The sequence below is a fragment of the Klebsiella sp. WP3-W18-ESBL-02 genome, from assembly GCF_014168815.1.
GTDB lineage: Bacteria > Pseudomonadota > Gammaproteobacteria > Enterobacterales > Enterobacteriaceae > Kluyvera > Kluyvera ascorbata_B.
The window spans coordinates 1,319,063-1,376,733 of sequence record NZ_AP021972.1 but is presented as its reverse complement, the minus strand read 5'-3'; the positions used below and the strand labels follow the sequence as shown (position 1 = coordinate 1,376,733).

52 protein-coding genes (2 of these 52 running past the window's edge) are annotated in these 57,671 nt (G+C 56.4%); 25 read left to right on the top strand and 27 right to left on the bottom strand.

All coding sequences use genetic code 11. The features are described from left to right. On the bottom strand, window positions 1-144 hold the 5' portion of the coding sequence (locus tag H7R56_RS06600) for a DUF1007 family protein (RefSeq protein ID WP_106924435.1). 495 nt of this gene lie to the left of the window's left edge; only the first 144 of its 639 coding nucleotides appear in the window; its start codon is at window positions 142-144; its stop codon lies off the left edge, out of view. Between the two features lie 115 nt (window positions 145-259). Here H7R56_RS06600 and csiE point away from each other — a divergent pair, with 115 nt between their 5' ends. Then, window positions 260-1,537 carry a stationary phase inducible protein CsiE gene (gene csiE / locus H7R56_RS06595; RefSeq protein ID WP_106924080.1) on the top strand — a complete coding sequence of 426 codons (1,278 nt, stop codon included), beginning with the start codon at window positions 260-262 and terminating at the stop codon, window positions 1,535-1,537. On the opposite strand, the gene H7R56_RS06590 is transcribed toward csiE, so the two are convergent. Both H7R56_RS06590 and hcaR read right to left on the bottom strand, forming a co-directional pair. Continuing rightward, complete coding sequence (locus H7R56_RS06590; RefSeq protein ID WP_106924079.1) at window positions 1,534-2,670, bottom strand: 3-phenylpropionate MFS transporter; 1,137 nt, start codon at window positions 2,668-2,670, stop codon at window positions 1,534-1,536. The genes csiE and H7R56_RS06590 overlap by 4 nt on opposite strands. A gap of 153 nt (window positions 2,671-2,823) precedes the next feature. Then, entirely contained in the window at window positions 2,824-3,714 is an 891-nt protein-coding gene (gene hcaR, locus H7R56_RS06585) for a DNA-binding transcriptional regulator HcaR (protein ID WP_106924078.1), read from the bottom strand. A 134-nt stretch (window positions 3,715-3,848) separates the two neighbouring features. On the opposite strand from hcaR, the gene hcaE reads away from it, so the two are divergent. From hcaE to H7R56_RS06555, 6 genes are all read left to right on the top strand, one after another. After that, entirely contained in the window at window positions 3,849-5,210 is a 1,362-nt protein-coding gene (gene hcaE, locus H7R56_RS06580; protein WP_106924077.1) for a 3-phenylpropionate/cinnamic acid dioxygenase subunit alpha, read from the top strand. After that, window positions 5,207-5,725, top strand: coding sequence for a 3-phenylpropionate/cinnamic acid dioxygenase subunit beta (hcaF, locus tag H7R56_RS06575; RefSeq protein ID WP_106924076.1), 519 nt, complete (start codon window positions 5,207-5,209; stop codon window positions 5,723-5,725). The genes hcaE and hcaF overlap by 4 nt, the downstream gene beginning before the upstream one ends. Continuing rightward, window positions 5,725-6,045 (top strand): 3-phenylpropionate/cinnamic acid dioxygenase ferredoxin subunit, encoded by a 321-nt coding sequence (gene hcaC, locus H7R56_RS06570; RefSeq protein ID WP_106924075.1) that lies wholly within the window; start codon window positions 5,725-5,727, stop codon window positions 6,043-6,045. Before hcaF ends, hcaC begins: the two co-directional genes overlap by 1 nt. Then, a complete protein-coding gene (gene hcaB / locus H7R56_RS06565) occupies window positions 6,042-6,854 on the top strand; it encodes a 3-phenylpropionate-dihydrodiol/cinnamic acid-dihydrodiol dehydrogenase (protein WP_106924074.1) in 813 nt (270 codons plus the stop codon). Before hcaC ends, hcaB begins: the two co-directional genes overlap by 4 nt. Before the next feature lie 9 nt (window positions 6,855-6,863). Further along, a complete protein-coding gene (gene hcaD, locus H7R56_RS06560; protein WP_106924073.1) occupies window positions 6,864-8,066 on the top strand; it encodes a phenylpropionate dioxygenase ferredoxin reductase subunit in 1,203 nt (400 codons plus the stop codon). A 151-nt stretch (window positions 8,067-8,217) separates the two neighbouring features. Then, window positions 8,218-8,640: a DoxX family protein gene (locus tag H7R56_RS06555; protein WP_182928559.1), complete on the top strand. Its 423-nt coding sequence runs from the start codon at window positions 8,218-8,220 to the stop codon at window positions 8,638-8,640. A 125-nt stretch (window positions 8,641-8,765) separates the two neighbouring features. Here H7R56_RS06555 and glyA read toward each other — a convergent pair whose 3' ends face one another. Then, complete coding sequence (glyA, locus tag H7R56_RS06550) at window positions 8,766-10,019, bottom strand: serine hydroxymethyltransferase (protein ID WP_106924071.1); 1,254 nt, start codon at window positions 10,017-10,019, stop codon at window positions 8,766-8,768. Between the two features lie 326 nt (window positions 10,020-10,345). Between glyA and hmpA the strand changes: the two genes are divergently transcribed. The 5 genes from hmpA to dtpD all read left to right on the top strand — a co-directional run bounded on the left by hmpA (window position 10,346) and on the right by dtpD (window position 18,649). Beyond that, window positions 10,346-11,536, top strand: a complete 1,191-nt coding sequence (gene hmpA / locus H7R56_RS06545) for an NO-inducible flavohemoprotein (protein ID WP_106924070.1) — start codon at window positions 10,346-10,348, stop codon at window positions 11,534-11,536. Between the two features lie 135 nt (window positions 11,537-11,671). Next, complete coding sequence (cadC, locus tag H7R56_RS06540; protein ID WP_106924069.1) at window positions 11,672-13,207, top strand: lysine decarboxylation/transport transcriptional activator CadC; 1,536 nt, start codon at window positions 11,672-11,674, stop codon at window positions 13,205-13,207. A gap of 348 nt (window positions 13,208-13,555) precedes the next feature. Then, window positions 13,556-14,887: a cadaverine/lysine antiporter gene (gene cadB / locus H7R56_RS06535; RefSeq protein WP_106924068.1), complete on the top strand. Its 1,332-nt coding sequence runs from the start codon at window positions 13,556-13,558 to the stop codon at window positions 14,885-14,887. A 91-nt stretch (window positions 14,888-14,978) separates the two neighbouring features. Continuing rightward, window positions 14,979-17,126 carry a lysine decarboxylase CadA gene (gene cadA / locus H7R56_RS06530; RefSeq protein ID WP_106924434.1) on the top strand — a complete coding sequence of 716 codons (2,148 nt, stop codon included), beginning with the start codon at window positions 14,979-14,981 and terminating at the stop codon, window positions 17,124-17,126. A gap of 59 nt (window positions 17,127-17,185) precedes the next feature. After that, window positions 17,186-18,649 (top strand): dipeptide permease DtpD, encoded by a 1,464-nt coding sequence (gene dtpD, locus H7R56_RS06525; RefSeq protein ID WP_106924067.1) that lies wholly within the window; start codon window positions 17,186-17,188, stop codon window positions 18,647-18,649. 111 nt (window positions 18,650-18,760) lie between these two features. Here dtpD and glnB read toward each other — a convergent pair whose 3' ends face one another. From glnB to purL, 5 genes are all read right to left on the bottom strand, one after another. Continuing rightward, window positions 18,761-19,099, bottom strand: a complete 339-nt coding sequence (gene glnB, locus H7R56_RS06520; RefSeq protein WP_002914032.1) for a nitrogen regulatory protein P-II — start codon at window positions 19,097-19,099, stop codon at window positions 18,761-18,763. 68 nt (window positions 19,100-19,167) lie between these two features. Further along, entirely contained in the window at window positions 19,168-20,505 is a 1,338-nt protein-coding gene (glrR, locus tag H7R56_RS06515; protein WP_106924066.1) for a two-component system response regulator GlrR, read from the bottom strand. Then, on the bottom strand, window positions 20,498-21,190 hold the full coding sequence (gene qseG, locus H7R56_RS06510; RefSeq protein WP_106924065.1) for a two-component system QseEF-associated lipoprotein QseG: 693 nt from the start codon (window positions 21,188-21,190) through the stop codon (window positions 20,498-20,500). Before qseG ends, glrR begins: the two co-directional genes overlap by 8 nt. Before the next feature lie 17 nt (window positions 21,191-21,207). Next, a complete protein-coding gene (qseE, locus tag H7R56_RS06505; RefSeq protein WP_106924064.1) occupies window positions 21,208-22,644 on the bottom strand; it encodes a two component system sensor histidine kinase QseE/GlrK in 1,437 nt (478 codons plus the stop codon). A 598-nt stretch (window positions 22,645-23,242) separates the two neighbouring features. After that, window positions 23,243-27,130: a phosphoribosylformylglycinamidine synthase gene (gene purL, locus H7R56_RS06500; protein WP_106924063.1), complete on the bottom strand. Its 3,888-nt coding sequence runs from the start codon at window positions 27,128-27,130 to the stop codon at window positions 23,243-23,245. 245 nt (window positions 27,131-27,375) lie between these two features. Between purL and mltF the strand changes: the two genes are divergently transcribed. Then, window positions 27,376-28,902, top strand: a complete 1,527-nt coding sequence (gene mltF / locus H7R56_RS06495) for a membrane-bound lytic murein transglycosylase MltF (protein ID WP_106924061.1) — start codon at window positions 27,376-27,378, stop codon at window positions 28,900-28,902. Window position 28,903: 1 nt separating this feature from the next. Here mltF and tadA read toward each other — a convergent pair whose 3' ends face one another. After that, window positions 28,904-29,452, bottom strand: a complete 549-nt coding sequence (tadA, locus tag H7R56_RS06490) for a tRNA adenosine(34) deaminase TadA (RefSeq protein ID WP_106924060.1) — start codon at window positions 29,450-29,452, stop codon at window positions 28,904-28,906. A 31-nt stretch (window positions 29,453-29,483) separates the two neighbouring features. After that, the gene (yfhb, locus tag H7R56_RS06485) at window positions 29,484-30,119 is read right to left on the bottom strand and encodes a phosphatidylglycerophosphatase C (RefSeq protein ID WP_106924059.1); all 636 of its coding nucleotides are present in this window, start codon (window positions 30,117-30,119) and stop codon (window positions 29,484-29,486) included. 226 nt (window positions 30,120-30,345) lie between these two features. Here yfhb and H7R56_RS06480 point away from each other — a divergent pair, with 226 nt between their 5' ends. Beyond that, on the top strand, window positions 30,346-31,194 hold the full coding sequence (locus H7R56_RS06480) for a MurR/RpiR family transcriptional regulator (RefSeq protein WP_106924058.1): 849 nt from the start codon (window positions 30,346-30,348) through the stop codon (window positions 31,192-31,194). A 93-nt stretch (window positions 31,195-31,287) separates the two neighbouring features. Then, window positions 31,288-31,548 (top strand): YfhL family 4Fe-4S dicluster ferredoxin, encoded by a 261-nt coding sequence (locus H7R56_RS06475; protein ID WP_106924057.1) that lies wholly within the window; start codon window positions 31,288-31,290, stop codon window positions 31,546-31,548. Here H7R56_RS06475 and acpS read toward each other — a convergent pair. The 11 genes from acpS to rpoE all read right to left on the bottom strand — a co-directional run bounded on the left by acpS (window position 31,545) and on the right by rpoE (window position 40,909). Continuing rightward, complete coding sequence (gene acpS, locus H7R56_RS06470; RefSeq protein WP_106924056.1) at window positions 31,545-31,925, bottom strand: holo-ACP synthase; 381 nt, start codon at window positions 31,923-31,925, stop codon at window positions 31,545-31,547. The genes H7R56_RS06475 and acpS overlap by 4 nt on opposite strands. After that, window positions 31,925-32,656 (bottom strand): pyridoxine 5'-phosphate synthase, encoded by a 732-nt coding sequence (pdxJ, locus tag H7R56_RS06465; protein WP_035891302.1) that lies wholly within the window; start codon window positions 32,654-32,656, stop codon window positions 31,925-31,927. Before pdxJ ends, acpS begins: the two co-directional genes overlap by 1 nt. Before the next feature lie 85 nt (window positions 32,657-32,741). Further along, window positions 32,742-33,449: a DNA repair protein RecO gene (gene recO, locus H7R56_RS06460; RefSeq protein ID WP_106924055.1), complete on the bottom strand. Its 708-nt coding sequence runs from the start codon at window positions 33,447-33,449 to the stop codon at window positions 32,742-32,744. Between the two features lie 11 nt (window positions 33,450-33,460). Then, window positions 33,461-34,366 (bottom strand): GTPase Era, encoded by a 906-nt coding sequence (gene era, locus H7R56_RS06455; protein ID WP_106924054.1) that lies wholly within the window; start codon window positions 34,364-34,366, stop codon window positions 33,461-33,463. Further along, window positions 34,363-35,043, bottom strand: a complete 681-nt coding sequence (rnc, locus tag H7R56_RS06450; protein WP_064543445.1) for a ribonuclease III — start codon at window positions 35,041-35,043, stop codon at window positions 34,363-34,365. The genes era and rnc overlap by 4 nt, the downstream gene beginning before the upstream one ends. 219 nt (window positions 35,044-35,262) lie before the next feature. Next, window positions 35,263-36,237, bottom strand: a complete 975-nt coding sequence (gene lepB, locus H7R56_RS06445) for a signal peptidase I (protein WP_106924053.1) — start codon at window positions 36,235-36,237, stop codon at window positions 35,263-35,265. Window positions 36,238-36,253: 16 nt separating this feature from the next. Further along, window positions 36,254-38,053: a translation elongation factor 4 gene (gene lepA / locus H7R56_RS06440; RefSeq protein WP_106924052.1), complete on the bottom strand. Its 1,800-nt coding sequence runs from the start codon at window positions 38,051-38,053 to the stop codon at window positions 36,254-36,256. Window positions 38,054-38,225: 172 nt separating this feature from the next. Beyond that, window positions 38,226-38,702 (bottom strand): SoxR-reducing system protein RseC, encoded by a 477-nt coding sequence (rseC, locus tag H7R56_RS06435; protein ID WP_106924051.1) that lies wholly within the window; start codon window positions 38,700-38,702, stop codon window positions 38,226-38,228. After that, the gene (rseB, locus tag H7R56_RS06430; RefSeq protein WP_106924050.1) at window positions 38,699-39,655 is read right to left on the bottom strand and encodes a sigma-E factor regulatory protein RseB; all 957 of its coding nucleotides are present in this window, start codon (window positions 39,653-39,655) and stop codon (window positions 38,699-38,701) included. Before rseB ends, rseC begins: the two co-directional genes overlap by 4 nt. Then, window positions 39,655-40,302, bottom strand: coding sequence for an anti-sigma-E factor RseA (gene rseA / locus H7R56_RS06425; protein ID WP_106924049.1), 648 nt, complete (start codon window positions 40,300-40,302; stop codon window positions 39,655-39,657). The genes rseB and rseA overlap by 1 nt, the downstream gene beginning before the upstream one ends. A gap of 31 nt (window positions 40,303-40,333) precedes the next feature. After that, window positions 40,334-40,909 carry an RNA polymerase sigma factor RpoE gene (gene rpoE / locus H7R56_RS06420; protein ID WP_106924048.1) on the bottom strand — a complete coding sequence of 192 codons (576 nt, stop codon included), beginning with the start codon at window positions 40,907-40,909 and terminating at the stop codon, window positions 40,334-40,336. 418 nt (window positions 40,910-41,327) lie between these two features. On the opposite strand from rpoE, the gene nadB reads away from it, so the two are divergent. Further along, window positions 41,328-42,947 carry an L-aspartate oxidase gene (gene nadB, locus H7R56_RS06415; protein ID WP_106924433.1) on the top strand — a complete coding sequence of 540 codons (1,620 nt, stop codon included), beginning with the start codon at window positions 41,328-41,330 and terminating at the stop codon, window positions 42,945-42,947. On the opposite strand, the gene trmN is transcribed toward nadB, so the two are convergent. Further along, window positions 42,932-43,672 carry a tRNA(1)(Val) (adenine(37)-N(6))-methyltransferase TrmN gene (trmN, locus tag H7R56_RS06410; protein WP_106924047.1) on the bottom strand — a complete coding sequence of 247 codons (741 nt, stop codon included), beginning with the start codon at window positions 43,670-43,672 and terminating at the stop codon, window positions 42,932-42,934. The genes nadB and trmN overlap by 16 nt on opposite strands. A 127-nt stretch (window positions 43,673-43,799) precedes the next feature. Between trmN and srmB the strand changes: the two genes are divergently transcribed. After that, window positions 43,800-45,134: an ATP-dependent RNA helicase SrmB gene (gene srmB, locus H7R56_RS06405; RefSeq protein ID WP_106924046.1), complete on the top strand. Its 1,335-nt coding sequence runs from the start codon at window positions 43,800-43,802 to the stop codon at window positions 45,132-45,134. A 58-nt stretch (window positions 45,135-45,192) separates the two neighbouring features. After that, entirely contained in the window at window positions 45,193-45,912 is a 720-nt protein-coding gene (locus H7R56_RS06400; RefSeq protein WP_106924045.1) for a GntR family transcriptional regulator, read from the top strand. On the opposite strand, the gene H7R56_RS06395 is transcribed toward H7R56_RS06400, so the two are convergent. After that, window positions 45,913-47,112, bottom strand: a complete 1,200-nt coding sequence (locus H7R56_RS06395) for an enolase C-terminal domain-like protein (protein ID WP_106924044.1) — start codon at window positions 47,110-47,112, stop codon at window positions 45,913-45,915. A gap of 272 nt (window positions 47,113-47,384) precedes the next feature. On the opposite strand from H7R56_RS06395, the gene H7R56_RS06390 reads away from it, so the two are divergent. Next, a complete protein-coding gene (locus tag H7R56_RS06390; RefSeq protein ID WP_106924043.1) occupies window positions 47,385-48,752 on the top strand; it encodes a PTS transporter subunit EIIC in 1,368 nt (455 codons plus the stop codon). 84 nt (window positions 48,753-48,836) lie between these two features. On the opposite strand, the gene grcA is transcribed toward H7R56_RS06390, so the two are convergent. Then, window positions 48,837-49,220: an autonomous glycyl radical cofactor GrcA gene (grcA, locus tag H7R56_RS06385; protein ID WP_106924042.1), complete on the bottom strand. Its 384-nt coding sequence runs from the start codon at window positions 49,218-49,220 to the stop codon at window positions 48,837-48,839. 317 nt (window positions 49,221-49,537) lie between these two features. Between grcA and ung the strand changes: the two genes are divergently transcribed. Further along, on the top strand, window positions 49,538-50,218 hold the full coding sequence (gene ung, locus H7R56_RS06380; RefSeq protein WP_106924041.1) for a uracil-DNA glycosylase: 681 nt from the start codon (window positions 49,538-49,540) through the stop codon (window positions 50,216-50,218). 96 nt (window positions 50,219-50,314) lie between these two features. Here the strand turns inward: ung and H7R56_RS06375 are convergent, their stop codons facing one another. After that, on the bottom strand, window positions 50,315-51,391 hold the full coding sequence (locus H7R56_RS06375; RefSeq protein WP_182928558.1) for a tRNA/rRNA methyltransferase: 1,077 nt from the start codon (window positions 51,389-51,391) through the stop codon (window positions 50,315-50,317). 204 nt (window positions 51,392-51,595) lie between these two features. Between H7R56_RS06375 and trxC the strand changes: the two genes are divergently transcribed. From trxC to H7R56_RS06350, 5 genes are all read left to right on the top strand, one after another. Further along, on the top strand, window positions 51,596-52,021 hold the full coding sequence (gene trxC / locus H7R56_RS06370) for a thioredoxin TrxC (RefSeq protein ID WP_106924039.1): 426 nt from the start codon (window positions 51,596-51,598) through the stop codon (window positions 52,019-52,021). 70 nt (window positions 52,022-52,091) lie between these two features. Then, window positions 52,092-52,790: a tRNA-uridine aminocarboxypropyltransferase gene (tapT, locus tag H7R56_RS06365; protein WP_106924038.1), complete on the top strand. Its 699-nt coding sequence runs from the start codon at window positions 52,092-52,094 to the stop codon at window positions 52,788-52,790. 35 nt (window positions 52,791-52,825) lie between these two features. Further along, a complete protein-coding gene (locus H7R56_RS06360) occupies window positions 52,826-55,477 on the top strand; it encodes a bifunctional acetate--CoA ligase family protein/GNAT family N-acetyltransferase (RefSeq protein WP_106924037.1) in 2,652 nt (883 codons plus the stop codon). Window positions 55,478-55,585: 108 nt separating this feature from the next. After that, on the top strand, window positions 55,586-56,941 hold the full coding sequence (gene pssA / locus H7R56_RS06355; protein ID WP_106924036.1) for a CDP-diacylglycerol--serine O-phosphatidyltransferase: 1,356 nt from the start codon (window positions 55,586-55,588) through the stop codon (window positions 56,939-56,941). Between the two features lie 41 nt (window positions 56,942-56,982). Beyond that, entirely contained in the window at window positions 56,983-57,309 is a 327-nt protein-coding gene (locus H7R56_RS06350; protein WP_106924035.1) for a YfiM family lipoprotein, read from the top strand. Window position 57,310: 1 nt separating this feature from the next. On the opposite strand, the gene H7R56_RS06345 is transcribed toward H7R56_RS06350, so the two are convergent. After that, window positions 57,311-57,671: the 3' end of an MFS family transporter gene (locus H7R56_RS06345; protein ID WP_106924034.1), read on the bottom strand. Its footprint extends 938 nt past the window's final position; only the last 361 of its 1,299 coding nucleotides appear in the window; its start codon lies beyond the right edge, outside the window; its stop codon occupies window positions 57,311-57,313.

Below are 57,671 nucleotides of genomic sequence, written 5' to 3'. Positions count from 1 at the left end.
CCAACGCATTTTCATGCCCGTCAGTTGCCCGTCGCTGACCAGCAGCTGATTAGTGATGGAAATAAAGCTATGCGGGTGCGCCCGGGCGCTTAATGATAAAAGCGCAAGAAACACCATAACCACGCATTGTTTCACTCTCTTCATCCGTTCCTCAGTGAAAAATTCTGTGAGCGCCGCCAGCATTCCTTAGCGAAAGCGCCATGGTCGCCGCGATCTATTGTCTATTCTTATCCTAATTAATTTCACTGGATGCCCGCAGATGATGACCGTACTTGAACCGCCATCTGTGCTTTCCAGTCCCCAGCGCCGCTGCCAGGCGCTGCTGATGCTGTATCTCCCCGGGCAAACCATGACTGCGGAATACATTGGCGCAATCAATAATGTCGATGTTTTAACCGCCCGGCAAGATATCGTCGACACCGGCGAGGAGATCGCGCGTTATCATCGTCTGGCAATCGCCACTCAGGCGGACGGCAGCTATCGGATTGAAGGCACCGCCCTTAACCTTCGCCTGTGCCTGCTGCACTGGCTGCGGCGCGCGCTGCGTTTATGTCCACGCTTCGTCGCTGAACATTTTACACCGGCGATCAAAACGCAGCTGAAACAGCTGAAGATTGCCCGCACGCTGTATGATGAAACCAACCTCCAGGCACTGGTTAACCGCTGCGCGCGTGGCCTGCAACGCGAGTTTGAACATCGTGACGGTCAGTTTTTACGTCTGTACTTACAATACTGTCTGCTGCAACACCATCAGGGTATCAGCCCGGTTTTCAATCCGCAGCAAAGCGCCTGGACCCAGCCAACCGACGAGTTTCACATGGCGGCGGACATCGTTCACCACTGGCAGCGGCGGGTGATGCAAATACCCCATCCTTACGAACAGCATTTTCTGGCGCTGCTGTTTATGCTGCTGAAGATCCCCAATCCTCACGAGGAAGGGCGCGATCGGGCACGGCAGCTTCACCTTGCGATCGTCCACATGGTGGATCGTTTCCAGCAGGTGGCCGGATGCCGGTTCACCGATGAACGCGGATTACATAACCAACTTTACGTGCATCTGTCGCAGGCGCTTAACCGCTGCGTGTTTGAGATCGGGATCGATCATCACCTCCCTGAAGAGATCCACCGTCTGTATCCGCGGCTTATTCGCACCACCCGCACGGCGCTGGCCGACTTTGAGGCGAGTTATACCCTGCGCTTCAGCGATGACGAAGCCGCGCTCGTGGCGATCATTTTTGGTGCGGGGCTGATGCAGGAAAGCGAGCTGCATGAAAAACAGGTCGTACTGCTCACCGGAGATAATCCGACGCTGGAACAAGAAATTGAGCAGCAGCTACGGGAGCTGACCCTGCTGCCGCTCAACGTGAAATATCTGGCGGCGCATACCTTCCAGAAAGAAGGGGCGCCAAAAGACAGCACGCTGGTGATTTCACCCTATGCCATCGTACTGCCGCTGTTTTCACCGCCGCTGATTCACGCCGAACAGTCGCTCAGCGAGCACCAGCAGCAGCGTATCTGCCAGATACTGGAGACCTAGCGGGCCACCGCTTTCGGCCGCAGGACCATCGCAGGCAGCGCGACCAGCGCCATGACCCAGAACAGCCCCTGATGCAGATGCTGGTAAAGATAACCCGAAAACATGGTCATCACCGCGATGCTGCCGCCCATCGCCACCGCAGAATACACCGCCTGTAGACGGATCACTTCGCTGCCCTGGCGTGCGGCAATATAGCGCATCGCCGCCAGGTGACAAACGGTGAAGGTACCGCAGTGCAAAATCTGAATCAGGATCAGCCACGGCAGGCTGGTCGTCCAGCCCATCAGCCCCCAACGAATCACGCCGCAAATGGCGGAGAGCAGCAGCAGATCCCGCGCGCTAAAGCGGCGAAACACCTTTTTACTGAGCGCAAAGGTAACGACTTCCGCCACCACCCCCAGCGACCACAGATAGCCCACGGCCGATGCCGAATAGCCCGCCCCTTGCCAGAAAATAGCGCTGAAGCCGTAATACGCCGCGTGCGCCCCTTGCAGCAGGCTGACGCAGGCGAGGAATCGCCAGTTTTGCGTGACCAGCGAGCGCCAGGCAGGCCAGCCCACTGATTCCTGATGGCGCGACTCGCCGAGCGGCATCACCGACGGCGTCAGCAGCATGCCTAACAGCATAGAGGCCACGCCCAGGCTGAGCATCAACAGAATGACATGATAATCATACAGACTGACCAGCTTTCCGGTCAGCGCCGAGCCAATCACAAAGGCTATCGATCCCCACAGGCGCACCCGCCCGTAGTCCATGGTTATCTGTTTTTGCCAGGTATTGGCCAGCGCGTCGGTGAGCGGCACCAGCGGCGAGAAAAAGAGGTTAAAGCCAATCATCACCACCATCAGCCACGCTACGTGGCTGCCCGCCCAGAAGGCCAGCGCAAACAGCAGCGTCATCAGCGCCAGAATTCGCAGCACGCTAATCAACCGCGAGGGTGAGCTGACGCGCGGCGCAATCAGCAGGCTACCGAGAAAACGGGCCACCAGGCCGGCGCCGAGCAGAAGACCGATGGTTTCGGGAGAAAGTCCTGCGCCTTTGAGCCACACGCTCCAGAAAGGCAGAAAAATACCGTAGCTAAAAAAGTAGGTGAAGTAACTGAGCGCCAGCCAGCGCGTGGAGTGCAATGCCATGGGTCCTCCCGGATTGGAGGACATAGTCTAATAACTCATCCCACATTCAGGAGAGAACTAACGTTCACGGTTAGCAGAAAATTGTGATGCACATCACCTTATAGAACTCAAACCTATCGGACATAATGCCTCAGGCCCGCGCCGACACACACGCTAGCCTTCCGTTGGTAATAGCGGCCGCTGCGCCAGTTCAATAAAATCACGCAGGGCGGGCTTCAGCTCGCCTTTTTTCCACGCCATCAGCAGCGCCAGCGTCGGCGCATCGCCTTTAATCGGCCGAAAAACCACCTGCCCGGTATTAAAATTATTCATATAACCGGGTATCAAAGTCGCGCCCAGCCCCATACCAACGAGATTCATCGTCACCAGAATATTGGTCGCGACCTGCACGATATTTGGCTGGCTATGCTCTTTCTCAAACCATGTTTTCACCACCGACGACAGTTCACCGGAATAGTCGGGATCGGTGGTAACAAAATTGATACCGTGCAACTGCTGGGCAGAAATGCTGTGCTCATTAGCCAGCGGATGACCAACCGGCAGCACCACCACCAGCGGTTCATGAAACAGCTCGATCGATTCAATATCCTGGCCGTGAATGGGGTAGCGCATCAGTCCGACATCCAGTTCGCCGCTGCGCAGCTTCTCTTCCTGTTGGGTCGTGATAAGGCTCGCCAGCTCAATATGGGTATCCGGCCGGCGCAGACGCAGCACCGGCAGCACCTTTGGCAGCAGGTTCACTTCGGCGGAGGGGACAAAACCAATCGCCAGATGGTCATTGCTTTGCGCCGCCTTCCGGGCGCGCAGCTTGGCCTGTTCCGCGTTATCCAGAATAGCCTGTGCATCCTGCAAAAAGCACTCGCCTGCGACCGTTAACGTCACTTTACGCTTATCGCGCTCCAGCAACGACACGCCCACGCACTGCTCCAGATCGCGTATCTGGCTACTCAGAGAAGGCTGTGAGGTATGCAGTTTTTCGGCGGCGCGCGTGAAGTTTAACGCCTGCGCCACCGCGACGAAGTAGCGTAGGTGCCTCAGTTCCATCTCTCCTCCTTGTCATCGAAAAAACGTCTCAGCTGGTAGAAATTATCTATTTCACATATCGATAACCCACAAGCAACATAAGAATGACACAAAAATGGAAAGGTCAATACCTCTTACCCCGCAGGATTAAAAATATGACCATAAAAAACCCTACTGACGTCTACCAGCTGGTCGACACCCAAAACGGTCGTGTCACGCCACGCATTTACACCGATCCTGACATCTATCAGCTTGAGCTGGAACGTATCTTTGGCCGCTGCTGGCTGTTTCTCGCCCACGAAAGCCAAATTCCCAAACCCGGTGATTTTTTTAACACCTACATGGGCGAGGATGCGGTGGTGGTGGTTCGCCAGAAAGACGGCAGCATCAAAGCGTTTCTCAACCAGTGCCGCCACCGCGCGATGCGCGTCAGCTACGCCGACTGCGGCAATACCCGCGCCTTCACCTGCCCGTATCACGGCTGGTCGTACGGCATTAACGGCGAGCTGATCGACGTCCCGCTGGAGCCACGCGCTTATCCGCAAGGTTTATGCAAATCCCACTGGGGGCTAAACGAAGTGCCATGCGTCGAGAGCTATAAAGGGCTGATTTTCGGCAACTGGGACACCACCGCACCCACGCTTGGCGATTATCTCGGCGACATCGCCTGGTATCTCGATGGCGTGCTCGACCGCCGTGAAGGCGGCACCGAAATCGTCGGTGGAGTCCAGAAGTGGACCATCGACTGCAACTGGAAATTCCCCGCCGAACAGTTTGCCAGCGACCAGTATCACGCGCTGTTCAGCCATGCTTCTGCGGTGCAGGTGCTGGGGGCGAAAGACGACGGCAGCGATAAGCGCCTCGGCGACGGTCAGACCGCCCGCCCGGTGTGGGAAACCGCCAAAGATGCGCTACAGTTCGGCCAGGACGGCCACGGCAGCGGTTTCTTCTTTACTGAAAACCCCGATGCCAACGTGTGGGTCGACGGCGAAGTCTCCAGCTACTACCGCGACACCTACGAAGAGGCCGAACAGCGTCTGGGCAAAGTTCGCGCCCTGCGTCTTGCCGGTCACAACAACATTTTCCCCACCCTCTCCTGGCTGAACGGCACCGCCACGCTGCGCGTCTGGCACCCGCGCGGGCCGGATCGGGTTGAAGTGTGGGCGTTCTGTATTACCGATAAAGCCGCCTCCGACGAGGTGAAAGCCGCATTTGAAAACAGCGCTACCCGCGCCTTTGGTCCGGCCGGATTCCTTGAACAGGACGATTCGGAAAACTGGTGCGAGATTCAAAAACTGCTGAAGGGCCACCGGGCGCGCAACACTAACCTGTGCCTCGAAATGGGCTTAGGCCAGGAAAAGCGCCGCGAAGACGGCATTCCGGGCATCACCAACTACATCTTTTCGGAAACCGCCGCGCGCGGCATGTATCAGCGCTGGGCCGATCTGCTCAGCAGCGAAAGCTGGCAGGACGTGCACGACAAAACCGCCGCCTACCAGCAGGAGGTGATGAAATGAGCGCTTTAGTTTCTCTTGAGCTGCATCATCGCATCAGCCAGTTTCTGTATGAAGAAGCGCGTTTGCTGGACGACTGGCAGTTTCGCGACTGGCTGGCGCAGCTGGATGATGACATTCGCTATACCATGCGTACCACGGTGAACGCCCAGACGCGCGACCGTCGCAAAGGCGTACAGCCGCCGACCACCTGGATTTTCAACGACAACAAAGACCAGCTTGAGCGCCGCATCGCGCGGCTGGAAACCGGCATGGCCTGGGCGGAAGAACCGCCGTCGCGTACCCGTCATCTGGTTAGCAACTTACAAATCAGCGAAACCGACGTGCCCGGCGTGTTCGCCGTGCGCCTCAACTATCTGCTGTATCGCGCGCAAAAAGAGCGGGACGAGACGTTTTACGTCGGCACGCGCGTGGACAAAGTCCGTCGTTTGCCCGGCGATGAGTGGCGCTTACTGGCACGCGAGATCGTGCTGGATCAAGCGGTGATCACCTCCCATAACCTGAGTGTACTGTTCTGATGAGCCGTGTATTTGCCTGCTCCGCCACGGAGCTGCCGGATGGTGAAGCCCTCCGGCTGGAAACCTCGCCCGTCATCGCCCTGTTCAACGTTGGCGGCGAGTTTTATGCCATTAACGATCGCTGTAGCCACGGTAACGCCTCGATGTCCGAAGGTTATCTGGAAGAAGATGCCACGGTGGAATGCCCGCTGCACGCGGCCAGCTTCTGCCTGAAAACCGGTAAAGCGCTGTGCTTACCTGCCACCGATCCGCTGACCACCTACGCGGTTTACGTGGAAGGTAGCGATGTATTTGTTGATATTCCAGAGGACGCCCGATGAGCGATTTACGCGACAACGTGGTTTTCATTACCGGCGGCGGCTCCGGCCTCGGTCTGGCGCTGGTCGAGCGCTTTATTGAAGAAGGCGCGAAGGTCGCCACGCTCGAACTGTCACCAGCCAAAGTCGCCAGCCTGCGCCAGCGTTTTGGCGAACATGTGCTGGCGGTGGAAGGCAACGTCACCTGCTACGCCGACTATCAGCGCGCGGTCGATCAAATCCTCACCGCGTTTGGCAAACTGGACTGTTTTATTGGCAATGCGGGCATCTGGGATCATAACGCAACGCTGGTGAACACCTCTGCTGAGGCGCTGGAGAGCGGCTTTCACGAACTGTTTAACGTTAACGTGCTAGGCTATCTGCTGGGTGCGAAAGCCTGCGCCCCGGCGCTTATCGCCAGCGAAGGCAGCATCATCTTTACCCTGTCCAACGCCGCGTGGTATCCGGGCGGCGGCGGGCCGCTGTATACCGCCTCGAAACATGCCGCCACCGGGCTGATTCGCCAGTTAGCCTACGAGCTGGCGCCGAAGGTGCGGGTGAACGGTGTCGGTCCGTGCGGTATGGCGACCGATCTGCGCGGCCCACAGGCGCTGGGGCAAAGCGATACCTCGATTATGCAATCGCTGACGCCGGAGAAAATCGCCGCCATTCTGCCGCTCCAGTTCTTCCCCGACCCAGCCGACTTTACCGGGCCATACGTGATGCTGGCATCGCGTCGTAACAACCGCACCTTAAGCGGCGTGATGATCAACGCCGACGCCGGGCTGGGGATCCGAGGGATCCGCCACGTCGCCGCTGGTCTGGATCTGTAAGGAGTCGTTATGAGTGAACACATTATTGCCATCATTGGCGGCGGTCAGGCGGGGGCAATGGCCGCTGCCGCGCTGCGCCAGCAAGGGTTTAACGGGCCGTTACACCTCTTTTCTGACGAGGCGCATCTGCCCTACGAGCGCCCGCCGCTGTCAAAAGCCATGCTGCTGGACGAAAATCCGCAGCTTCAGCCGGTGCTGCCCGCCAGTTGGTGGCAGGAACATAACGTGCAGCTGCATCTGGGCGTGACGCTTCGCGAGATTGATCGCGCCTCGCGTACGCTAACGCTCACCGATGGGCAAACCTACCGCTGGTCGCAGCTGCTGCTGGCTACCGGTGCAGCGGCCAGGCCTTTGCCGCTGCTGGATAAGCTGGGCGAGCGTTGCTTTACGCTGCGCCACGCTGGCGATGCCGAACGCCTGCGCGACGTCCTACAGCCGGGTAAGGCAATCGCGATCGTCGGTGCGGGCACGATTGGCCTGGAGCTGGCGGCGAGCGCCACCCAGCGCGGCTGCCAGGTGACTGTGGTCGAGATGGCGTCGTCGGTAATGGGCCGCAACGCCCCTGCTCCGGTGCGCGATTACCTGCTTGCCCGCCACCAGCAGGCGGGCGTGCGGGTGTTACTCAACAGCAGCATTGAACACGCCGAAGCGGGAGAGTTTCTCTCGCTGACGCTGCAAAACGGCGAGACGCTGCTGGCCGATGCGGTGATTTACGGTATCGGTATCGTGGCGAATGATGCGCTGGCCCGCGATGCCGGTCTGGAGGCAGCTAACGGCATTATCGTTGATACCGCCTGCTCCACCGCCGATCCGGCGATTTTCGCCGCCGGTGACGTGGCGCTAACGCGCCAGCCCGACGGTTCGCTGCGCCGCATCGAGAGCTGGGAAAATGCAAACCTTCAGGCGCAGACGGCAGCGGCAGCGATGCTCAACCTGCCTCCGCCCGCCGCCGGGCCGAGCTGGTTCTGGACCGATCAGTACAGCGATAACCTGCAGTTTATCGGCGACATGCACGGCGACAGCTGGCTGTGTCGTGGCGATCCGAATGCGCATCAAGCCATCTGGTTCCAGCTGCGCGAAGGCGTACTGGTCGGTGCCGTCGCGCTGAATAACGGGCGCGACGTACGCGTACTGCGCAAGCTTATCCAATCGGGACGATCGGTCAGTGAAACCGCGCTGTGTGATGAAAGCGTTGCATTGAAGTCGCTTTAACACGTTCAGACCTCCTTTCCCTACGGAAAGGAGGTCTATCGACGTTGTTGACTCAACCAACAGCCAAATGACTGATTTCTCGTTCCTGTGTGGCAAGTCACAAAATTATGTATTACGTTTAAAACATACATACTTACACTAAGGAACGGCCATGAACTCGCTTCGCTATCTCGACTTTGGCGCCTCACGCGATTTGCTGCTGCTAATCGCCCGTATCGCCATTGTGCTGCTGTTTATTCTCTCCGGTTACCCCAAAATGCTTCACTACGACGGCACGGTGCAGTACATGGCGTCAATCGGTACGCCGATGCCCGCGCTGGCGGCGATTATCGCGATTGTGATGGAAGTTCCGGCCGTTATTCTGATCATTCTTGGCTTCTTCACTCGTCCTCTGGCGATTATCTTTCTGTTCTATACGCTAGGGACGGCGGTGATAGGCCTCCATTACTGGGATATGACCGGCGATGCGGTGATGGCGAATATGATTAACTTCTATAAGAACATCAGTATCGCGGGGGCGTTCCTGCTGCTGGCCATTGTCGGGCCGGGGAAAATTTCGCTGGATCGGCGCTAGCTTTTTTCCTGGTGGCGGCTTCGCCTTATCAGGCCTGCGCAGCATGTCGGCTCGATAAGCGTAGCGCCATCGGGCATAAAAAAAGGCCGCATTCGCGGCCTTTTTTTACATCTGACGATTAGCGCTTATGCGTAAACCGGGAAGCGAGCGCAGATATCCAGCACTTTTGCTTTCACGCGTTCGATGGTGGCTTCATCATTGATGTTATCCAGCACGTCACACATCCAGCCAGCCAGCTCCTTCGCTTCCGCTTCTTTGAAGCCGCGGCGAGTGATAGCCGGAGAACCGATGCGGATACCGGAAGTCACAAACGGGCTCTTCGGATCGTTCGGCACGCTGTTTTTGTTCACGGTGATGTTAGCGCGACCCAGGGCAGCGTCAGCTTCTTTACCGGTCAGGTTTTTATCCACCAGGTCCAGCAGGAACAGGTGGTTTTCAGTCCCGCCAGACACCACTTTGTAACCGCGGTTCAGGAACACTTCCACCATCGCTTTGGCGTTTTTCGCAACCTGCTGCTGGTAGACTTTGAACTCCGGCTCCATCGCTTCTTTCAGCGCTACCGCTTTACCGGCAATCACGTGCATCAGCGGGCCGCCCTGCGCGCTTGGGAACACGGCAGAGTTCAGTTTTTTGTACAGCTCTTCATCACCACCTTTCGCCAGGATCAGGCCGCCGCGCGGACCCGCCAGGGTTTTGTGGGTCGTGGTGGTCACAACGTGAGCATGCGGAACCGGGTTCGGGTAAACGCCTGCGGCAATCAGACCCGCAACGTGCGCCATGTCAACGAACAGGTAAGCGCCGATGCTGTCGGCGATTTCACGCATTTTTGCCCAATCGACTACGCCGGAGTAAGCAGAGAAGCCGCCGATGATCATCTTCGGTTTGTGGGTCTGCGCCAGCTTGGCCATTTCTTCGTAGTCAATTTTGCCGGACTCGTCGATACCATAAGGCACGATGTTGTACAGTTTGCCGGAGAAGTTAACCGGAGAGCCGTGAGTCAGGTGGCCGCCCTGCGCCAGGTTCATACCCAGCACGGTATCGCCCGGCTGCAGCAGCGCGGTGTAGACAGCAAAGTTAGCCTGAGAACCCGAGTGCGGCTGAACGTTAGCATAGTCGGCGCCGAACAGTTCTTTCGCGCGGTCGATAGCCAGCTGTTCCACGATATCGACGTATTCACAGCCGCCGTAGTAACGCTTACCCGGATAACCTTCAGCATATTTGTTGGTCAGCTGAGAGCCCTGCGCCTGCATAACGCGTGGGCTGGTGTAGTTTTCGGAGGCGATCAGTTCAATGTGCTCTTCCTGACGTACTTTTTCTTGCTCCATAGCCTGCCACAGTTCGGCATCATAATCGGCAATGTTCATTTCACGCTTTAACATCCGCATCTCCTGACTCAGCTAACAATAAAATTTTGGCCTGAAAAAGGCAGTCCTGTTGGACAACGGCCCACAGTATAACTGATTAGTTCTGTGATAACAGGTCTTGACAAACGAAATTACGCAAACGTTTACCTTCAGGCTGCACAAGGGCTTGAGGAATAAAGCACTTGATAAGGTAAACGGATTTCTTTTCAGGATTGTGATGCGAATAATTCATGTTGTAACCGCGATGATGCATTGTCACAAAGAACCATTTACAAAGAAGGGTTATTTTTATAAGATGCATTTAACATGCAACAATAGATAACACGTAAGGAAAACCTGCCATGCTAGATGCTCAAACCATCGCGACCGTGAAAGCCACCATTCCGCTGCTGGTTGAAACCGGCCCGAAGCTCACCGCCCACTTTTATGACCGGATGTTTACCCATAATCCGGAGCTGAAAGAGATTTTCAATATGAGCAACCAGCGCAACGGCGATCAGCGTGAAGCGCTGTTCAACGCGATTGCCGCCTATGCCAGTAATATTGAAAATCTGCCGGCTCTGCTGCCAGCGGTGGAGAAAATTGCGCAGAAGCACACTAGCTTCCAGATTAAGCCAGAGCAGTACAACATTGTCGGTGCTCATCTGTTAGCGACGCTGGATGAGATGTTCAGCCCGGGTCAGGAAGTGCTGGACGCATGGGGTAAAGCCTACGGCGTGCTGGCCGGCGTGTTTATCCAGCGTGAAGCGGAGATCTATCAGGACAACGCCAACAAAACCGGCGGCTGGGAAGGCACTCGTGCTTTCCGCATCGTCAAAAAAATCCCGCAAAGCGCGCTGGTCGCCAGCTTCGAAATGGAACCGGTAGACGGTGAGCCCGTCGCGGATTATCAGCCGGGGCAGTATCTGGCGGTCTGGCTGAAGCCGGAAGATTTTGCATTCCAGGAAATTCGTCAGTATTCACTGACGCGCAGCCCGAACGGTAAGGGTTACCGCATTGCGGTAAAACGCGAAAACGGCGGCCAGGTTTCAAACTGGCTGCATAACGCGGCAAAAGAAGGCGATGTTATCCATCTGGCTGCACCTGCTGGCGATTTCTTCCTGAATGTTTCCGCGCAGACGCCGGTTACCTTGATTTCCGGCGGCGTCGGCCAGACGCCGATGCTGGCGATGCTGGATAGTCTGGCCAAACGCCACCATCCGGCGCAGGTAAACTGGTTCCACGCGGCGGAAAACGGTGAAGTTCACGCCTTTGCGGATGAAGTGAAGGCCCACGGCGCAGCGCTGCCGCACTTCCGCTCGCATGTGTGGTATCGCACGCCAACCGACGCCGATCGCGAAGCAGGTGCCTTTGATAGCGAAGGCCTGATGACGCTGGCCCCGCTGGCAGAAAGTCTGCAGGACCCGCAGATGCAGTTCTATCTCTGTGGCCCGATTGCCTTTATGCAACACGCCGCGAAACAGCTGGTGGCGCAGGGCATCAACGCCGAACGCATTCATTACGAATGCTTCGGGCCGCACAAAGTTCTGTAATTATTTCTTTCCAGGCGGGCATGATTGCCCGCCTGCCTCTCCCTGCCAACGCTCGCTGAGGTCAAAAAAACGGGTAGTTAATTGTGTTATGATTAGGCCTCTATCCTATTTTTTATCCTTTGGCGATTCATTTATATGCAACAACCGGTCGTACGCGTTGGGGAATGGCTGATCGCACCCTCTATTAATCAAATCAGCCGCCCTGGACAACAGCTCACCCTGGAACCTCGATTAATCGATTTGCTGATGTACTTTGCCCAGCATCCGGGTGAAGTGCTGAGCCGTGATGAACTGATCGATAATATCTGGATGCGCAACATGGTGACCAGCCACGTGGTCACCCAGAGCATTTCTGAACTACGCAAGTCGCTTCGCAGCGGCGATGATGGTCACGCTGAATACATTATAACCGTCCCGAAACGCGGCTATCAGCTGACGGCAGAAGTGACCTGGCTCGATGAAACCGACACGGGTGCCGATATCCCGCCGCCGGTAACATCCCCTACCGCAACAGCAACCGTACCCACAGCGCAGCCCCTTCCCGCCCCAGAAAATACGCCCGCTGCCGTGACGCCGCCAGGAGCCCAGCGTCGCTGGTTTTCCAGTTTCTGGACCCAGTGCGCCTTTTTACTGTCGCTGGGCGTGCTGATTGCCATGGTGCTGCTGACCGTCGTTCGTCCGCATCCACAGATTACGCGCTCGCACCTGCTGCTCAACCCGCGCGATATTGATGTGCGCTTCGAGCCAGGGGTGTCATGCAATAACTGGGCATCACAGCAGGCCTACGCTATTGGGCTGGGAACGCTGATCACCACATCGCTGAACACTTACTCCACCTTTATGGTGCACGACAAAACCAACTATAACGTTAACGAGCCCAGCAGTTCGGGGAAAACGCTGACCATTAGCTTTGTGAACCAGCGCCATTACCGCGCGCAGCAGTGCTTTATGTCGGTGTTGCTGGTCGATAACGCCGACGGCTCGACCATGCTTGATAAGCGCTATTTCGTCACCGACAGCAACCTGGTCTCCATTCAACGCGATCTGTTCGATAGCCTTTCCACCGCGCTAACCCAGCCGTGGCCAGAGCAAGTACAGGAGCAACTGGCGCATCTGGATCTCACACAGCCGCTGTCGCTGGCGCAGTTTTATCAGGCGCTGCTGCTGATTTCTGACGGCGATGCGCCATCATTAACCAAAGCCAGCTCATTGCTGGATAGCATTATTAAGCAGTCGCCAGATTTTGCCTACGGCTACGCGCAGAAGGCAATGGTTGATGTATTACGCCATTCTCAGCAGCCTTTTGATAGCCAACAGCTGCTGGCGCTCAGTAAAGAATTAGACAAAGTCGAAAAAATGCCGGAAATGCAAAATAGCGGCATCCTGTTCCGTATTCAGGCAATTAATGCACTGGGGACAGGGAACATCGATAGCGCCTATGAAGCGATTAATAAAAGTATCGATCTGGAAATGTCATGGCTGAACTACGTGATATTAGGAAAGGTATACGAAATGAAAGGCGAGAATCGTCTTGCAGCCGATGCTTATATTACCGCGTTTAATTTACGCCCCGGCGACAATACGCTGTACTGGATTGAAAATGGCGTATTCCAAACATCGATAGAAAAAATTGTTCCGTATCTGCAAACTTTCCTACCTAAAGAATCATAGCGAACGACACTGGGTTATTTTTACGGTTAAATAAAGTAATCAAAAATGTAATATTGATGTTGCCATAAGGTATTTATTGTTACCAGATGGCAACATCTCCCTCCAAAAATAAAATCACATACCCACTTGTAATTACTAATAATTTATCTTTTCGTGATATAAAGTTTTTATCCTGACATGTTAATGTCAAAAGCTAAAAACCTCATCTTTTTCAAGTTTGTGTTTATTTCACTTTTACTTTAGGACTTCCCTTATTCCGCTCAGTAACATGGTCGCCAGTTGGTCGGATCGCTCGCCATAGCTCACCTCGCGATCCGATCTTAAAAATACTGTTCAGGAGAAAAGAACATGAGTTCTGCCAAAAAGATCGGGCTATTCGCCTGTACCGGCGTCGTCGCCGGGAATATGATGGGGAGCGGTATTGCGTTATTACCAGCGAACCTCGCCAGCATTGGCGGTATTGCTATTTGGGGTTGGGTAATTTCTATTATCGGGGCAATGTCCCTGGCTTATGTTTATGCGCGACTGGCAACAAAAAACCCTCAACAGGGTGGGCCAATTGCCTACGCGGGTGAATTATCACCGGCATTTGGTTTCCAGACTGGTGTCCTTTATTATCACGCCAACTGGATTGGTAACCTGGCTATCGGGATTACCGCCGTCTCTTATTTATCCACGTTCTTCCCGGTATTAAACGATCCTATTCCGGCAGGCATTGCCTGTATCGCTATCGTGTGGGTCTTTACCTTTGTCAACATGCTGGGGGGAGCCTGGGTTAGCCGTTTGACCACTATTGGCCTTTTCCTGGTGCTGATCCCGGTAGTTCTGACCGCCGTGGTGGGCTGGCACTGGTTTGATATGGCCACCTACCATGCAAACTGGAACACCTCTACCAGCACCGATCCACACGCGGTGATTAAAAGTATTCTGCTGTGCCTGTGGGCGTTTGTCGGCGTGGAATCTGCCGCCGTCAGCACCGGTATGGTGAAAAACCCGAAACGTACCGTGCCGCTGGCCACTATGCTGGGAACCGCAATCGCCGGTGTTATCTACATTGCGGCAACGCAGGTTATCTCTGGTATGTACCCGGCTTCCGTCATGGCAGCGTCCGGTGCGCCGTTCGCCATCAGCGCCTCCACCATTCTGGGCGGCTGGGCCGCGCCGCTGGTTTCTGCCTTCACCGCCTTTGCGTGCCTGACTTCGCTGGGCTCCTGGATGATGCTGGTTGGTCAGGCCGGGGTGCGCGCGGCCAACGATGGCAACTTCCCGAAAGTGTACGGTGAAGTTGATAGCAACGGTATTCCGAAAAAAGGTCTGCTGCTGGCCGCCGTTAAAATGACCGCGCTGATGGTTATCATCACCATCATGAACTCCAGCGGGGGTAAAGCCTCCGACCTGTTCGGTGAGCTGACCGGTATCGCCGTTCTGTTGACCATGCTGCCGTACTTCTACTCTTGCGTTGACCTGATTCGCTTCGAAGGCTTCAACATCCGTAACTCAGCAAGCCTGGTGTGCTCTGTGCTCGGCTGCGCATTCTGCTTCATCGCGCTGATGGGCGCCAACTCCTTCGAGCTGTCCGGCACCTTTATCGTCAGCCTGGTCATCCTGATGTTCTACGGCCGCAAAATGCACCAGCGTCAGCACAATGACAACGAAAACAATCCGGCTGAAGCGCACTAACCGCTAGCCCCTCCTATTTCTACAGGCCCTTCCTCCCCTGCCGCTAACGCGGTGGGAAGGGCCTCCTTTACCTGGAAACATGACTATGACTATGAATGTTATTGCTATCATGAACCACATGGGCGTCTATTTTAAAGAAGAGCCTATTCGTGAACTTCATCGCGCCCTGGAAGGCCTGAACTTCCAGATTGTCTACCCGAATGACCGTGAAGACCTGCTGAAGCTGATTGAAAATAACGCCCGCCTGTGCGGCGTGATCTTCGACTGGGATAAATACAATCTCGAACTGTGCGAAGAAATCAGCGCGATGAACGAGTACATGCCGGTATACGCTTTTGCTAATAGCTACTCCACTCTCGACGTGAGTCTGAACGATCTGCGCATGCAGGTTCGCTTCTTCGAGTATGCGCTTGGCGCCGCCGACGATATCGCCGCGAAAATCCGTCAGAACACCGATGAGTACATCGATACCATCATGCCGCCGCTGACCAAAGCGCTGTTCAAATACGTTCGCGAAGGCAAATACACCTTCTGTACGCCTGGTCATATGGGCGGTACCGCTTTCCAGAAAAGCCCGGTCGGCAGCATTTTCTACGACTTCTTTGGCCCGAACACCATGAAGTCCGATATCTCCATTTCCGTTTCCGAGCTGGGTTCACTGCTGGACCACTCCGGCCCACACAAAGAAGCGGAAGAGTATATTGCCCGCGTCTTTAATGCCGAACGCAGCTATATGGTCACCAACGGCACCTCCACGGCCAACAAAATCGTTGGTATGTACTCCGCGCCGGCGGGCAGCACCGTACTGATTGACCGTAACTGCCATAAATCGCTGACCCATCTAATGATGATGAGCGATATTACGCCAATCTACTTCCGTCCAACCCGTAACGCCTACGGCATTCTGGGCGGTATTCCGCAGAGCGAGTTCCAGCGCGCCACGATTGAAAAACGCGTAAAAGCCACGCCGAACGCCAGCTGGCCGGTGCATGCCGTTATCACCAACTCCACTTACGACGGTCTGCTCTACAACACCGATTTCATCAAGAAAACGCTGGACGTGAAGTCCATCCACTTCGACTCAGCCTGGGTGCCTTACACCAACTTCTCGCCGATTTATGAAGGGAAATGCGGGATGAGCGGCGGCCGTGTGGAAGGTAAAGTGATCTACGAAACGCAGTCTACGCACAAGCTGCTGGCAGCGTTCTCCCAGGCTTCCATGATTCATGTGAAAGGTGACGTGAACGAAGAAACCTTCAACGAAGCCTACATGATGCACACCACCACCTCTCCGCACTACGGTATCGTGGCCTCCACCGAAACCGCCGCGGCGATGATGAAAGGCAACGCCGGTAAGCGCCTGATTAACGGTTCTATCGAACGTGCGATTAAGTTCCGTAAAGAGATTAAGCGTCTGAAAGGCGAGTCTGAAGGCTGGTTCTTCGATGTCTGGCAGCCGGAACATATCGATGGCCCTGAATGCTGGCCGCTGCGCTCTGACAGCGCATGGCACGGCTTCAAAAATATCGATAACGAGCACATGTACCTCGACCCGATTAAAGTCACCATTTTGACACCGGGGATGAAGAAAGACGGCACCATGGACGAGTTCGGTATCCCGGCAAGTCTGGTCGCGAAATACCTCGACGAACGCGGCATCATCGTTGAGAAAACCGGTCCGTACAACCTTCTGTTCCTGTTCAGCATCGGTATCGATAAAACCAAAGCGCTGAGCCTGCTGCGTGCGCTGACCGAGTTTAAACGCGCGTTCGACCTGAACCTGCGCGTGAAAAACATCCTGCCAGCGCTGTACCGCGAAGCGCCGGAGTTTTATGAAAACATGCGTATCCAGGAGCTGGCGCAGAACATTCATAAACTGGTTGAGCATCACAACCTGCCGGACCTGATGTTCCGCGCGTTTGAAGTGCTGCCGGAAATGGAAATGACCCCATACGCCGCCTTCCAGAAAGAGCTGCACGGTGAAACCGAAGAGATCTATCTGGAAGAGATGGTGGGCCGCGTTAACGCCAACATGATCCTGCCGTATCCTCCGGGCGTACCGCTGGTGATGCCGGGTGAGAAAATCACCGAGCAGAGCCGTCCGGTGCTCGAGTTCCTGCAGATGCTGTGTGAAATCGGCGCACATTATCCGGGCTTCGAAACCGACATCCACGGCGCCTATCGCCAGGCTGACGGTCGCTATACCGTAAAAGTGCTGAAAGAAAACAACACGAAATAATAAAAGCAGTAAGGGAAGCGGCTTGCCGCTTCCCTTTTTTCACGCCGCAAGGAGTTCACATGAAAACACCCTCACAACCGCGCGCGATCTACTACATCGTGGCGATTCAAATCTGGGAATACTTCAGCTTTTACGGCATGCGTGCCCTCCTCATCCTTTATCTCACCCACCAGCTCGGCTTTAACGACAGCCACGCCATCAATCTTTTCAGCGCTTACGCCTCTTTGGTCTATGTAACCCCTATTCTGGGCGGCTGGCTCGCCGACCGCCTGCTCGGTAACCGAACGGCAGTGATTGCCGGTGCGATACTGATGACGCTCGGCCACGTGGTGCTCGGCATCGAGTCTGACGCAACCTGGAGTCTGTATCTGGCGCTGGCGATTATTATCTGCGGCTACGGCCTGTTTAAGTCCAATATCAGCTGTCTGCTCGGCGAGCTGTATGCGCCCGACGACCAGCGTCGCGACGGTGGTTTCTCGCTGCTGTACGCGGCGGGTAATATCGGCTCCATCGCCGCGCCCATCGCCTGCGGTCTGGCGGCGCAGTGGTACGGCTGGCACGTCGGTTTTGCACTGGCGGGCGTGGGCATGTTTGTTGGCCTGCTGGTCTTTTTAAGCGGTCACCGCCACTTCCGTCATACCCAAGGAGTGAACCGCCCGGCGCTGCGTGAGGTAAAGTTTGCCCTGCCAGCCTGGGGCTGGCTGCTGTTAATGCTGTGCCTTGCGCCTGTGTGCTTCACGCTGCTGCTGGAGAATGACGCGGCGGGTTATTTACTGGGCATCGTCTGCGCCGCCGCGGCGGTAATTGTCGCCCGCATCATGCTGCGCTTCCCGCAGCAGCGCCGCGCGCTGTGGCAAATCGTTTTGCTGATGCTAACCGGTACGCTGTTCTGGGTGCTGGCCCAGCAGGGTGGCAGCTCTATCAGCCTGTTTATCGATCGCTTCGTCAACCGCCGCTGGTTGAATATTGAGGTGCCTACCGCCCTCTTCCAGTCGGTTAACGCCATTGCGGTGATGTCCGCCGGTGTGGCATTGGCCTGGCTGGCTCGTCCGGAAGGCGGCATCAGTTCGACGCTGCGGGTATGGTTGAAGTTTGCCTTTGGTCTGGCATTGATGGCCGCAGGCTTTATGCTGCTGGCCCTGAACGCGCGTGGCGCACAGCTACACGGCCAGGCGTCGATGGGGATGATGATTGCCGGCCTGGCGATGATGGGCTTTGCTGAACTGTTTATCGACCCGGTGGCGATGGCGCAAATTACCCGCCTCAATCTGCCCGGCGTCACCGGCGTGTTGACCGGCATCTACATGTTAGCTACCGGCTCGGTAGCCAACTGGCTGGCAGGCGTAGTGGCGCAGAAAACGACCGAGTCGCAGATTAGCGAAACGGCTATCGACGCCTACGGGCATTTTTTCTCGCAAATGGGGGAATGGACGCTGGGCTGCGTGGCGCTAATCGTGGTGGCGGTTGCGTTGAAACGTCTGATGCGTTCGTCCAGCATACCTTTAGCACAGACCGACGAGTGATTAAGGCAGTAGGCCGGATAAGGCATTGATGCCGCCATCCGGCAAGCTGCGCAGGTTACGCCGGATGGCGCTGCGCTTATCCGGCCTACATCCCAGGATGAGCTTTGCGGATTAGATTGCCGCGTCATCCTCTTCACCGGTACGGATACGAATAACGCGCGCTACGTCAAAGACGAAGATTTTACCGTCGCCGATTTTGCCGGTTTGCGCGGTACGGATAATGGTATCGACGCAGGTATCAACAATATCGTCAGTCACCACGATTTCAATTTTCACCTTCGGCAGAAAGTCCACCATGTACTCCGCGCCGCGGTACAGTTCGGTGTGGCCCTTCTGGCGACCAAAGCCTTTCACTTCCGTTACCGTCATACCGGTGATGCCAACTTCCGCCAGCGCTTCACGTACGTCATCCAGTTTGAAGGGTTTAATAATCGCATCAATCTTTTTCATGGTGTTCCTGTCGTTTTTATCGCGTAACCGGTTGCTCACCGTATCATAAATCACTCGTATGTACGGTGCTACTCTTTAAAGTCGTTGGCATCCAGTTCATGACGCGACAGCAGCTTGTAAAATTCGGTACGGTTGCGGCCCGCCATTCTCGCGGCGTGAGTGACGTTGCCCTTGGTGATTTGCAGCAGCTTACGCAGGTAGTTGAGTTCAAACTGATTGCGCGCCTCAACGAAGGTCGGCAACGCCGTGTTTTCACCTTCCAGCGCCTGCTCCACCAGCGCATCGCTGATGACCGGCGAAGAGGTGAGCGCCACGCACTGCTCAATCACATTGACCAGCTGGCGCACGTTGCCCGGCCAATTGGCCGCCATCAACCGCTTCATGGCATCGGTGGAAAAGGCGCGGACAAACGGCTTATGCCGATCGGCCGCCTGGCGCAGCAGGTAGTTGGCCAGCAGCGGAATGTCCTCGGTACGCTCGGCAAGCGTCGGGAGCTTGAGATTGACCACGTTCAGGCGGTAGAACAGATCTTCGCGAAACTCGCCGCGCGCCATCGCCTTCGGCAGATCCCGGTGGGTCGCGGAGATAATCCGCACGTTAATGTCCAGATCGCGGTTGCTGCCTAACGGGCGGACTTTGCGCTCCTGCAGCACGCGCAGCAGCTTCACCTGCAGCGGTGCGGGCATGTCGCCAATTTCATCCAGAAACAGCGTGCCGCCTTCGGCCGCCTGGAACAGCCCTTCGCGGTTGCTGACCGCGCCGGTAAACGCCCCGCGCGCATGGCCGAACAGTTCAGACTCCAGCAGTTGCTCCGGTAGCGCGCCGCAGTTAATTGCCACGAACGGCTTGGCTCGGCGCGGGCTGGCGTTGTGAATCGCCTGCGCCAGAATCTCTTTCCCGGTACCGCTCTGGCCGTTAATCAGCACGCTCACGTCCGACTGCGCTACCATCTGTGCCTGCTCGAGCAGACGCAGCATCAGCGGGCTGCGGGTCACAATCGCTTCTCGCCATTGGTCATCGTTCGCCGGCGACGTGCGCTCCAGCGCTTCGTCGATGGCCTTATAGAGCGCGTCTTTATCTACCGGCTTGGTTAAGAAGCTGAACACCCCCTGCTGGGTGGCAGAGACCGCGTCCGGAATCGAACCGTGGGCGGTAAGGATGATCACCGGCATCCCCGGCTGCACTTTCTGAATTTCGCTGAACAGCTGCATGCCGTCCATTTCGTCCATGCGCAGATCGCTGATCACCAGGTCGATGCGCTCTTTTGCCAGCACGCGCAGCCCCTGCTGGCCGCTTTCTGCGGTATCCACCCGATAACCTTCGCTGGTCAGACGCATGCCCAGCAGCTTCAACAGGCCGGGATCGTCGTCGACCAACAGCAGGTGCGCGGGTTTACGGTTACTCATTTTTATCCTCATCAGATGCCGCTGGGTGCGAGATATCCGCCCCCGGCTTGCGGCTGGAGAGCTGACGCTCAATATCCGTCAGATTTTGCAGTTTACGGGTAGTGAGCTCCAGTTCGGCCTGAAGCTGCTGCTGCTGCTGACGCAGCGCATCGAGCTGGCCGTCGCTGGTTTCCTGCAGTTTGCTGTAGCGCAAACGCTCTTCAGAGAGCGACAGCTGTAGCGCCTGCCCATCTCGCCATACCTGGTAAAGCGGACGAATACGCGAAGGAATTTGCGAGCTTAACGCATCGATGTCGCCCACCAGCTGGCGGCGTTCTGCCGGGGTGATTTTCGCGTTTGCCAACAGGATGCCGCGCTTGAGCGCTCCCTGCCAGCGATCGGCAGCCTGCGCGCTGGCCTCGGCGCGCGCGCGCGTCGCCGACAGACGATCGGCGCAATCCATGCCGCGCAGCCAGTAAAGCGGGTTATTTTCAGCGATGTCGCCGTTTAGCGACCAGATATCATCGCAGTCGGTCGACTGGTAATCCGCCACCTGCTGGTGCGGCTCGCTGCCCTCGCCGCTGCCGCCGTTATGATGCGGCAGCAGCGTGGCGTTGCAGCCCGACAGCATCAGGCAGGCAACGCCAATCAGGCCGCTACGCCACCGGCGGAGCCGTCGACCGGTACGTGCTAATAGTTGGGGCATAGTCACTCGATATCGATTTATGTGGTTGTTTTTTCGAGCCCTGGTGCCGGAAGCTCAATGCGAAAACAGACGTTACCGTCACGGGAGTCGAGAAGATGCAGCTCGCCGTGCATTTTCCGCACCGAGTCGCGCGCCAGGCTTAATCCCAGGCCGCTTCCTTTCACCGCACCTTTGCGCTGATGGCTGCCCTGGAAGAAGGGCTCAAAAATCATTAATTTTTCTGCGTCCGGGATTGGCGTGCCCGTATTGATGACATCAATAGAGACACGCGAACCTTCCCGGCGGCTACGGAGATAAATGTTACCGGATTCAGTGCCATAGTGCACCGCATTCGAGTACAGATTATCCAGCGCATTCATTAATAGCGTGGGCTCTGCCAGGCAGCCTGCCGCCTGTAAATCGACCTGCGTGTGCATCATTTTAGCGCGTGCCGGCAGGCTGTGCGCGGAAACCACCATCTCCACCAGCGGCGCCAGCGCGACATACTCCATGCGAACGGCCGTCTCACTCAGCTTGCGGTTGTAGTCCAGCAGCTGTTCAATCAGCGTTTGCAGGTTGCGGCTGCTGCTATCCAGGATAGCGACCACCTCTTTTTGTTCGGCGCTGAGCGGCCCTACCACCTGGTCCGCCAGTAGCTCGGTGCCTTCACGCATGCTGGCCAGCGGTGTTTTCAGTTCGTGGGAAAGATGACGCAGAAACTGATGTCGCTGTGACTCCAGCCACGACAGGCGCTCGCTAAGCCAGATAATACGCTGGCCAACAGAACGCAGCTCACGTGGCCCACGGAACATCACCTCGCCGTCCAGCGACTGTCCCTCGCCCAGACGGTTGATCATACTCTCAATGCCCTTCACCGGGCCGATAATCATTCGGGTGAACAGCAGCACCATCGCCAGGCTCACCAGAAACAGCACCAGCGCCTGCCAGCCGAAGAACTGGCCGCGTTCAGCGATCGCCTGCTGTAGCTGCTGCCCACGGGAGAAAACCACGGTGCGGGTGGCCTGCACCAGCTCACCGTTGGCGCTGGAGAACGCTTCAAGTTTCGCCACCGCCTGCTTTTCCGGGCCGCTGTTGGTGCATTGTAGGGTTGTCAGATCGTGAAGATTTTGCCGTAGCCGCTGGTAGAGCGTGTCGTCGGGCAGCACGCCCGCGTGCGCCTCCAGCATGTCGCTATAGCGTTTACGCTGATTCTGATACACCTTCGCCAGCGTCGGATCGTCGAGCACGCAGTACTGGCGATAGCTGCGCTCCATATCCAGCGCCACGTTGGCCATCGCTTCGCTGCGGCGGGCATCAATCAGCGTCGTGCGGTTGGTTTGTTCGGCCTGCGCGCTGAGCATATTCAGGCTTTGCCAGGCCTGCCATGCCAGCACCAGCAGCGGCAGCAGAATCAGCAGGAAAGCGAGCGTCACCAGTTGGCGAAGCGAGCGTGGAGAAAGTGAGGGGCGTTTCAAAAGAGGTATCTCAGTGAATCAACTTACTGGAATGCTAACTGAGGATATCGACGAGGGAAAGGCCAGAAATAACAAAGCCGGGCATAAGCCCGGCTTTGTTATGGAATAAGGCGGTGCCTAACTCAACGTTTCGCCCGATGGTTGATAAAGCAGCGCTATTATCATTTGCTGGACGGCAGGCACCTTGTTGTGCGTCATTCTAAGTTTATGTAGCACGTCCCGAAGGGGCTGACATAAGAAGGTGAATGAGCCACTGGTTATTATTATGCACGATGCGTGCCACATTTCAAAACAATATATTAACATACTGATAAATATGAAAAATACACCAATCACCCTGGAAAGTTCACTGGGCGGGTTTTGGTAATACTGTCGCCAATTAACAACACTTAAAATCAATCACAAAAAAGTACATATAAATCATTGAATTAAATGTCTCCTTTTGGCGACATCATAACATCACCAATGTCGGGGTTTGCCGACACTCTTGATCGGGCGGAACGACGCACATTGCCGGATGGCGGCGTAAATGTCTTTATCCGGCCTGCAGATAAAAAAGCCCCTCACAAGGAGGGGCTTGATTCGTTAAACGTGAGTCTTAGCCGAGCTGCTTACGCGCATTGCGGAAAATACGCATCCACGGGCTGTCCTCGCCCCAGTTTTCCGGGTGCCAGGAGTTAGCTACGGTGCGGAACACGCGCTCCGGGTGCGGCATCATTATGGTCACGCGGCCGCTCTCGTTGGTGACCGACGTAATACCGTTCGGGGAACCGTTCGGGTTCGCCGGGTAGGCTTCGGTCACCTTGCCGAAATTGTCAACGAAGCGCAGCGCGACCAGACCTTTACTCTCAAGCTGAGCAAGGTGTGCACCATCGCGAACCTCCACGTGGCCTTCACCGTGAGAAACGGCGATCGGCATCCGTGAGCCTTCCATCCCGGCGAGCAGCAGTGACGGGCTGCTGGCCACTTCGACCAGGCTGAAGCGCGCTTCAAAACGGTCAGAATGGTTACGTACAAAGCGCGGCCACAGGTCGCTGCCCGGGATCAGTTCACGCAGGTTAGACATCATCTGACAGCCGTTACACACGCCCAACGCCAGCGTCTGAGGGCGATGGAAGAAAGTGGCGAACTCATCGCGCACGCGGTTGTTGAACAGAATGGATTTCGCCCAGCCCTCGCCCGCACCGAGCACGTCACCGTAGGAGAAACCGCCGCAGGCCACCAGCGCCTGGAAGTCAGCCAGACCTGTACGGCCGGCCAGCAGGTCGCTCATATGGACGTCAATGGCATCAAAGCCCGCACGGTGGAAGGCGGCCGCCATCTCCACGTGCGAGTTGACGCCCTGTTCACGCAGCACGGCCACTTTCGGGCGCGCACCGGTCGCAATGTAAGGCGCCGCCACGTCAGTTGCGATATCAAAGGTGAGCTTCACGTTGAGGCCCGGGTCGTTATCGTTCGCTTTCGCGTCGTGTTCCTGATCGGCACACTCTGGGTTATCGCGCAGACGCTGCATCTGCCAGGTGGTTTCAGCCCACCACATACGCAGCGTAGTGCGGCTTTCGCTGAATACCGGCTGACCGTTGGCAGTCAGGGTGAAGCGGTCACCTTCAACGGCTTTACCGAGGAAGTGTACACAGTCTGCCAGGCCGTTGGCCGCCAGAATCGCTTCTACCGCTTCACGGTCAGCGGCACGAACCTGAATCACCGCGCCCAGCTCTTCGTTGAACAGCGCCGCCAGACGATCGTCGCCAAGCGTTGCCACGTCAGCTTCCACGCCGCAATGACCGGCAAAGGCCATCTCCGCCAGCGTCACCAGCAGGCCGCCGTCGGAACGGTCGTGATAGGCCAGCAGCTTACGCTGCGCAACCAGCGCCTGAATCGCCTCGTAGAAGCCTTTCAGCTGCGCAACGTCGCGCACGTCGGCCGGTTTATCGCCCAGTTGACGGTAGACCTGCGCCAGCGCGGTCGCACCCAGCGCGTTATGGCCCTTACCAAGGTCAATCAGCAGCAGGGCGTTATCTTCGGTGACCAGCTGCGGCGTGATGGTGTGACGCACGTCTTCCACGCGGGCAAAGGCGGAAATGACCAGCGACAGCGGCGAGGTCATTTCGCGCTGCTCGTTGCCTTCCTGCCAGCGGGTTTTCATCGACATGGAGTCTTTGCCCACCGGAATAGTCAGACCCAACTGCGGACACATCTCTTCGCCGATCGCTTTCACCGCTTCGTACAGCCCCGCGTCTTCGCCAGGGTGACCTGCCGCCGACATCCAGTTTGCCGAGAGTTTAATGTGTTTGATGTTGCCAATCTGGGTCGCGGCGATGTTAGTCAGCGCTTCGCCTACCGCCAGACGGGCGGAAGCCGCGAAGTCCAGCAGCGCAACGGGCGCACGCTCACCGATAGACATCGCTTCGCCGTAGTAGCTGTCGAGGCTGGCGGTGGTCACCGCGCAGTTGGCTACCGGGATCTGCCACGGGCCGACCATCTGGTCGCGCGCAACCATGCCGGTGACGGTACGGTCACCGATGGTCACGAGGAAAGTTTTCTCCGCCACGGTTGGCAGGTGCAGCACGCGGTTCACCGCATCGGCAATCGTAATGTGTTCACGGGCAAGCGCTTCGCCTTTCGCTTTCAGCGTCTGCACATCGCGAGTCATCTTCGGCGTTTTGCCGAGCAGAACGTCGAGCGGCATGTCGATTGGCTGATTGTCGAAGTGGCTGTCGCTGAGCGTCAGGTGCTTCTCTTCGGTGGCTTCACCGATGACCGCGTACGGCGCGCGTTCACGCTTACACAGCTCATCGAACAGCGGAAGCTGGTCAGCGGCTACCGCCAGCACGTAGCGTTCCTGGGATTCATTACACCAGATTTCCAGTGGGCTCATGCCCGGCTCATCGCTCAGGATGTCGCGCAGCTGGAATTTCCCGCCGCGTCCACCGTCGCTCACCAGTTCCGGCATGGCGTTAGACAGGCCGCCTGCGCCCACGTCGTGAATAAACAGAATCGGGTTGGCATCGCCCAGCTGCCAGCAGCGGTCGATCACTTCCTGACAGCGGCGTTCCATTTCCGGGTTGTCGCGCTGTACGGACGCGAAGTCGAGGTCGGCGTCAGACTGGCCGGAAGCCATTGAAGAGGCCGCACCGCCGCCAAGGCCGATATTCATCGCCGGGCCACCGAGCACGATCAGCTTCGCACCTACCACGATCTCGCCTTTCTGGACGTGATCGGCGCGGATGTTGCCGATCCCGCCCGCCAGCATGATCGGCTTGTGATAACCACGCAGCTCTTCGCCGTTGTGGCTGTTCACTTTTTCTTCGTAGGTACGGAAGTAACCGGTCAGCGCCGGACGACCGAATTCGTTGTTGAACGCTGCGCCGCCCAGCGGGCCGTCGGTCATGATATCCAGCGCGGTCACGATACGGTCCGGTTTGCCGAAATCTTCCTCCCACGGCTGTTCAAAGCCAGGGATACGCAGGTTAGAAACGGAGAACCCCACCAGCCCCGCTTTTGGCTTCGCGCCGCGGCCGGTAGCGCCTTCATCGCGAATTTCCCCGCCGGAGCCGGTTGCCGCGCCCGGCCATGGAGAGATAGCCGTCGGGTGGTTATGGGTTTCTACCTTCATCAGGATGTGCGCGGGCTCCTGATGGAAATCGTAGCGTCCGGTTTTGTGGTCGGCAAAGTAGCGGCCGACTTCAGAGCCTTCCATCACCGCGGCGTTGTCTTTATAGGCAGACAGCACGTGATCCGGCGTGGTTTCAAAGGTGTTTTTGATCATCTTAAACAGCGACTTCGGCTGCTGTTTACCGTCGATAATCCAATCGGCGTTAAAAATCTTGTGACGACAGTGCTCGGAGTTCGCCTGGGCGAACATGTACAGCTCGATGTCGTTCGGGTTGCGACCCAACTTGGTGAACGCATCCTGCAGGTAGTCAATTTCGTCGTCCGCCAGCGCCAGGCCAAGACGAATGTTGGCATCAATCAGCGCCTGACGGCCCTGCCCCAGCAGATCCACGCTGGCAACCGGTGCAGGCTGGTGATGAGCAAACAGTTTTTCGGCATCCTGCAGCGAGTCAAATACGCTCTCCATCATGCGATCGTGCAGTTCTGCCGCCACCGCGCCGAGTTGCTCAGCGGTCAGACTCGCGGCATCAACATAGTAGGCGACGCCGCGTTCCAGCCGCAGCACCTGATTCAGGCCGCAGTTATGTGCGATGTCGGTAGCTTTGGAAGACCAGGGAGAGATAGTGCCAGGGCGGGGAGTGACGAGCAGCAGTTTACCGGTAGGGGTATGGCTGTTCAGGCTTGGGCCATACTGCAACAATCGCTCAAGTCGGGCCCGCTCATCTTCGGTCAGCGGCGCGTCCAGGTCGGCAAAATGGACATACTCGGCGTATATATTGCTTACCGGGAGGTTGGCTGCCTGAAACCGCGTCAGCAGTTTGTTAATACGAAATGCAGACAGTGCAGGCGAACCACGCAGAATTTCCATCATAAGTCTCTCGTCTTCTCAGCTTTCAGTGTGCGCAATGGGGGAGAACGGCGGCTATTATAGAGAATCCTGCGGCCTGACGAAACCGTTTGCGTGGAAATAAAATCATCGTCCATCTTTAACATTCGGTGTGACGCGACTCGCGAATCAGTTGCCAACTGGCGCAATCTTAAGCAAAATGCCGCTCATTCTATAGCAACCCGCATCGCTATCAGGGAAACAAACTGGTATCAAAGCGAATTAACTATTTGAAAAAACTAAAGATTAATTATCTGCTGATCGGCGTTGTAACGCTGTTGTTGGCAGCGGCCCTTTGGCCCTCAATCCCCTGGTTTGGCAAACCAGAGAATCGCATCGCCGCCATTCAGGAGCGGGGGGAACTGCGCGTCAGTACCATACTGTCGCCGCTGACCTACACCACGGTCAACGGCAAAGACTACGGCCTCGATTATGAGCTGGCCCAGCAGTTCGCCGACTACCTTGGCGTTAAGCTGAAAATCACCGTTCGCCAGAACATTAGCCAGCTCTTTGACGATCTGGACCACGGCGACGCCGATATGCTGGCCGCGGGGCTGGTTTACAACAGCGAGCGCGTGCAGAACTACCAGGCCGGCCCCACCTACTATTCCGTGTCGCAGCAGTTGGTTTATCGCGTCGGCAGCCCGCGTCCCCGCAGCCTGGGTACCCTCACCGCCGGGCAGCTTACCGTCGCGCCGGGCCAGGTCGTCATCAACGATCTGCAAAGCTTAAAAGAGAAGACGTTTCCTGAGCTCAGCTGGAACGTAGACGAAAAGCGCGGCTCGGTAGATTTGATGCAGGCGGTCATCGATGGCAAGCTCAGCTACACCATCGCCGATTCTGTCGCTATCGGTCTGTTCCAGCGCGTCCATCCAGAGCTGGCGGTTGCCCTCGACGTCACTGACGAACAGCCCGTCACCTGGTTTAGTCTGAAAGACAACGACAACACGCTCTCCGCGGCCATGCTCGACTTCTTCAATAATATGAATGAAGACGGGGCGCTGGCTCGCCTTGAAGAGAAGTATCTCGGCCACGGCGATGATTTCGACTATGTGGATACCCGCTCATTCCTGCGCGCGGTGGATAACGTGCTGCCAGACCTGCGGCCGCTGTTTGAGAAGCATGCCAGCGAAATCGACTGGAAGCTGCTGGCGGCCATTTCCTACCAGGAGTCGCACTGGGACCCGCAGGCCACCTCCCCCACCGGGGTGCGTGGGCTGATGATGCTGACGAAAAATACCGCGCAAAGTTTAGGCCTGAGCGACCGTACCGACGCGGAACAGAGTATCAGCGGCGGCATGCGTTATTTACAGGATATGATGACCAAAGTGCCGGACAGCGTGCCGCAGGAAGAAAAAATCTGGTTTGCGCTGGCGGCCTACAACATGGGCTATGCCCACATGCTCGATGCCCGTGCGCTAACGGCGAAACAGAAGGGGAATCCGGATAGCTGGGCTGATGTCAAACAACGCCTGCCGTTGCTGAGCCAGAAACCCTGGTACAGCAAGCTGACCTACGGCTACGCGCGCGGCCACGAGGCCTACGCCTACGTCGAGAATATCCGTAAATATCAGATAAGCCTAGTAGGCTATTTGCAGGAAAAAGAGAAGAAGGCCACCGAACAGATGGCGATTGCCGAGGCCTATCCGGCGGTCTCGCCGGATGAGCTAAACCGTAATCACTACGGCCTGTTTTCCTTTATGCCGACGCCGAACCACAGCGACGCGCTGTCATTCTTAATGTCGAAGCATAAATAAGTTATTCCGCCGGCAGATTTGCCGCTTTCGCCGCCTGCTTCAGTGCCTTCTGCTGCTGGCGGCGGTGGCGGAAGAAATCGCTTAGCATCGCCGAGCATTCATCGGCCAGCACCCCTTCCGTCATCTCAACGCGGTGATTCATTCCCGGGTGATGCAGCACGTCAATCAGCGACCCAGCCGCGCCGGTTTTAGCGTCGCGGGCACCGAACACCAGACTGCCGATTCGGCCGTGGACCATTGCGCCTGCACACATCACGCAGGGCTCCAGCGTGACGTACAGCGTCGTGTCAATCAAACGGTAGTTCTGCAATACCAGCCCCCCCTGCCGCAGCGCCATAATCTCCGCGTGCGCGGTAGGATCGTGACGGCCGATCGGGCGGTTCCAGCCTTCACCAATCACCTGATTGTTATGCACCAGCACCGCGCCAACCGGCACCTCGCCTTCTTCCCAGGCGCGTTTAGCCAGCACCAGCGCATGGCGCATCCAGTATTCATGGTTCTGTTCAATGTCAGACAACGTCGGGACTCCAGGTGATAAAACGCGGCGCATTATACACAATATCCATCAAAGCGCAGCGCCGCTATTCCAGCTGCTCCAGCTCGCCGTGCGGGGTTACGCGCCAGCGATGCTCACAGAAAAAGAGTAGCGGGTTATCCTGTTTACTGTCGCTGTATCCGCTGTATAAGCGCAGCGGTGCGCCCAGACGCAGCTCTAACTGCGCCACCTTCTCATGCCCCAGGCAGCGTACCGACAGCACGCGTCCACCACAAGCGCGCCGCATCTGACTGCCGATAAGATTCACCCGAGCCAGCCAGGGAGCGTCAGCGTAGACCCGCTCCACCAGCGTTTGCGGCGACCCGGTAATCAGCCAGACGTCAGCATCCTGATGCTGGAGATAGCTATCCAAACGCGCCTGTACCCTCGGGAACGGCGTGACCGTGGCACGAAACCAGATAATAAAGCTCGCTTCCAGCGCGTTGAGCGTCGCTTCGCGCCGCCCGAAGGTGCAGCCCCACAGCAGAACGCTCATCGGCCAGCGGGCCGCGCGGCCTTTGATCAGCATTGCGATGCCGATAAACGGCAGCAGCGGCAGCACCAGCAGCGCATTAAGCGGCAGACGGCGCAGCAGATAGCGGATGAACGCGCCAAACAGATCCTGCTGATGCAGCGTGCCGTCGAGATCGAAAAACACCACGCGGCGAGAATTGCGTGTCAAAGAAGCCTCCTGTATTCCTCACTGAGCAAGCCCACAGACTAGCAGATTGCCCGCCCGCTTTCGCCAAACGGCGTCTCAACGACGCTGGTGCACGAAAAGAGTTGCGTTTTTACCGACACATGGAATATTTAATTCGGTATATTCCGTTATAATAGAATACATAATTCTTTCCGACGAGCAGATTGCTGCTCTGGCGCAGCAGAGTTATCGCGTCCATGAGGTTGTTATGAATTGTTTAATCAGTATCCGTCAGCGTTACCCCCAGTTGGCGCAAAGCGACCGTAAGCTGGCGGATTTTATTCTGGTGCAGCCGGATCTGGCGCGTCACTTAAGCTCACAGCAGCTGGCAAGCCAGGCGGGTGTCAGCCAGTCCAGCGTCGTGAAGTTCGCCCAGAAGCTGGGTTTTAAAGGCTTCCCCGCGCTGAAGCTGGCGCTGAGCGAAGCGCTGGCCAGCAACGCGAATCCCCACTCGGTCGCGGTACATAACCAGATTTGCGGCGACGATCCGCTGCGCCTGGTGGGTGAGAAGCTGATTAAGGACAACGTGGCGGCGATGCACGCCTCTTTGGACGTCAACAGCGAAGACAAGCTGCTGGAGACCGTTAACCTGCTGCGTAACGCGCGACGTATCGTCCTGACCGGCATTGGCGCATCGGGGCTGGTGGCGCGTAACTTTAGCTGGAAGTTGATGAAAATTGGCTTTAACGCCGTGGCGGAGCTGGACATGCACGCCCTACTGGCCACCGTCCAGGCGATGACCCAGGACGATCTGCTGCTCGCAGTGTCCTACTCCGGCGCCCGACGCGAAATCAATCTCGCCGCCGATGAAACGCTGCGGGTGGGTGGCAAGGTGCTGGCCATTACCGGCTTTTCACCAAATACCTTACAACAGCGCGCAACCCACTGCCTGTATACCATTGCCGAAGAGCAGGCAACGCGCAGCGCTGCCATCTCTTCCACCAGCGCGCAGATGATGCTAACCGACCTGCTGTTTATGGGGCTGGTTCAGCAGGATCTGGAAAATGCACCGGAGCGTATTCGCCACAGCGAAGCGCTAGTGAAAAAGCTGGTGTGATCGGCGGTGCGATTACCACAGAAAAGGTATGGCCTGAGTGGAAAATGAGCGTATAATGCGCGCCCTGTTTATTTTGTTTCTGAGAAATTCCTGATGGCGCTGTTAATCACCAAAAAATGTATCAACTGCGATATGTGCGAACCGGAATGCCCAAATCAGGCCATTTCGATGGGTGATAGCATCTATGAGATCAACAGCGATCGCTGCACCGAGTGCGTCGGCCATTACGATACGCCAACCTGTCAGAAAGTGTGCCCGATCCCGAATACAATCCTGAAGGATCCGGCACATCCTGAGACGGAAGAACAGCTGTGGGACAAGTTCGTCGTGCTGCACCACGCGGATAAAATTTAGCTTTCGACGATCACCGTCGCGCAGGCGTAGTGGCGCTCATCGGCGAGCGTCACATGCATATGCGCCACGCCCATTCGCTCTGCCAGCAGCTTTGCCTCACCCCATAACCTCAGCTTCGGTTTACCCATCTCATCGTTGTAAACTTCAAACTGGTTAAACGCCAGGCCGTTACGAATACCGGTACCCAGCGCTTTTGAGGCCGCTTCTTTGACCGCAAAGCGCTTAGCCAGAAAACGCACCGGCTGCTGGTGCGTCTCCCAGATGGCCCATTCGTTATCGCTGAGCACCCGGCGTGCAAGGCGATCGCCGCTACGGGCAATGACCCCTTCAATACGGGCGATTTCGACGATATCGGTTCCGAGCCCCAGAATCGCCATTACGCGCGCGCTTCCAGCATCAGGCGTTTCATCTCGGCAACCGCTTCTTTCAGGCCGGTCATGACCGCGCGGCCAATGATCGCGTGACCAATGTTCAGCTCGTGCATCTCCGGTAGCGCCGCGACGGCTTTGACGTTGTGATAGGTCAGGCCATGGCCGGCGTTCACTTTCAGCCCCAGGCTGGCGGCATAGGTCGCCGCTTTCGCGATGCGCTCAAGCTCTTTTGCCTGTTCCGCATCGGTGGTGGCATCGGCATAGCAGCCGGTGTGAATTTCGATATACGGCGCGCCAACGTCGGCAGCGGCTTTAATCTGTGCGTTATCGGCATCGATAAACAGCGACACCAGAATACCGGCGTCGGCCAGGCGTTTGCAGGCATCGCGCATTTTGTCGAGCTGACCGGCAACGTCCAGACCGCCTTCGGTGGTCACTTCCTGACGCTTTTCCGGCACCAGGCAGCAGAAATGCGGTTTGGTTTCACAGGCGATGGTCAGCATCTCTTCGGTAACCGCCATCTCCAGGTTCATGCGAGTGTCCAGCGTCTGGCGCAGAATGCGCACGTCGCGGTCGGTGATGTGGCGGCGATCTTCACGTAAATGCACGGTGATGCCATCCGCACCGGCCTGCTCGGCGATAAATGCCGCCTGAACCGGATCGGGATAGGCGGTGCCGCGCGCGTTACGCAGGGTGGCAATGTGGTCAATATTGACGCCTAACAGTAATTCAGCCATGACAATCCTCGTGTTTTTATTTTTGCGATCTTTCCCCTCACGCAACCCTCTCTCTACAGAAGCAAAGCGCATGAGGCAATATAAGTTAACGCTTAGGCATAAACTGCCGGAATAATTCTCGGCTCTTCAACGGCTTCCCCCCAAGATACGGCTTTAGTGCCATACGGGTAAAGCGTTTCGCGGCGCGCAGCGAGTCCACGTCGGGAAATTCACGACTGGCCAGCGCTTTTAGCTGATGCCCGGTAAAGGTATTGTGATCGATCACGACGCTGGCAATAAAGCCTTTCTCTTCACGGTAGCGATAGGTCATGGTGTCTTCGACCTCATCCCCGCTGCCAGCGCAGTGGAGGAAGTCAACGCCGTAGCCCAAATGCCCCAGCAGCGCCAGCTCGAAGCGGCGCAGCGCCGGTTCAGGCGAACCCGTGGCGCCAGCCAGCGCCTGGATGCAGTGCAGGTAGTCAAAAAACAGCTCGGAAAAGCGGGTTTCGTGCTCAAGCACGCGCGACACCAGTTCATTGATGTACAGACCGCTGTATAGCGTGATGCCGCTAAGGGGAAGCGCCAGCGAAACGGCTTCGGCGCTGCGCAGCGTTTTCACTTCGCCACGACCGCCAAAACGGACTAACAGGGGGGTAAAGGGCTGAAGCGCACCTTTAAGGTTGGAGCGTTTGGAACGTGCGCCTTTCGCCACAAGGCGCACGCGGCCCGACTCTTCCGTGAAGACGTCCAGCATCAGGCTGGTTTCGCTCCAGGGGCGACTATGCAGAACAAAAGCGCGCTGCCAGCCCTCCATCGGGGTTATTCTCAGAGATCGTCGACGTAACCGAGACTGCGCAGCGCGCGCTCGTCATCCGCCCAGCCTGATTTCACTTTCACCCACAGCTCCAGGTGAACAGGCGCTTCGAACATCTCCTGCATGTCTTTACGGGCTTCAATACCGATGGTTTTGATTTTGGCGCCTTTGTTGCCAATCACCATCTTTTTCTGCCCTTCGCGCTCAACCAGGATCAGGCCGTTGATGTCATAACCCCCCCGCTCGTTAGAGACGAAGCGTTCGATTTCAACGGTCACCGAGTACGGCAGCTCTGCGCCAAGGAAACGCATCAGTTTTTCACGGATGATTTCAGAGGCCATAAAGCGCTGGGAACGGTCGGTGATGTAATCTTCCGGGAAGTGATGGGTCGCTTCCGGCAGATGCTTGCGCACGATTCCGGCCACGGTGTCCACGTTCAGGCCGCTCTCTGCAGAGATAGGCACGATGTCCAGGAAGTTCATCTGGCTGCCGAGGAACTGCAGGTGCGGTAACAGATCCGCTTTTTCCTGTACGTTATCGACCTTATTCACCGCCAGAATCACCGGCGCTTTGCCTTCGCGCAGCTTGTTCAGCACCATTTCGTCATCCGGCGTCCAACGGGTGCCTTCCACGACGAAAATCACCAGCTCAACGTCACCGATGGAGCTGCTGGCAGCTTTGTTCATCAGACGGTTGATCGCGCGTTTCTCTTCCATGTGCAGACCCGGGGTATCAACGTAGATAGCCTGGTACGCGCCTTCGGTATGAATACCGACAATACGGTGACGCGTCGTCTGCGCTTTACGGGAGGTGATAGAGATCTTCTGCCCGAGCAGCTTGTTCAGCAGTGTGGATTTGCCCACGTTCGGACGTCCGACGATGGCAATAAATCCGCAGTAAGTTTTTTCTTCGCTCATTCCAGCTCCAGCTTTTTCAGCGCCTGTTCGGCGGCAGCCTGTTCCGCCTTGCGACGGCTGGAACCTGTGCCGACCACCGGTTCACTCAGGCCGCTAACCTGGCAGTGGATAGTAAATTCCTGATCGTGTGCTTCCCCACGCACCTGAACCACCAGATAGGACGGCAGCGGCAGATGGCGGCCTTGCAGATACTCCTGCAAGCGTGTTTTTGGATCTTTTTGCTTATCGCCCGGACTGATTTCGTCCAGACGCGTCTGGTACCAGGAGAGGATTAGCTTCTCGACAGTTTGAATATCGCTGTCGAGGAACACCCCGCCGATTAACGCTTCAACCGTATCCGCCAGAATGGATTCCCGACGGAAGCCACCGCTTTTCAGCTCGCCCGGCCCCAAGCGCAGGCATTCGCCCAGCTCGAACTCACGGGCAATTTCAGCCAGCGTGTTACCGCGAACCAGCGTCGCGCGCATACGGCTCATATCGCCTTCATCCACGCGCGGGAAGCGGTGGTAGAGCGCGTTCGCGATCACGTAACTCAAAATGGAATCGCCCAGGAACTCTAAGCGTTCGTTATGTTTGCTGCTGGCACTGCGGTGCGTTAACGCCTGTTGCAACAGCTCCTGATGAAGAAAAGTGTAGCCCAGCTTCCGTTGAAGCCGATTAATTACGATGGGGTTCATGCGATACCAAAATAAATAAATGCGTCAAAAATGCAGCACACGAAACAGACCTGAGGAAAACCAACGCGGTTTCGTGTGCCGTGTCTCCCATAAGAGACATCCGAAACTTCGGGGGGATATTCTATACGCAACGACAAGGGATGTCGTTAGTTTGAATAGATTAAAACTAAATAATTCACGCAGCGCACACCAGGCCGCTGCGTGAAGACGAACAGAGGATTAGTGAATGCCACCGATGCGGCTCAAACGCACGCCGGTCGGCCACTGGCCCTCTTGTTTTTCGAAGCTCATCCAGATAGCGGTCGCTTTACCCACCAGGTTCGCTTCCGGCACAAAGCCCCAATAACGGCTGTCCGCGCTGTTATCGCGGTTGTCACCCATCATGAAGTATTGCCCCGGCGGGACGATCCAGGTTGCCAGCGGCAGACCGGACTGGTGGTAGTACATCCCAACCTGGTCCTGAGCGATAGGCACGGTCAGGATCCGGTGGTTAACGTCACCCAGCGTTTCCTGACGTTGATCCAGACGCACGCCATCGGCTTTACGCTCACCCTGCGGCATTTCGAAGAAGCCGCTGGTGGCTTCTCCGCCGTTGCTGCGGGAGAAGGTCTGTACAAAATCACTCGGCTCAACGTTGGAATAGGTCACCGGCAGCGCATTACCGCACGCCTGGCCGGAGCTGCAGCCTGGCTGAATGGTGACCTGCTTGGCGATCGGATCGTAGGTGACCTTATCTCCCGGCAGGCCCACGGTGCGCTTGATGTAGTCAAGGCGAGGATCTTCCGGGTATTTAAACACGACGATGTCGCCGCGCTTCGGATGGCCCGTTTCAATAATCGTCTTCTGGTAGATCGGATCTTTAATTCCATAGGCGAATTTTTCCACCAGAATAAAGTCGCCGATCAGCAGCGTTGGCATCATCGAACCGGAAGGGATCTGGAACGGCTCATAAATGAATGAACGGACGATCAGCACGATAGCCAGTACCGGGAAGACCGACGCGCCGGTTTCCAGCCAGCCCGGTTTCGGGCCGACTTTTTTCAGCGTTTTTTTATCCAGCGCTTCGCCGGTGGCAACCTGCGCCGCCGCCTGACGTTCCCGCCGTTTAGGGGCGAAGATAAATTTATCTACGCACCACAGGACGCCCGTCACCAGTGTGGCAATCACCAGAATCAGGGCAAACATGTTCGCCATGCCAACTCCTTAGAGATTATTTGTTGTCTTTACCAACATGCAGAATGGCAAGGAACGCTTCCTGCGGCAGCTCGACGTTACCGATCTGCTTCATGCGCTTTTTACCCTCTTTCTGTTTTTGCAGCAGCTTTTTCTTACGGCTGATATCGCCACCGTAGCATTTCGCCAGAACGTTTTTACGCAGCTGCTTCACCGTTGAACGCGCGATGATGTGCGTGCCAATGGCCGCCTGGATCGCGATATCAAACTGCTGGCGAGGGATCAGGTCTTTCATCTTCTCGACCAGTTCACGCCCGCGGCTCTGGGAGTTGTCGCGGTGGGTAATCAGCGCCAGCGCATCGACACGTTCGTTGTTGATGAGGACATCAACGCGCACCATGTCAGAGGCCTGGAAGCGTTTGAAGTTATAGTCCAGCGACGCATAGCCGCGAGAAGTCGACTTCAGACGGTCGAAGAAGTCGAGTACCACTTCCGCCATCGGGATTTCATAGGTCAGCGCCACCTGGTTACCGTGGTAAACCATGTTGGTCTGCACGCCGCGCTTCTCGATACACAGGGTAATCACGTTACCGAGGTACGCCTGCGGCAGCAGCATGTGACACTCAGCGATTGGCTCACGCAGTTCGTAGATGTTGTTCAGCGGCGGCAGTTTGGACGGGCTATCAACGTAGATAGTTTCTTTCGCCGTGGTTTCAACTTCGTAGACGACGGTCGGCGCGGTGGTGATCAGATCCAGGTCGTATTCACGTTCCAGACGTTCCTGAATGATCTCCATGTGCAGCAGACCGAGGAAGCCGCAGCGGAAGCCGAAGCCCAGCGCGGTTGAGCTTTCCGGTTCATAGAACAAGGAGGCATCGTTGAGGCTCAGCTTACCGAGCGCATCGCGGAAGTTTTCGTAGTCGTCAGAGCTGACCGGGAACAGACCGGCGTAAACCTGCGGCTTCACTTTTTTAAAGCCTGGCAGCGGTTTGTCTGCCGGGTTACGCGCCTGGGTCAGGGTATCGCCAACCGGTGCGCCAAGGATGTCTTTAATCGCACACACCAGCCAACCTACCTCGCCGCATTTCAGCTCGGTACGGTCAACCTGTTTTGGCGTGAAGATGCCCAGACGGTCGGCGTTATAAACCTGACCGGTGCTCATCACTTTGATTTTGTCGCCTTTACGCATGGTGCCGTTTTTAATACGCACCAGCGAAACCACGCCCAGGTAGTTATCGAACCAGGAGTCGATAATCAGCGCCTGCAGCGGGCCTTCCGCATCGCCTTCCGGCGGCGGAATGTCGCGTACCAGGCGTTCCAGCACGTCGGTCACGCCGACGCCGGTTTTCGCCGAGCAGCGAACGGCATCGGTCGCGTCGATGCCAACGATGTCTTCAATCTCTTCCGCTACGCGCTCAGGATCGGCGGCCGGCAGGTCGATTTTGTTCAGAACCGGCACGACTTCCAGATCCATTTCCATAGCGGTATAGCAGTTCGCCAGGGTCTGCGCTTCTACGCCCTGCCCGGCGTCAACCACCAGCAGTGCGCCTTCACAGGCCGCGAGGGAACGGGAAACCTCATAGGAGAAGTCGACGTGGCCCGGGGTGTCGATAAAGTTCAGCTGATAGGTTTCCCCGTCGGCTGATTTAAAGTCCAGCGTCACGCTTTGCGCTTTGATGGTAATGCCACGTTCGCGTTCCAGATCCATTGAGTCCAGAACCTGGGCTTCCATTTCGCGGTCGGAAAGGCCGCCACAAATCTGAATAATGCGGTCAGACAGCGTCGATTTACCGTGGTCGATATGTGCAATGATGGAGAAGTTACGTATATTCTTCATATATTAAAATATTTATGCCTTACGAATACTTTGAGGCCGCGGTACGGAGCCTGACATTATTGTCGTTCGAAAACGCCGCATTCTACACTACAACCGCGTAACCAGGAAATGCTCTTCCCGCAAGCATAGCGCTTCCTGCGAGCAGCGTTCCAAAAAAATAAAGCCAGTGTAATCACTGGCTCATTTCGGAGGGCGATACCGTGCGGACCAGGTCGGGCGGGAGCCCCACGCTGATAATCACCGGCTGCCAGGTTTCCCGGGCGGCCAGCCGCGGCGAGAAGCCTTTGGCAACCAAAAAACCGCCCACACCGCCAAGCACCGCGCCGCACAGCGCGGCGATATCGCTACCGAACAGCACCTGAAACAGCGCCGCGACCACAAACAGCCCAAGCAGCGGTGACATATATACCAGCATGGCGGAACCGAGCAGGCTGCTTTCGCTGATACCCAGCTCAACCTTTTGCCCGGCCACCAGCGGCTGCGCGCTGGGTACAGAGATGGTGTGGCTGGTTTGCGGCCCGAGCTTGTTCAGCACCCGGCTGCCGCAGCCCGCACGCGAGGCGCAGCTGTTGCAGGAAGCTTTGACATCACAGCTCACCTGCGCCACGCCGTTGTCCCACGCGATGACGGTGGCCCACTCTTTAATCATTGCGGCGCACCCTTGAATTGAATGCCGTCCGCCACGCGCTTCGCCGTTTGCGGCGGCAGTTCGCCAACGATGGTAATTTCGGCCTGGTTGCGAACCGTTGTGCTGACCGTGCGACGCCCGGTACGCAGCATTTGATCGCTGCTATTGGCCGCCGCGCGGTTGATATTAATGGAGAAGCTAAACAGGCCATCTGAGTAGAGACGAGACTCTACCGGGCTATCGACGCTCGGCAACGTACGGCGGCTGCTGGAAACCTCTTTAAAGCCCTGCGGTACCCAGCTCGCGGACCAGTTCAGCGCGACGTTGTTGCTGGTTGGCACCGACAGCTGCGGCGGCAGGCTCGCTTTCGCCAGCCCCTGCATAATACCGCTAACCTGTTCGCCGGTGATAACCGCAATCACCCGGAACTGCTCCAGCGTTTCGCCATCGCGATCCAGCAGATCGACCCGCATTGGCAGCTTACTTTCGCTGTCGATCCAGACGATGTAGCTGTAACGCGTCCCGTCACGCGCCACGACGCGAATGACGTCACACATGCGATCGGCAATGCGCGTGCGCCCGACGGAGATAAAGTCGTAGTACGGCGCCAGACGTTTGAAGTCGGTATACACCAGAGAAGGCAAGGAATCGACAATATAGTCGCCGTTCAGCGTGAAGGGATCGAGGCCCGGCTCAAAGTAGCTGATTTCGTTGCCGCGCTGGACCACTGCCCGACGCGGGCCGTCCATTTGCAACAGCTCAGCCAGCGGCTGACCGTTCAGACGCACGTGCCGATAGCGTAACGATTCAACGCCGGATTTATTAATGCTGACGAACGACAGCTCGTAGTTGAGTGACTGACTGGCCAGATTCATTTCCTGCAACAACGCCCCGGACGATACATCAGCCGAGGCGTTTGCGGAGAAGAACAGGCTACCAGCCACAAGTGACATGGCACACCAAAGTTGCTTCATTACTGCGATTGCGTTCCTAGAGTTTGATAGCCTGGCACCTGAACAGCCGCTTGCTGAGTTTGTGCCTGCTCAAACTGAAGCTGTTCTGAATGCAAGCGACGCTGCAATTCATAATCCTGCAGCATAGCATTAATACGACGGCGCTGTTCCTGAACCTGCTGCTGACCGTTACCTGCGGATGCCTCCGAAGGAACGCCCAGGCTGACCGGGCTGGCTTTGCCCATCATCGGCAGCGTATTAAACACCGGTGACTCAGGCTGAGAGGAGTCCGGTTGCCCATTATAGTGCTGAACGCCGACAATAACAGCCAGCGAAACGCACGCGGCCACGCCCATTTGGGTGAGCGAACTGGCCCAGGGACGAACTTTGTTCCAGAACGGCATTTTTTGCCATTGATGAGGTGCTGGCTGGGCTTCAGGGATGAGCGGCGCGGTCGGTTGCCGAACGGGCTCATTTTCGATGGCGGCCATCACGCGAGAAGAGATATCAAAGTGAAGCACTTCACTCGTATCGCCACGCAGCGAGTCACGAATGAGGTGATAGCTCTCCCAGGTTTCCTGCAGCTCTGCCGAGCGTGTTAACTCAGTCAACAGCTCGTTATCCAGCGTTTCACCATCCATTAAGGCGGAAAGTTGTTCTTTCTGCATGCCTAATACCTTTTCCAGTATCCCGCTTCCGTCAACGCCTGATAAGCGGTTGAACTTTGTTATCGATAGCTTCTCGCGCTCGGAAGATACGTGAACGAACCGTACCGACCGGGCAATCCATAATAGCCGCTATCTCTTCATAGCTTAGGCCATCGAGCTCCCGCAAGGTAATTGCCATGCGTAAATCTTCCGGAAGCGCTTCAATGGTGCGAAAAACTATCTGTCTCAGTTCTTCTGACAACATTAAGTTCTCAGGGTTCGAAATTTCTTTCAAAGCGCCGCCGCTTTCAAAGTTTTCGGCCTCGTTCGCGTCTACATCGCTGGACGGCGGACGACGCCCCTGAGCAACCAGGTAATTTTTAGCTGTGTTCACCGCAATGCGGTACAGCCACGTATAGAAAGCACTATCTCCCCGGAACGAATCCAGCGCACGATAGGCCTTAATAAAAGACTCTTGTACGACATCCGGCACGTCGCCGGATGGCACATAGCGGGAAACCAGGCTCGCAACCTTATGCTGGTAGCGGACGACCAGGAGGTTAAAAGCCTTTTGATCTCCTTTCTGGACCCGTTCAACAAGAACCTGATCCGTTAACTGCTCACTCATCCGAGGTAATGTCTCCCCAAACCCTATTCCCATGCGTAATCAGAATGCCACTCCAACACTGCATTATGAGCAAGCATAAGCTTAGAGCGTTCGATTTTCGTAAAGTTCCGTTACGCTTTGTTTTTTGTTTCGCAGCAGACCGTTCATTGTCTGTCATTATAAGTCTGCCGATGTTAACAGATGTGTAAGTTGCGAAATAAAAACGCAAATCGACTGAAGAGTAACGTAACCCGGGCTTTTTTTCATCATAAATAGCGGTGATAGTCCCTGCGTTTATTCAGATTTTTTATCCCCTTGAGCCGCGCGTCCCCTCACAAGATGTTTAGTCATTACAACATAAGATCAAAAAAAACCCTGCCCATGTCGCTTTTATGGTGCTAATCTGCCCATACCGTGTTTAGTAAATTAAACAATCATGATGAACTCACTCCCAGAACACTCCTGTGATGTATTGATTATCGGTAGCGGGGCTGCCGGTCTTTCACTGGCGCTGCGTCTTGCTGAGCACAGCCAGGTGATCGTCCTGAGCAAAGGCCCGATAAGCGAAGGCTCAACCTTTTACGCACAAGGGGGCATTGCCGCCGTTTTCGATGAAACCGACAGCGTGGACTCGCACGTTGAGGATACGCTGATTGCCGGCGCGGGCATCTGCGATCGCCAGGCTGTCTCGTTTGTGGCCAGTAACGCCAGACACTGCGTGCAGTGGCTTATCGACCAGGGCGTGCTGTTTGACACCCAGGTTCAGGCGAACGGCGAAGAGAGCTACCATCTGACCCGCGAAGGCGGTCATAGCCATCGCCGGATTCTGCACGCCGCCGACGCTACCGGGCGCGAAGTCGAAAATACGCTGGTCGGTAAGGCAATGAATCATCCGAACATTCGCGTACTGGAACGCTGCAACGCCGTCGACCTGATTGTTTCAGATAAAATCGGCCTGCCGGGAACCCGTCGCGTTGTTGGCGCGTGGATCTGGGACCGCAATAAAGAGAAGGTAGAAACCTGCTCGGCAAAATCGGTGGTACTGGCAACGGGCGGCGCGTCAAAGGTGTATCAGTACACCACCAATCCGGATATCTCATCCGGCGACGGTATCGCCATGGCCTGGCGCGCAGGCTGCCGCGTGGCCAACCTCGAGTTTAACCAGTTCCACCCCACCGCGCTGTATCACCCGCAGGCGCGCAATTTTTTGCTCACCGAAGCCCTGCGAGGCGAAGGTGCGCACCTTAAGCGCCCGGATGGCAGCCGCTTTATGCCGGACTTCGACGAACGCGCTGAGCTTGCGCCGCGCGATATTGTCGCCCGCGCTATCGACCATGAGATGAAGCGTCTGGGCGTTGATTGTATGTATCTGGACATCAGTCACAAACCGGAAGCCTTTGTGCGCCAGCACTTCCCGATGATTTATGAGAAGCTGCTGGGGCTGGGCATCGATTTGACTCAGGAAGCGGTGCCGATTGTCCCGGCCGCGCACTACACCTGCGGCGGGGTGATGGTCGATGACTATGGTCGTACCGATGTCGACGGCCTGTACGCCATCGGAGAGGTAAGCTACACCGGCCTGCACGGTGCCAACCGTATGGCCTCTAACTCACTGCTGGAGTGTCTGGTATACGGCTGGTCTGCGGCAGAAGATATTCTCAAACGCATGCCGTATGCCCGTCAGATTGACACGCTGCCTGCCTGGGATGAAAGCCGCGTGGAAAACTCCGATGAACTGGTTGTGATTCAGCACAACTGGCACGAGCTACGGCTGTTTATGTGGGACTACGTCGGCATCGTTCGCACCACCAAGCGGCTGGAGCGTGCTCTGCGCCGCATCACCATGCTTCAGCAGGAGCTGGACGAGTATTATTCACGTTTCCGCGTCTCCAATAATTTGCTGGAACTGCGCAACCTGGTGCAGGTCGCAGAACTGATCGTGCGCTGCGCGATGATGCGTAAAGAGAGCCGCGGGCTGCATTATACGCTCGACTACCCGGAGCTGCTTGCGGACTCCGGGCCGTCAATCCTCTCACCGCTGGTTCACATAAATAAATAGAACGCCTGGGTCAGTGCGGCGTAGCCTTCTGAGTACTGCTGCTCTGGCCCACGGATCGTTAGCCTGTCGCTATAGCACTCCCCGCCTTGCGGCGAGAACGCCAGCAGAACGCGATGCGGTAAACGGACTTCGGTTTCCGCGACGTCGGTGCGCAGGCGCAAATGCCAGCCCATCGACAGGGCCTGCTGTGTAAAGGTCTGGCCGATATTTTCCGGCAGCACAACGCAGAAGAAGCCGTCTTCGGTGATGGCATCCGTCGCACAGGCCAGCAGAGCCTGATGATCGAGCGTGGTAGTATAACGCGCCTGCTCGCGCTGCGGCGTAGCGCATTCAACGCCCTGCTCGTAGTAAGGTGGATTACTGACGATCAGGTCATAGCGCGTCGTCAACCCGGCCACCCACTGCTGAATATCGGCCGTATGCACCGAAATACGATCGGCCCACGGTGATTCAGCCACGTTTTCCCGCGCCTGTGCGGCAGCATCCTCGTCCAGCTCTACGGCATCCACAGTGACATTCTCATCGGTGCGCTGCGCTAGCATTAACGCCAGCAGCCCGCTACCCGCGCCGATATCCAGAACCCGGCTGACGCGGGCGATCGGCGCCCAGGCACCGAGTAAAATGCCGTCAGTACCGACCTTCATGGCGCAGCGGTCGTGGGCGACAAAAAACTTTTTAAAGGTAAATCCGTTGCGACGCAGCGCGGATTTAGAATCAGACGTCATAAGTAACCTTGCGGGCCAAACCAGATAACTATTCGGCTATGAACAATACCCGAGAACAGATAGCCGCACAAACAGATGAAGATTAGAGCCGTAACGTCTATAATCAGCGCCTCACACAGAGGTAATCATGACTGTAACGACTTTTTCCGAACTTGAACTTGACGAAAGCCTGCTGGATGCCCTCCAGAGCAAAGGCTTTACACGCCCGACTGCCATTCAGGCTGCCGCCATTCCGCCTGCGCTCGATGGACGTGATGTTCTCGGTTCTGCGCCAACCGGCACCGGTAAAACAGCGGCGTATTTGCTGCCTGCGTTGCAGCACCTGCTCGACTTTCCGCGTAAAAAATCCGGACCGCCGCGTATTCTGATCCTCACGCCGACGCGTGAACTGGCAATGCAGGTCGCCGATCATGCCCGCGAACTGGCCAAAAATACCCATCTGGACATCGCCACCATCACCGGCGGCGTGGCATATATGAACCATGCCGAAGTGTTCAGCGAAAACCAGGACATCGTGGTCGCCACCACCGGTCGTCTGCTGCAGTACATCAAAGAAGAAAACTTCGACTGCCGGGCCGTTGAGACGCTGATCCTCGATGAAGCAGACCGCATGCTGGACATGGGTTTTGCCCAGGATATCGAACACATCGCTGGCGAAACTCGCTGGCGCAAACAGACGCTGCTCTTCTCCGCCACGCTGGAAGGCGAAGCGATCAAGGACTTTGCCGAGCGTCTGCTGGAAGATCCGGTTGAAGTATCCGCCACGCCGTCAACCCGCGAACGTAAGAAGATTCACCAGTGGTACTATCGTGCCGATAACTTCGAGCATAAAGTTGAGCTGTTGAAGCACCTGCTGAAGCAGGAAGACGCCACCCGCACCATCGTGTTTGTGCGTAAGCGTGAGCGCGTGCATGAACTGGCTGAAATTCTGCGTCAGGCTGGAATTAACAACTGTTATCTCGAAGGCGAAATGCCGCAGATTAAGCGTAACGAAGGCATCAAACGTCTGACCGACGGCCGCGTAAACGTTCTGGTTGCCACCGACGTTGCCGCACGCGGGATTGATATCCCCGACGTCAGCCATGTGATTAACTTCGATATGCCGCGCGGCGCCGATACCTATCTGCACCGTATCGGTCGTACCGGCCGCGCGGGTCGGAAAGGCACGGCGATTTCACTGGTGGAAACGCACGATCACCTGCTGATGCTGAAAATTGGCCGCTACATCGAAGAGCCGCTGAAGTCTCGCGTTATCGATGGGCTGCGCCCGACCACTCGAGCGCCAAGCGAGAAGATGACCGGCAAGCCGTCGAAGAAAGTGCTGGCGAAGCGCGCCGAGCAGAAAAAAGCGAAAGACAAAGATAAACCGCGCGTGAAAGTGCGTCACCGCGATGCCAAAAACGTCGGTAAGCGCCGCAAGCCTAGCGGCAGCGGGACCGGTGAACAAAGCACCGAAGAGTAAAACTAACGCCGGGACCTATTCCCGGCGTTTTTATATCGACGGGTAAGGGATAGCGGCCATGAAGAAAAAAGAGTTCGTGACTCAGGACCTCCTCAGCAAAATTTACCAGCAACCGGGTGATGGGCCGCGTAAGCTACCGCCGGAGCGTCAGTTGGCCGAAGAGTACGGCGTATCGCGATTCACCATCCGCCAGGCGCTGGAAAAACTCGCCAGCATTGGTGTAGTGCGCATTGTGCAGGGCTCTGGCATCTGGATTAACGAGCAGACGCGCGGCAATCCACTGGTCTATAACTCGATCACCGAAAAACGCTTCGACCAGATGCGTTACCGGATGATCAGCCTGCACAAGAAGCGCCCCGAGCGAGAAGACCGGCAGATTTTCGGCCTGACCGACGACGATTTTATCTGGCAGTTCTGCCGCCTGCGCTTTGTCGATAACGTCGCCACGCAAATTGAAGTCTCGCGGATGCCCGCGACGATGTTCATCGACCTGAACCAGGAGGTCATTGAACGCTCGCTACAGCAGTATGTACTGGAGAAGGGTTACCCGATTTCCCACCTGCTGACCAGCTATCGGGCGATTAGCGTCAGCCGTGAGCAGGCCGCCCTTCTTGGCTGTAAAAAAGGCAGCCCGGCCATGCACATCAATAACCGGGGGATCCTCGACGGCGGGCAGGTGTATGAGATCAGCGACATCGTCGATATCAACTACTCCTGCACCTACGTTATCCCCCATAACCGCGACAACCTCGCTTTTCGCCAGCAGCCGCAGGCTTAGTTACGGTGTATGCATCGTTCCGTCCGGCAGACGGCTTTGCGTCCACTCGTGCGGGCGATAGACCACTGGATGCGCCAGCGCCTGCGCTTCATCAAAACCGACGCCAATACCCGGTTCCATTGGTGGATAGATAAAGCCGTTGTTCACCACCGGCCCGCCAGGGAAGACCGCATCCGTGGCGATAGCGCGCGGAATAAATTCCTGAATCGCGGCGTTGTGCAGATGAATATTCAGATGCGTATTCACCGCCACGCCGATAGGCGTCATGTCGCCAGGGCCATGCCATGCCAGACGTACGCCAAAGGCCTGACACAGTACCGCCAGCTTCAATGCCGGGGTGATGCCGCCAATCTGCGAAATATGGCAGCGAATAAAATCAATCTGCCGGTTAACGATAAGGTCATGCCATTCCGCCGGATTATTAAATAGCTCCCCCATCGCCAGCGGCACGCAGGTTTGCTGGCGAATCTGCGCCAGCCACGCGCTCTGCTGCGGCGGTAAAATGTCCTCGATAAACCACGGCTGATAAGGTTCCAGCAGCTTCGCCAGTTGGAGCGCCTGCTGCGGGAAGAGGCGCTCGTGGACATCGTGCAGAATATGAAAGCGGTGGCCATAGCGCGCACGCAGCAGGCGGAACATCTCTACCGTGTTGCGGATGTACTCATCCTGATCGAACCAGGCGCCCGGCGTTGGATTTTCTGGCGTCTGCATTTCACGCGGCGTACCGCCGTAAAAGCCGAGCTGGCAGCGGATGTAGCGATAACCCTGCTCCAGCAGCTTATCCACCGAGATAAACAGTTCATCCGGCGTTTCGCCGCTGGCGTGCGTGTAGGCCGAGATGGCATCGCGTGATTTTCCACCCAGCAATTGGTACAGCGGCATGCCGGCCAGCTTGGCCTTGATGTCCCATAACGCCATATCCACGCCGGAGATGGCGTTGTTCATTACCGGACCGTTGCGCCAGTAGGCGTTGACGTTCATCATCTGCCAGAGATCTTCGATATTATTCGCATCGCGCCCCACCAGCAGCGGCTGTAGATATTCATCGACCATGGTTTTCACCGCCAGCGGGCGCTGCTGGAAGGTGGCGCAGCCGTAGCCGACGGTGCCGCTGTCGGTCGTCACCCGTACCGTCACCAGATTGTGACGGTCAGGGCGTGTGATAAAACAGTCAATCGCAGTAATCAGCGTGGGTTTCACTGAAGGCTCCCTGGGAAAATAATAATAAGACTGGCATTATCTTCACTCTATTTTTGCGGTTCGGTAAACCTTTTTATTAAATATATTTTTTGGTTTAAAAAGGGGGTTATTTCCAATAAAAAAACGAACCAATTTAATCACAAGTAGCGATATAAGAGCCTTATAAAGGCAAATTGTGATTGAAATCATATTTTATTGGTTTGTTTTTATTGATGCGCTTACTTACCATTCAGCGAGACAAACAAAACAACAAACTTACCGCAGGAGCCATTATGGGGACGCAAGAGGCTATCAGCAGGATTATTCGACTGGTAGGTGGGCAGGAGAATATCAATAAAGTCTGGCACTGTATGACCCGGCTGCGCTTTGATTTAATTGATGATAATAAAGTGGCGCAGGATGAAATTAAGCAGTTGCCCGGCGTACTCGGCGCTCAGTTGCAAAGCGATCAGTTTCAGATCATTATCGGCCCGAAGGTGAACAGCTGGTATGAAGCGCTGCAGGAAGCCCTCGGCGCTAACAACCAGGCAGCCACCAGCGGGAAAAGCAAAGAACGCAAAAGCCTGGTTTCGCTGTTTATGGATACCGTCTCCGGCGTATTCGGCCCGATAGTCCCCGCCATCGCTGGCGCCGGGATGATCAAAGGTCTGCTTGCCGGGCTGATTGCGCTAAAAGTGGTGTCGACCAAAAGCGATACGGTAATGATCATCGATCTCATTGCCAGCGGCGTATTTTATTTCCTGCCGTTTTTCCTTGCCGTCTCGGCGGCGAAGATCTTTAAAACCAACGAATATCTGGCCGCCGCCGTCGCCGCCTGCTTGATGTACCCTACGCTTATCGACGCCGCGAAAGCGCTGGCTGCACATCAGGCCGATGCCGCCTCCGCGTTGTGGTTGTTTAACGCCATTCCGGTATCGGTGTTCAACTACGCCTCCAGCGTTATCCCGGTGATTTTCTCCATCCTGGCGCTGAAATACATTCACCAGGCGGTCGACAGGATCATGCCCGACGTATTGAAAACCGTCTTTACCCCCACGCTGACGCTGTTTCTCGCCGCGCTGGCCGCGCTGGTGGTAATTGGGCCTATTGGAATCTGGCTGGGTAAAATGCTGGCGTGGTTTATCGAAGGGCTGTTTGGCGTGTCGGCAAGCTTTGCCGGGCTGGTGGTGGGCGCTATTCGTCCGGTGGCGATCCTCACCGGGATGCATCATGCGATGACCCCCATCGCGCTGCAAAACTTCAGCGACCGCGGCTATGACATGCTGATGCCAATGATGTTCATGGCCAACATGGCCATTGCCGGGGCGACCTTCGCCATCTGGCGTCTGAATAAAGACAACCGCACGGTCACGCTCTCCGCTGCTATCTCCGCACTGCTGGGCATTACGGAACCGGCGCTGTTTGGCGTACTCACCCGCTACAAGAAAGCGTTTATCGCCGCTACGGTAGCAAGTTCGTTGGCTTCCGCGTTTATTGCTTTCTTCGGCGTGCGGCTGTATGGCTATATTTTGTCGAGCATTTTCAGCCTGCCCGCCTATATTGGCCCGTACTTTATCTTTGCGATTTCCGGCGTTGCCATCGCGCTAGTGCTTTCCTTCACCCTCACCACTCTTCTGGTGGGACGCGAGCAGTCCAGATAAAAAAAATCCCCCGCAGGCACCCTGCGGGGGATTTGTCATGAGTACTGGGTTACCCCAACGCCACGTTTTCCCACCCCTGAGAAATTACAGGCTTTCAGTGAAAGTACGCGCGATAACGTCGCGCTGCTGTTCCGGCGTCAGAGAGTTGAAGCGTACCGCATAGCCAGACACACGGATGGTCAGCTGCGGGTATTTTTCCGGGTGCTCAACGGCGTCCATCAGCGTTTCACGACGCAGAACGTTCACGTTCAGGTGCTGACCACCTTCTACGCGGACTTCTGGTTTTGCTTCAACCGGAATTTCACGGTATTCGATGTCGCCCAGCGCACTCACGGCAACCACGTCATCTTCTTTGAAACCGCCTTTTGCACACAGGCAGCGTGCTTCACCTTTCTCGCTGTCGAGCAGCCAGAATGAGTTCAGCAGGTCGTCGTTTGCAGCTTTAGTAATCTGGATACCTGTAATCATTTGATGCCTCCCTAGGCTCTTTATATTCGTTTCTAACCAGCCGCTTTCCGGCCAATTGGTAAAACCATTGTTGCTTGAGTGTATATATACCCCTCGAACACCCTTGATTCTTTGATTTAAATCAACAAAAACCACACCACAAAAGTGGTCATAGGGGAAAATACTTGTTTTGCATCAAGTTACGCACCTCGCAACAACAAAAAATCTTTGTAAATCTTCAACTTTTTTTATCACTCTCAACGCCATTCCACTATCCGATTTTGTGATGGGGAAAGAAGCAGTTAAGCTATGGCGAGAGAAATTCGCAGGAGAGCGAGATGACAACCCCATTAACCTGGCACGACGTGCTGGCCGCTGAAAAAGAGCAGCCCTATTTTGTGAATACGCTGGCAACCGTGGCCAGCGAACGCCAGTCAGGCGTAACCATTTATCCGCCGCAGAAAGATGTGTTTAACGCTTTCCGCTATACCGAACTGCGCGATGTCAAAGTGGTGATCCTCGGGCAGGACCCTTACCACGGCCCAAACCAGGCGCACGGGCTGGCGTTTTCCGTTCAGCCAGGTATTGCCACGCCGCCGTCCTTACTGAATATGTATAAAGAGCTGGAAGGCACGATCCCCGGCTTTACCCGCCCGAACCATGGTTATCTGGAAAGCTGGGCGCGCCAGGGTGTTCTCCTGCTCAACACCGTGCTGACCGTACGCGCCGGCCAGGCACACTCGCACGCCAGCCTCGGCTGGGAAACCTTCACCGATAAAGTGATTTCATTAATTAATGAGCATCGCGAAGGCGTCGTCTTTTTACTGTGGGGATCGCACGCGCAGAAAAAAGGAGCCATTATTGACACCCAGCGTCATTGCGTGCTGAAAGCGCCACATCCCTCGCCGCTCTCCGCACACCGTGGATTCTTTGGCAGTAATCACTTTGTGAAAGCGAATCAGTGGCTGGAACAACGCGGCGAAGCGCCGATTGACTGGATGCCGGTGCTGCCGGAGTAACCGGAACCCCCTCCAAGTAGTGCGCTGTAGGTGAGTACTCAAAGCATAAAAAAACCGGTGGAGTCTCCTCTACCGGTTTTTTTTCAGCTCGCGCTTTTACGCTTTATGCTGACGCCACCATTCGGCCAGCAGCACGCCCGTTGCCACGGAGACGTTCAGGCCTTCGACGGCACGGGTACCGTCAATAGAGACGCTCAGATCGGCAAGCGACGCCGCGCTATCGGATACACCCTCGTGATCCTGCCCCAGCACCAGCACCATTTTCTTCGGCAGCTCGGCTTTAAACAGCGGCATACCGTTGCCGGTGCTGCTGGTGGTGACAATGCTGTAACCCGCGTCGCGGAACTGCGCCAGCGCGTCAATAAAGCTATCGCCAGTGATCGGCTGCACGTGCTCTGCGCCACCTTCAGCAGTACGGATAGCCGCGCCGGACTCCAGCAAGGCCGCGTCCTGCAACACCACGCCCTTCACGCCAAAGTGCGCACAGCTGCGGATCATCGCACCAAGGTTGTGCGGGTTGCCCACATCTTCCAACGCCAGTACGCAGTCGTCAGCGCCGCTATTAGCAACCCACTGCTGTACGGAAGTTCCGTTACGTTTTTTGATCAGGAAGCACACGCCACCATGGTGCTCGGTACCGGAAGCTTTCGCCAGTTCGGCCTCATCGACCACGTGATAGGCTTTGCGGTTTGCCGCCATCCAGCGCAGCGCTTCTTTGAAACGCGGCGTGACGCTTTGCAAGAACCACGCACGGACAATCGCGTCCGGGCGGCTCTGGAACAGCGTCTGGCAGGCATTTTCGCCGTATACGCGGGTCTCTTCCGCGCGCTGACGACGCAGCACTTCCGGATCGATAAAGCTTTTACCGCTGATGCCGCCATGATCGGCTTTGGCCGGCGCGTCATCGCCCGGCGCGCGGGAAACCGTACGCCACGGAGAGCCTTCGCGATCGCGTTCTACATCGCGGTCACGGCCACGTTCGCGGCCGCGTTCACTGTTCGGCCCCTTTCGCTCATCACGAGATGGACGACGACCGCCTTCGGCTCGGGAGGTTCCGGGGCGTCCGCCGCCTTTACCAGTACGTGGATTTTGGGTGCGTTTGTCCGAGTCATCGTCACTGCGGACGTACATCACTTTGACCTTGCCGTTTTTGTTTTTCAGTTCGTCGCTCATGTTTTTCTCCACCTGCGCTGCGCGAAGCGCGCAGATTACCTGATGTGATAGCGCTTAGCTATGACTTCATACAAAAGACCACAACTATTATACCCATTGGATAAAACGCATTGTCGATTCATTCGCGCTCGACGATAATGTGTAACATTATAGAAACATCCGGCAACATTGCCGTTCTGCAACAAGACGACCCAGAGGTGAGTTATGAATACCGTTTGTGCCCACTGCCAGGCGCTTAATCGCATTCCAGAAGCGCGTATTAACGAAGCGGCAAAATGTGGACGCTGTGGTGAAGATCTGTTTGATGGCGATGTCATTAACGCTACGGACAGCACGCTGGATAAACTGCTGAAGGACGATCTTCCTGTTGTCGTGGATTTCTGGGCGCCATGGTGCGGCCCGTGTCGCAGCTTTGCGCCTATTTTTGAAGATGTCGCCGAAGAGCGCAGCGGCAAGATGCGCTTTGTGAAAGTCAACACCGAAGCCGAGCGCGAACTCAGCGCCCGCTTCCGCATTCGCAGCATTCCCACCATTATGATTTTTAAAAATGGTGAAATTGTCGATATGCTTAACGGCGCGGTGCCTAAAGCGCCGTTCGAAAGCTGGCTGAACGAGGCTCTGCAAGCCTGATTGCCGACGGGGCACATCTTGTGCCCCGTATTCACCTCTGCGACAATAGCCTTTTTGCCGTACAACTCCCATGATTGATAACGCCGTTCTTCGGTTGCGCGCCGAGCGTCTTGCCCGCGCGACTCGTCCTTTTCTTGCCCGTGGTAACCGGGTGCGTCGCTGCCAGCGCTGTCTGCTGGTACAGCGCTATTGCCTGTGCGAGACCATCACGCCACACCCGGCGAAAAGCCGTTTTTGCCTCGTGATGTTCGATACGGAACCCATGAAGCCCAGCAACACCGGTCGCCTGATAGCCGATATTTTACCGCAGACCGAGGCTTTTCAGTGGTCGCGCACCGAGCCGCCACAGGCGCTGCTCGATCTGGTCAAAAACCCTGACTATCAGCCGATGGTGGTGTTTCCTGCGTCTTACGCCGATGCGGATCGCCAGGTACTGAGCGCGCCGCCGACCGGTAAACCGCCGCTGTTTATTATGTTAGACGGTACCTGGCCGGAAGCGCGTAAGATGTTCCGTAAAAGCCCGTGGCTGGATAATTTGCCGCTGATCTCAGTCGACCTCTCCCGCGTGTCGGCCTACAGCCTGCGTGAAGTGCATGCGGAAGGGCAGTACTGCACCGCCGAGGTGGCTATCGCGCTACTCGATTTAGCCAACGATACCGGTGCTGCATCGGCGCTCAGCCAGCACTTCACCCGTTTTCGCAATCGCTATCTGGCAGGAAAATCCCAGCATCAGGGCAGCGTCACAGCAGTTGAGACGGAAAACGGTTAAACTCCTTACAACATTGTCGCGTAAGGAAGACCGGTATGAGCCAACGTGGGCTGGAAGCGCTGCTGAGACCCAAATCGATTGCAGTGATTGGCGCCTCAATGAAACCCCGGCGCGCCGGTTTTTTGATGATGCAAAACCTGCTGGCCGGTGGCTTTGCGGGGCCGGTTTTGCCCGTCACGCCCGCCTGGAAAGCGGTACTTGGCGTACTTGCCTGGCCTACCATCGACAGCCTTCCCTTCTCTCCCGATCTCGCCGTACTGTGCACTCACGCGCGGCGCAATCTTGAGCTGCTGGAGTCGTTGGGCGAAAAAGGCTGCAAGACCTGCATTATTCTCTCTTCCACTCCCGATCAGTTCGGCGCGCTGAAAGCATGTGCGGCACGTTATCAAATGCGCCTGCTGGGGCCAAACAGTCTCGGTCTGCTGGCTCCCTGGCAGGGGTTGAACGCCAGCTTCTCACCGGTACCGATTCGTAAGGGTAAACTGGCGTTTATCTCGCAGTCTGCCGCCGTCTCCAATACCATTCTTGACTGGGCGCAGCAGCGTGAAATGGGCTTTTCCTATTTTATCGCGCTGGGCGACAGCCTGGATATCGACGTCGATGACCTGCTCGATTATCTGGCGCGCGACGGTAAAACCAGCGCCATTCTGCTGTATCTGGAGCAGTTAAGCGACGCACGGCGCTTTGTGTCGGCTGCCCGCAGCGCGTCACGTAATAAGCCCATCCTGGTGATTAAAAGCGGTCGTAGCCCAGAAGCACAGCGTTTGCTGCACGTTAACTCAGGAATGGACCCCGCCTGGGATGCTGCCATTCAGCGCGCCGGCCTGCTGCGCGTGCAGGATACCCACGAACTTTTCTCCGCCGTTGAAACCCTCAGCCATATGCGCCCGCTGCGCGGCGAACGGCTGATGATTATCAGCAACGGTGCAGCCCCGGCCGCACTGGCGTTAGATGAACACTGGGCGCGCAACGGCAAACTGGCGACCCTGAGCGAGGAGACGCGCCAGCAGCTTCAGCAGTTGCTGCCAGCGGCTATCGATGCCAACAATCCATTAGATTTGCGGGATGATGCCAGTATTGAGCATTACCTGGCGGCGGTGAATGTCCTGCTCAATAGCCCAGACCTGGATGCGTTAATGGTTATCCACTCGCCGAGCGCCACGGCACCGGGCAGCGAAAGCGCCTCAGCGCTGATTAACCTCATTAAGCAGCACCCTCGCGGCAACTACATCAGCGTACTAACCAACTGGTGCGGCGAATATTCCTCTATTGAGGCTCGTCGTATGTTTAGCGATGCCGGGATCCCAACCTATCGCACGCCAGAAGGGACGATTACCGCCTTTATGCACATGGTTGAGTATCGACGCAACCAGAAGCAGCTGCGAGAAACCCCAGCGCTACCGCACAGCCTGACCGCCAACACCGCCCATGCACATACGCTGCTGCAAGAGGCTATTGATAGCGGTATTCGCGCGCTAGACACCCATGAAGTCCGCCCAATCCTCGATGCCTATGGCCTCAATACATTGCCGACATGGATCGCCGCAGACAGCGCCGAAGCGGTGCATATTGCCGAGCAGATTGGCTACCCCGTCGCGCTCAAGCTGCGCTCGCCGGATATTCCGCATAAATCTGAGGTCCAGGGGGTCATGCTGTATCTGCGCACCGCCAGCGAAGTACAGCAGGCGGCCGATGCCATTCTCGATCGCGTCAAAATGGCGTGGCCGCAGGCGCGTATTCACGGTCTGCTGGTGCAAAGTATGGCCAACCGCGCCGGGGCGCAGGAGCTGCGCGTGGTGGTTGAGCACGATCCGGTGTTTGGCCCGCTGATTATGCTGGGCGAAGGCGGCGTTGAATGGCGTGCGGAAGATCAGGCCGCCGTTGCTCTGCCACCGCTGAATATGACGCTGGCACGCTATCTGGTCATTCAGGCGATTAAAAGCAAAAAGATCCGTGGGCGCAGCGCGCTACGGCCGCTAGATATCCCCGGACTGAGCCAACTGCTGGTACAGGTATCAAACCTGATAGTCGACTGCCCGGAGATTCAGCGTCTCGATATCCATCCATTGCTCGCCTCCGGTAACGAATTTACTGCACTGGACGTCACGCTGGATATTGCGCCGTTCAGCGGCCTCAGCGAAAGCCGTCTGGCGGTACGCCCTTACCCGCAGCACCTTGAAGAGTGGGTGACAATGAAAAACGGCGAACGCTGCCTGTTCCGCCCGATTCTGCCCGAAGACGAACCGCTGCTGCAGCAGTTTATTGCCCGTGTCACAAAAGAAGATCTTTACTATCGTTATTTCAGTGAGATCAACGAATTTACCCACGACGACTTAGCCAATATGACGCAGATCGACTACGATCGTGAAATGGCTTTCGTCGCGGTTCATACGGCAGACGATCGCGCTGAGATCCTCGGCGTGACGCGCGCAATTTCCGACCCCGACAATATTGATGCGGAATTTGCCGTGCTGGTGCGCTCCGATTTAAAAGGTCTGGGGCTCGGCGGGCGACTGCTGGATAAGCTGATAGGCTATACCCGCGCCCACGGTCTGCAGCGCCTGAACGGTATTACCATGCCCAACAACCGCGGGATGATAGCATTAGCGAGAAAGCTTGGTTTTAACGTTGATATTCAGCTGGAAGATGGCATTGTCGGATTGTCACTAAGGCTAAGTAATGACTAAGTTGCTGGAAATGCTGCCCTTACCCGACAGAGGTGGTATCATTGACCGCTTACGTCGTCTGCCAGGTACAGAAGACCCTTCACTAAACCAGAGAAGAAACGCACTGTGATGTTGTCAAAATTTAAGCGTAATAAACATCAACAACACCTTGCCCAACTACCCAAGCTTTCACAGTCTGTTGATGATATTGAGTTTTTTTATGCGCCAGCGGATTTTCGTGAAGCGTTGCTCGCCAAAATCGCCAGCGCCACGCGCCGAATCTGCATCGTCGCGTTGTACCTGGAACAGGACGACGCCGGAAAGACTATTCTGCAAGCTTTGTATGATGCCAAACGCCAGCGCCCGGAACTTGATGTCCGCGTATTGGTTGACTGGCATCGCGCACAGCGTGGGCGCATTGGTGCCGCAGCTTCCAATACTAATGCCGACTGGTACTGCCGTACCGCCAAAGAGAACCCGGGCGTAGACGTGCCTGTGTATGGTGTGCCGGTGAACACCCGTGAGGCTCTCGGCGTCCTGCACTTTAAAGGCTTTATCATTGATGACTGCGTGCTGTACAGCGGCGCCAGTATCAACGATGTCTATCTGCACCAGCACGATAAATATCGTTATGACCGCTATCAGTGCATCCGTAACCCACAGATGGCCGATATCATGTTTAACTGGGTATCGGAAAATCTGGTTGATGGTCGCGGGGTTAACCGCCTCGATAATACCGAGCGACCGAAAAGCCCGGAAATTAAAAACGATATTCGCCAGTACCGCCAGGAGTTACGCGATACCCGCTATCATTTTACCGGCAACGCCAGCGATGATGAGCTGACGGTCACTCCGCTGGTCGGGCTGGGTAAAACCAGCGAGCTGAATAAAACCATTTTCCACCTGATGCCGTGCACCGAAGAGAAGCTGACTATCTGCACACCTTACTTCAACCTGCCGGCGCTGCTGGTGCGCAGTATTATTCGTCTACTGCGCGAGGGGAAAAAGGTGGAAATTATCGTTGGCGATAAGACGGCAAACGACTTCTATATCCCAGAGAATGAACCGTTCAAGATTATCGGCGCGCTGCCCTATCTGTACGAGATTAACCTACGTCGCTTCCTGAGCCGTCTGCAGTACTACATCAATACTGACCAACTGACGGTACGTCTATGGAAAGACGACGATAACACCTACCACCTGAAAGGAATGTGGGTTGATAACGAGTGGATTTTGCTTACCGGCAACAACCTCAACCCTCGTGCCTGGCGTCTGGACCTGGAAAATGCGGTCCTGATTCACGATCCGAAAAAGCAGCTGGCCTCAATGCGCCAGAAAGAGCTGGAGCTCATTCGCAAGCACACAACGGTGGTGAATCACTTCCGCGATCTGCAAAGCATCGCCGACTATCCGGTGAAGGTACGCAAGCTTATTCGCCGTCTGCGCCGTATTCGTATCGACAGGCTGATCAGCCGTATCCTTTAAATTGAAGCCCCGCACGCCGGGGCTTTTTTTCAGGAGCCCGCATGCTACGTTCACTTCTTGTTTGCTCAACTCTCGCCCTCAGCGGCTGTAGCCATATGGCAAATGACGCCTGGAGCGGGCAGGACAAAGCCCAGCACTTCATCGCCTCCGCCATGCTTACCGCCGCCGGTAATGAATACGCTCAGCACCAGGGCATCAGCCGCGACCGCAGCGCAGCCATTGGCTTTCTGTTTTCCGTCAGCCTTGGCGCGTCAAAAGAGCTGTGGGACAGCCGCCCGGCGGGAAGCGGCTGGAGCTGGAAGGATTTTGCCTGGGACGTGGCCGGTGCCACTACCGGTTACGCGGTGTGGCAACTTGCACGGCACTGATCTACAGGCGTAACCCTTTTCCTTTACGGTGCAGCTTAAGCGATACCAGGAAGGCAATTGCCGCCATCGCGGTGACGTACCAGAAGAAGGCGTTCTCTACGCCCGCTGATTTCATCGACAGCGCGACATACTCAGCTGACCCACCAAACAGCGCATTCGCTACCGCATAAGACAGCCCGACTCCCAATGCGCGGACCTGCGCCGGGAACATTTCCGCCTTCAGAATACCGCTAATCGAGGTATAGAAGCTGGTAATCAACAGCGCACACATCACCAGCCCAAAAGCCATATAGGGAGAAGTGACATTTTGCAGCGCGGAAAGAATCGGTACCGTAAACAGCGTCGCCAGCGCACCAAAGCAC

What these genes read in the sequence shown, in the direction of transcription:
- qseG (WP_106924065.1), bottom strand. Translation starts at nt 21,190, where the DNA reads ATGCCCCAACTATTAGCACGTACCGGTCGACGGCTCCGCCGGTGGCGT.
- purL (WP_106924063.1), bottom strand. Translation starts at nt 27,130, where the DNA reads ATGATGGAAATTCTGCGTGGTTCGCCTGCACTGTCTGCATTTCGTATT.
- lepB (WP_106924053.1), bottom strand. Translation starts at nt 36,237, where the DNA reads ATGGCGAACATGTTTGCCCTGATTCTGGTGATTGCCACACTGGTGACG.
- tadA (WP_106924060.1), bottom strand. Translation starts at nt 29,452, where the DNA reads ATGCGCCGCGTTTTATCACCTGGAGTCCCGACGTTGTCTGACATTGAA.
- H7R56_RS06390 (WP_106924043.1), top strand. Translation starts at nt 47,385, where the DNA reads ATGGGGACGCAAGAGGCTATCAGCAGGATTATTCGACTGGTAGGTGGG.
- acpS (WP_106924056.1), bottom strand. Translation starts at nt 31,925, where the DNA reads ATGGCGATTCTGGGGCTCGGAACCGATATCGTCGAAATCGCCCGTATT.
- H7R56_RS06475 (WP_106924057.1), top strand. Translation starts at nt 31,288, where the DNA reads ATGGCGCTGTTAATCACCAAAAAATGTATCAACTGCGATATGTGCGAA.
- H7R56_RS06590 (WP_106924079.1), bottom strand. Translation starts at nt 2,670, where the DNA reads ATGGCATTGCACTCCACGCGCTGGCTGGCGCTCAGTTACTTCACCTAC.
- trmN (WP_106924047.1), bottom strand. Translation starts at nt 43,672, where the DNA reads ATGACGTCTGATTCTAAATCCGCGCTGCGTCGCAACGGATTTACCTTT.
- glrR (WP_106924066.1), bottom strand. Translation starts at nt 20,505, where the DNA reads ATGAGTAACCGTAAACCCGCGCACCTGCTGTTGGTCGACGACGATCCC.
- grcA (WP_106924042.1), bottom strand. Translation starts at nt 49,220, where the DNA reads ATGATTACAGGTATCCAGATTACTAAAGCTGCAAACGACGACCTGCTG.
- H7R56_RS06555 (WP_182928559.1), top strand. Translation starts at nt 8,218, where the DNA reads ATGAACTCGCTTCGCTATCTCGACTTTGGCGCCTCACGCGATTTGCTG.
- trxC (WP_106924039.1), top strand. Translation starts at nt 51,596, where the DNA reads ATGAATACCGTTTGTGCCCACTGCCAGGCGCTTAATCGCATTCCAGAA.
- hmpA (WP_106924070.1), top strand. Translation starts at nt 10,346, where the DNA reads ATGCTAGATGCTCAAACCATCGCGACCGTGAAAGCCACCATTCCGCTG.
- H7R56_RS06360 (WP_106924037.1), top strand. Translation starts at nt 52,826, where the DNA reads ATGAGCCAACGTGGGCTGGAAGCGCTGCTGAGACCCAAATCGATTGCA.
- hcaB (WP_106924074.1), top strand. Translation starts at nt 6,042, where the DNA reads ATGAGCGATTTACGCGACAACGTGGTTTTCATTACCGGCGGCGGCTCC.
- rseA (WP_106924049.1), bottom strand. Translation starts at nt 40,302, where the DNA reads ATGCAGAAAGAACAACTTTCCGCCTTAATGGATGGTGAAACGCTGGAT.
- cadC (WP_106924069.1), top strand. Translation starts at nt 11,672, where the DNA reads ATGCAACAACCGGTCGTACGCGTTGGGGAATGGCTGATCGCACCCTCT.
- glyA (WP_106924071.1), bottom strand. Translation starts at nt 10,019, where the DNA reads ATGTTAAAGCGTGAAATGAACATTGCCGATTATGATGCCGAACTGTGG.
- cadB (WP_106924068.1), top strand. Translation starts at nt 13,556, where the DNA reads ATGAGTTCTGCCAAAAAGATCGGGCTATTCGCCTGTACCGGCGTCGTC.
- recO (WP_106924055.1), bottom strand. Translation starts at nt 33,449, where the DNA reads ATGGAGGGCTGGCAGCGCGCTTTTGTTCTGCATAGTCGCCCCTGGAGC.
- glnB (WP_002914032.1), bottom strand. Translation starts at nt 19,099, where the DNA reads ATGAAAAAGATTGATGCGATTATTAAACCCTTCAAACTGGATGACGTA.
- cadA (WP_106924434.1), top strand. Translation starts at nt 14,979, where the DNA reads ATGAATGTTATTGCTATCATGAACCACATGGGCGTCTATTTTAAAGAA.
- H7R56_RS06480 (WP_106924058.1), top strand. Translation starts at nt 30,346, where the DNA reads ATGAATTGTTTAATCAGTATCCGTCAGCGTTACCCCCAGTTGGCGCAA.
- srmB (WP_106924046.1), top strand. Translation starts at nt 43,800, where the DNA reads ATGACTGTAACGACTTTTTCCGAACTTGAACTTGACGAAAGCCTGCTG.
- rseC (WP_106924051.1), bottom strand. Translation starts at nt 38,702, where the DNA reads ATGATTAAAGAGTGGGCCACCGTCATCGCGTGGGACAACGGCGTGGCG.
- hcaR (WP_106924078.1), bottom strand. Translation starts at nt 3,714, where the DNA reads ATGGAACTGAGGCACCTACGCTACTTCGTCGCGGTGGCGCAGGCGTTA.
- ung (WP_106924041.1), top strand. Translation starts at nt 49,538, where the DNA reads ATGACAACCCCATTAACCTGGCACGACGTGCTGGCCGCTGAAAAAGAG.
- rpoE (WP_106924048.1), bottom strand. Translation starts at nt 40,909, where the DNA reads ATGAGTGAGCAGTTAACGGATCAGGTTCTTGTTGAACGGGTCCAGAAA.
- rnc (WP_064543445.1), bottom strand. Translation starts at nt 35,043, where the DNA reads ATGAACCCCATCGTAATTAATCGGCTTCAACGGAAGCTGGGCTACACT.
- H7R56_RS06350 (WP_106924035.1), top strand. Translation starts at nt 56,983, where the DNA reads ATGCTACGTTCACTTCTTGTTTGCTCAACTCTCGCCCTCAGCGGCTGT.
- H7R56_RS06400 (WP_106924045.1), top strand. Translation starts at nt 45,193, where the DNA reads ATGAAGAAAAAAGAGTTCGTGACTCAGGACCTCCTCAGCAAAATTTAC.
- hcaD (WP_106924073.1), top strand. Translation starts at nt 6,864, where the DNA reads ATGAGTGAACACATTATTGCCATCATTGGCGGCGGTCAGGCGGGGGCA.
- nadB (WP_106924433.1), top strand. Translation starts at nt 41,328, where the DNA reads ATGAACTCACTCCCAGAACACTCCTGTGATGTATTGATTATCGGTAGC.
- rseB (WP_106924050.1), bottom strand. Translation starts at nt 39,655, where the DNA reads ATGAAGCAACTTTGGTGTGCCATGTCACTTGTGGCTGGTAGCCTGTTC.
- csiE (WP_106924080.1), top strand. Translation starts at nt 260, where the DNA reads ATGATGACCGTACTTGAACCGCCATCTGTGCTTTCCAGTCCCCAGCGC.
- hcaF (WP_106924076.1), top strand. Translation starts at nt 5,207, where the DNA reads ATGAGCGCTTTAGTTTCTCTTGAGCTGCATCATCGCATCAGCCAGTTT.
- pssA (WP_106924036.1), top strand. Translation starts at nt 55,586, where the DNA reads ATGTTGTCAAAATTTAAGCGTAATAAACATCAACAACACCTTGCCCAA.
- hcaE (WP_106924077.1), top strand. Translation starts at nt 3,849, where the DNA reads ATGACCATAAAAAACCCTACTGACGTCTACCAGCTGGTCGACACCCAA.
- dtpD (WP_106924067.1), top strand. Translation starts at nt 17,186, where the DNA reads ATGAAAACACCCTCACAACCGCGCGCGATCTACTACATCGTGGCGATT.
- lepA (WP_106924052.1), bottom strand. Translation starts at nt 38,053, where the DNA reads ATGAAGAATATACGTAACTTCTCCATCATTGCACATATCGACCACGGT.
- hcaC (WP_106924075.1), top strand. Translation starts at nt 5,725, where the DNA reads ATGAGCCGTGTATTTGCCTGCTCCGCCACGGAGCTGCCGGATGGTGAA.
- H7R56_RS06375 (WP_182928558.1), bottom strand. Translation starts at nt 51,391, where the DNA reads ATGAGCGACGAACTGAAAAACAAAAACGGCAAGGTCAAAGTGATGTAC.
- era (WP_106924054.1), bottom strand. Translation starts at nt 34,366, where the DNA reads ATGAGCGAAGAAAAAACTTACTGCGGATTTATTGCCATCGTCGGACGT.
- tapT (WP_106924038.1), top strand. Translation starts at nt 52,092, where the DNA reads ATGATTGATAACGCCGTTCTTCGGTTGCGCGCCGAGCGTCTTGCCCGC.
- pdxJ (WP_035891302.1), bottom strand. Translation starts at nt 32,656, where the DNA reads ATGGCTGAATTACTGTTAGGCGTCAATATTGACCACATTGCCACCCTG.